The organism is Neotamlana sedimentorum (genome assembly GCF_000943565.1).
GTDB classification, from domain to species: domain Bacteria; phylum Bacteroidota; class Bacteroidia; order Flavobacteriales; family Flavobacteriaceae; genus Neotamlana; species Neotamlana sedimentorum.
Window position 1 is genome coordinate 288,358 of the sequence record NZ_JTDW01000001.1, and the last position, 57,671, is coordinate 346,028.

At 32.3% G+C, this 57,671-nt stretch carries 52 protein-coding genes (2 of these 52 only partly in view); 30 read left to right on the plus strand and 22 right to left on the minus strand.

Annotated elements, in window-relative coordinates; genetic code table 11:
* From rpsK to PW52_RS01370, 11 genes are all read left to right on the plus strand, one after another.
* Positions 1–6, plus strand: the end of a protein-coding gene (gene rpsK / locus PW52_RS01320) for a 30S ribosomal protein S11 (RefSeq protein WP_044631112.1). 378 nt of this gene lie to the left of the window's left edge; 6 of the gene's 384 nt are visible here — the last part of the coding sequence; its start codon lies off the left edge, out of view; the stop codon is at positions 4–6.
* 176 nt (positions 7–182) lie between these two features.
* On the plus strand, positions 183–788 hold the full coding sequence (gene rpsD / locus PW52_RS01325; RefSeq protein ID WP_044631113.1) for a 30S ribosomal protein S4: 606 nt from the start codon (positions 183–185) through the stop codon (positions 786–788).
* 98 nt (positions 789–886) lie between these two features.
* Positions 887–1,879, plus strand: a complete 993-nt coding sequence (locus PW52_RS01330; protein WP_044631114.1) for a DNA-directed RNA polymerase subunit alpha — start codon at positions 887–889, stop codon at positions 1,877–1,879.
* A gap of 72 nt (positions 1,880–1,951) precedes the next feature.
* A complete protein-coding gene (gene rplQ, locus PW52_RS01335; RefSeq protein WP_044631115.1) occupies positions 1,952–2,425 on the plus strand; it encodes a 50S ribosomal protein L17 in 474 nt (157 codons plus the stop codon).
* Positions 2,426–2,612: 187 nt separating this feature from the next.
* Positions 2,613–3,221 (plus strand): hypothetical protein, encoded by a 609-nt coding sequence (locus tag PW52_RS01340; RefSeq protein ID WP_044631116.1) that lies wholly within the window; start codon positions 2,613–2,615, stop codon positions 3,219–3,221.
* Between the two features lie 66 nt (positions 3,222–3,287).
* Complete coding sequence (gene carA / locus PW52_RS01345) at positions 3,288–4,391, plus strand: glutamine-hydrolyzing carbamoyl-phosphate synthase small subunit (RefSeq protein ID WP_044631117.1); 1,104 nt, start codon at positions 3,288–3,290, stop codon at positions 4,389–4,391.
* Positions 4,392–4,546: 155 nt separating this feature from the next.
* Positions 4,547–5,836 (plus strand): phosphopyruvate hydratase, encoded by a 1,290-nt coding sequence (gene eno / locus PW52_RS01350; protein ID WP_044631118.1) that lies wholly within the window; start codon positions 4,547–4,549, stop codon positions 5,834–5,836.
* A gap of 180 nt (positions 5,837–6,016) precedes the next feature.
* Positions 6,017–7,303 carry a citrate synthase gene (locus tag PW52_RS01355; RefSeq protein WP_044631119.1) on the plus strand — a complete coding sequence of 429 codons (1,287 nt, stop codon included), beginning with the start codon at positions 6,017–6,019 and terminating at the stop codon, positions 7,301–7,303.
* 78 nt (positions 7,304–7,381) lie between these two features.
* On the plus strand, positions 7,382–8,296 hold the full coding sequence (locus PW52_RS01360) for a dimethylarginine dimethylaminohydrolase family protein (protein WP_044631120.1): 915 nt from the start codon (positions 7,382–7,384) through the stop codon (positions 8,294–8,296).
* A gap of 247 nt (positions 8,297–8,543) precedes the next feature.
* A complete protein-coding gene (locus PW52_RS01365; protein WP_044631121.1) occupies positions 8,544–8,918 on the plus strand; it encodes a hypothetical protein in 375 nt (124 codons plus the stop codon).
* A 99-nt stretch (positions 8,919–9,017) separates the two neighbouring features.
* Entirely contained in the window at positions 9,018–10,679 is a 1,662-nt protein-coding gene (locus PW52_RS01370; RefSeq protein WP_044631122.1) for a SulP family inorganic anion transporter, read from the plus strand.
* A gap of 56 nt (positions 10,680–10,735) precedes the next feature.
* Here PW52_RS01370 and PW52_RS01375 read toward each other — a convergent pair whose 3' ends face one another.
* From PW52_RS01375 to PW52_RS01385, 3 genes are all read right to left on the minus strand, one after another.
* On the minus strand, positions 10,736–11,386 hold the full coding sequence (locus PW52_RS01375; protein ID WP_044631123.1) for a peroxiredoxin-like family protein: 651 nt from the start codon (positions 11,384–11,386) through the stop codon (positions 10,736–10,738).
* Between the two features lie 66 nt (positions 11,387–11,452).
* Complete coding sequence (coaD, locus tag PW52_RS01380; protein ID WP_044631124.1) at positions 11,453–11,908, minus strand: pantetheine-phosphate adenylyltransferase; 456 nt, start codon at positions 11,906–11,908, stop codon at positions 11,453–11,455.
* Positions 11,909–11,977: 69 nt separating this feature from the next.
* Complete coding sequence (locus PW52_RS01385) at positions 11,978–12,952, minus strand: D-alanine--D-alanine ligase (protein ID WP_044631125.1); 975 nt, start codon at positions 12,950–12,952, stop codon at positions 11,978–11,980.
* 139 nt (positions 12,953–13,091) lie between these two features.
* Here PW52_RS01385 and PW52_RS01390 point away from each other — a divergent pair, with 139 nt between their 5' ends.
* Together PW52_RS01390 and PW52_RS01395 are read left to right on the plus strand one after the other, a co-directional pair.
* Positions 13,092–13,652: a PASTA domain-containing protein gene (locus tag PW52_RS01390; RefSeq protein WP_044631126.1), complete on the plus strand. Its 561-nt coding sequence runs from the start codon at positions 13,092–13,094 to the stop codon at positions 13,650–13,652.
* Positions 13,652–14,701, plus strand: coding sequence for an RluA family pseudouridine synthase (locus PW52_RS01395; protein WP_044631127.1), 1,050 nt, complete (start codon positions 13,652–13,654; stop codon positions 14,699–14,701). The genes PW52_RS01390 and PW52_RS01395 overlap by 1 nt, the downstream gene beginning before the upstream one ends.
* 12 nt (positions 14,702–14,713) lie before the next feature.
* Here the strand turns inward: PW52_RS01395 and def are convergent, their stop codons facing one another.
* The 8 genes from def to PW52_RS01435 form a co-directional block, all read right to left on the minus strand.
* Positions 14,714–15,346, minus strand: a complete 633-nt coding sequence (gene def, locus PW52_RS01400) for a peptide deformylase (protein ID WP_044631128.1) — start codon at positions 15,344–15,346, stop codon at positions 14,714–14,716.
* A 102-nt stretch (positions 15,347–15,448) separates the two neighbouring features.
* Entirely contained in the window at positions 15,449–16,726 is a 1,278-nt protein-coding gene (gene rodA / locus PW52_RS01405; RefSeq protein WP_044631129.1) for a rod shape-determining protein RodA, read from the minus strand.
* Complete coding sequence (gene mrdA, locus PW52_RS01410; RefSeq protein ID WP_044631130.1) at positions 16,726–18,663, minus strand: penicillin-binding protein 2; 1,938 nt, start codon at positions 18,661–18,663, stop codon at positions 16,726–16,728. The genes rodA and mrdA overlap by 1 nt, the downstream gene beginning before the upstream one ends.
* On the minus strand, positions 18,660–19,166 hold the full coding sequence (locus PW52_RS01415; protein WP_044631131.1) for a hypothetical protein: 507 nt from the start codon (positions 19,164–19,166) through the stop codon (positions 18,660–18,662). Before PW52_RS01415 ends, mrdA begins: the two co-directional genes overlap by 4 nt.
* A complete protein-coding gene (gene mreC / locus PW52_RS01420; RefSeq protein ID WP_044631132.1) occupies positions 19,159–19,971 on the minus strand; it encodes a rod shape-determining protein MreC in 813 nt (270 codons plus the stop codon). Before mreC ends, PW52_RS01415 begins: the two co-directional genes overlap by 8 nt.
* Before the next feature lie 26 nt (positions 19,972–19,997).
* Positions 19,998–21,026, minus strand: a complete 1,029-nt coding sequence (locus PW52_RS01425) for a rod shape-determining protein (protein ID WP_044626897.1) — start codon at positions 21,024–21,026, stop codon at positions 19,998–20,000.
* Positions 21,027–21,187: 161 nt separating this feature from the next.
* On the minus strand, positions 21,188–22,720 hold the full coding sequence (gene purH, locus PW52_RS01430; RefSeq protein WP_044631133.1) for a bifunctional phosphoribosylaminoimidazolecarboxamide formyltransferase/IMP cyclohydrolase: 1,533 nt from the start codon (positions 22,718–22,720) through the stop codon (positions 21,188–21,190).
* A gap of 193 nt (positions 22,721–22,913) precedes the next feature.
* The gene (locus PW52_RS01435) at positions 22,914–23,369 is read right to left on the minus strand and encodes a GAF domain-containing protein (protein WP_044631134.1); all 456 of its coding nucleotides are present in this window, start codon (positions 23,367–23,369) and stop codon (positions 22,914–22,916) included.
* 113 nt (positions 23,370–23,482) lie between these two features.
* Between PW52_RS01435 and xrtF the strand changes: the two genes are divergently transcribed.
* The 6 genes from xrtF to PW52_RS01465 all read left to right on the plus strand — a co-directional run bounded on the left by xrtF (position 23,483) and on the right by PW52_RS01465 (position 28,611).
* Positions 23,483–24,031 carry an exosortase family protein XrtF gene (gene xrtF / locus PW52_RS01440; protein WP_044631135.1) on the plus strand — a complete coding sequence of 183 codons (549 nt, stop codon included), beginning with the start codon at positions 23,483–23,485 and terminating at the stop codon, positions 24,029–24,031.
* Positions 24,024–24,464, plus strand: a complete 441-nt coding sequence (locus PW52_RS01445; RefSeq protein ID WP_044631136.1) for an exosortase F system-associated membrane protein — start codon at positions 24,024–24,026, stop codon at positions 24,462–24,464. Before xrtF ends, PW52_RS01445 begins: the two co-directional genes overlap by 8 nt.
* Positions 24,465–24,511: 47 nt before the next feature.
* Complete coding sequence (locus PW52_RS01450) at positions 24,512–24,913, plus strand: HYC_CC_PP family protein (RefSeq protein WP_052823308.1); 402 nt, start codon at positions 24,512–24,514, stop codon at positions 24,911–24,913.
* Positions 24,914–25,043: 130 nt separating this feature from the next.
* Positions 25,044–25,763, plus strand: a complete 720-nt coding sequence (locus PW52_RS01455; protein WP_044631137.1) for a heavy-metal-associated domain-containing protein — start codon at positions 25,044–25,046, stop codon at positions 25,761–25,763.
* 163 nt (positions 25,764–25,926) lie between these two features.
* Positions 25,927–28,176 carry a TonB-dependent receptor gene (locus tag PW52_RS01460; protein WP_044631138.1) on the plus strand — a complete coding sequence of 750 codons (2,250 nt, stop codon included), beginning with the start codon at positions 25,927–25,929 and terminating at the stop codon, positions 28,174–28,176.
* Positions 28,177–28,245: 69 nt separating this feature from the next.
* Positions 28,246–28,611, plus strand: a complete 366-nt coding sequence (locus tag PW52_RS01465; protein ID WP_044631139.1) for a heavy-metal-associated domain-containing protein — start codon at positions 28,246–28,248, stop codon at positions 28,609–28,611.
* A 141-nt stretch (positions 28,612–28,752) separates the two neighbouring features.
* Here the strand turns inward: PW52_RS01465 and PW52_RS01470 are convergent, their stop codons facing one another.
* The 3 genes from PW52_RS01470 to PW52_RS01480 form a co-directional block, all read right to left on the minus strand.
* Entirely contained in the window at positions 28,753–32,322 is a 3,570-nt protein-coding gene (locus PW52_RS01470) for a caspase family protein (RefSeq protein ID WP_082050794.1), read from the minus strand.
* 85 nt (positions 32,323–32,407) lie between these two features.
* Positions 32,408–33,010: a hypothetical protein gene (locus PW52_RS01475; RefSeq protein ID WP_044631141.1), complete on the minus strand. Its 603-nt coding sequence runs from the start codon at positions 33,008–33,010 to the stop codon at positions 32,408–32,410.
* A 92-nt stretch (positions 33,011–33,102) separates the two neighbouring features.
* Positions 33,103–33,747 carry a hypothetical protein gene (locus tag PW52_RS01480; RefSeq protein ID WP_044631142.1) on the minus strand — a complete coding sequence of 215 codons (645 nt, stop codon included), beginning with the start codon at positions 33,745–33,747 and terminating at the stop codon, positions 33,103–33,105.
* A 195-nt stretch (positions 33,748–33,942) separates the two neighbouring features.
* Here PW52_RS01480 and PW52_RS17490 point away from each other — a divergent pair, with 195 nt between their 5' ends.
* The 5 genes from PW52_RS17490 (at position 33,943) to PW52_RS01500 (ending at position 41,360) form a co-directional block, all read left to right on the plus strand.
* Positions 33,943–34,098, plus strand: a complete 156-nt coding sequence (locus PW52_RS17490) for a hypothetical protein (protein WP_165586739.1) — start codon at positions 33,943–33,945, stop codon at positions 34,096–34,098.
* 85 nt (positions 34,099–34,183) lie between these two features.
* Positions 34,184–36,118 (plus strand): tetratricopeptide repeat-containing sensor histidine kinase, encoded by a 1,935-nt coding sequence (locus PW52_RS01485; RefSeq protein WP_044631143.1) that lies wholly within the window; start codon positions 34,184–34,186, stop codon positions 36,116–36,118.
* 10 nt (positions 36,119–36,128) lie between these two features.
* Entirely contained in the window at positions 36,129–36,797 is a 669-nt protein-coding gene (locus PW52_RS01490; protein WP_044631287.1) for a response regulator, read from the plus strand.
* Between the two features lie 92 nt (positions 36,798–36,889).
* Positions 36,890–39,430 carry a T9SS type A sorting domain-containing protein gene (locus tag PW52_RS01495; protein WP_044631144.1) on the plus strand — a complete coding sequence of 847 codons (2,541 nt, stop codon included), beginning with the start codon at positions 36,890–36,892 and terminating at the stop codon, positions 39,428–39,430.
* 196 nt (positions 39,431–39,626) lie between these two features.
* A complete protein-coding gene (locus tag PW52_RS01500; RefSeq protein WP_044631145.1) occupies positions 39,627–41,360 on the plus strand; it encodes an FISUMP domain-containing protein in 1,734 nt (577 codons plus the stop codon).
* 201 nt (positions 41,361–41,561) lie between these two features.
* On the opposite strand, the gene PW52_RS01505 is transcribed toward PW52_RS01500, so the two are convergent.
* From PW52_RS01505 to miaB, 8 genes are all read right to left on the minus strand, one after another.
* Positions 41,562–43,364: a tetratricopeptide repeat protein gene (locus tag PW52_RS01505; protein WP_044631146.1), complete on the minus strand. Its 1,803-nt coding sequence runs from the start codon at positions 43,362–43,364 to the stop codon at positions 41,562–41,564.
* Positions 43,365–43,472: 108 nt separating this feature from the next.
* Complete coding sequence (gene groL / locus PW52_RS01510) at positions 43,473–45,104, minus strand: chaperonin GroEL (RefSeq protein ID WP_044631147.1); 1,632 nt, start codon at positions 45,102–45,104, stop codon at positions 43,473–43,475.
* A 102-nt stretch (positions 45,105–45,206) separates the two neighbouring features.
* Complete coding sequence (locus PW52_RS01515; RefSeq protein WP_044631148.1) at positions 45,207–45,482, minus strand: co-chaperone GroES; 276 nt, start codon at positions 45,480–45,482, stop codon at positions 45,207–45,209.
* A 161-nt stretch (positions 45,483–45,643) separates the two neighbouring features.
* On the minus strand, positions 45,644–45,994 hold the full coding sequence (gene secG, locus PW52_RS01520; RefSeq protein ID WP_044631149.1) for a preprotein translocase subunit SecG: 351 nt from the start codon (positions 45,992–45,994) through the stop codon (positions 45,644–45,646).
* 6 nt (positions 45,995–46,000) lie between these two features.
* Positions 46,001–46,963 (minus strand): hypothetical protein, encoded by a 963-nt coding sequence (locus PW52_RS01525; protein WP_044631150.1) that lies wholly within the window; start codon positions 46,961–46,963, stop codon positions 46,001–46,003.
* A gap of 48 nt (positions 46,964–47,011) precedes the next feature.
* Positions 47,012–47,521: an LPS assembly lipoprotein LptE gene (lptE, locus tag PW52_RS01530; RefSeq protein WP_044631151.1), complete on the minus strand. Its 510-nt coding sequence runs from the start codon at positions 47,519–47,521 to the stop codon at positions 47,012–47,014.
* A 17-nt stretch (positions 47,522–47,538) separates the two neighbouring features.
* Positions 47,539–48,810, minus strand: coding sequence for a sigma-54 interaction domain-containing protein (locus PW52_RS01535; protein ID WP_044631152.1), 1,272 nt, complete (start codon positions 48,808–48,810; stop codon positions 47,539–47,541).
* Between the two features lie 59 nt (positions 48,811–48,869).
* A complete protein-coding gene (gene miaB, locus PW52_RS01540; RefSeq protein WP_044631153.1) occupies positions 48,870–50,318 on the minus strand; it encodes a tRNA (N6-isopentenyl adenosine(37)-C2)-methylthiotransferase MiaB in 1,449 nt (482 codons plus the stop codon).
* Between the two features lie 245 nt (positions 50,319–50,563).
* On the opposite strand from miaB, the gene PW52_RS01545 reads away from it, so the two are divergent.
* The 6 genes from PW52_RS01545 to porK form a co-directional block, all read left to right on the plus strand.
* Positions 50,564–51,013: a hypothetical protein gene (locus PW52_RS01545; RefSeq protein WP_044631154.1), complete on the plus strand. Its 450-nt coding sequence runs from the start codon at positions 50,564–50,566 to the stop codon at positions 51,011–51,013.
* Between the two features lie 74 nt (positions 51,014–51,087).
* Complete coding sequence (locus PW52_RS01550) at positions 51,088–52,314, plus strand: LVIVD repeat-containing protein (RefSeq protein WP_044631155.1); 1,227 nt, start codon at positions 51,088–51,090, stop codon at positions 52,312–52,314.
* Positions 52,315–52,423: 109 nt separating this feature from the next.
* Positions 52,424–53,203, plus strand: a complete 780-nt coding sequence (locus PW52_RS01555; RefSeq protein ID WP_044631156.1) for a hypothetical protein — start codon at positions 52,424–52,426, stop codon at positions 53,201–53,203.
* Between the two features lie 142 nt (positions 53,204–53,345).
* Positions 53,346–55,829, plus strand: a complete 2,484-nt coding sequence (topA, locus tag PW52_RS01560) for a type I DNA topoisomerase (RefSeq protein WP_044631157.1) — start codon at positions 53,346–53,348, stop codon at positions 55,827–55,829.
* A gap of 134 nt (positions 55,830–55,963) precedes the next feature.
* Positions 55,964–57,130, plus strand: a complete 1,167-nt coding sequence (locus PW52_RS01565) for a formimidoylglutamase (protein ID WP_044631158.1) — start codon at positions 55,964–55,966, stop codon at positions 57,128–57,130.
* Between the two features lie 161 nt (positions 57,131–57,291).
* A protein-coding gene (porK, locus tag PW52_RS01570) for a T9SS ring complex lipoprotein PorK/GldK (RefSeq protein WP_044631288.1) crosses the window boundary here: on the plus strand, positions 57,292–57,671 show its 5' portion. The gene runs 970 nt beyond the window's last position; only the first 380 of its 1,350 coding nucleotides appear in the window; it begins with the start codon at positions 57,292–57,294; its stop codon lies beyond the right edge, outside the window.

Here is a 57,671-nt window from a genome sequence, read left to right on the forward strand (position 1 = left end):
GTATAATTGCATATATATGTAAGTTAAATAAATATCAGCTATATATAGCTGATATTTGTTTTTTTATGTACATTTGCAAACCAAAAAAAATAATATAAACAAGTATCAACGAGAGAAATACGTTTGTCGAAGGATAAGATTAAGACCTTAATTCACAAATTCTCTCATAATTTAATTTTAAAATGGCAAGATATACTGGTCCTAAAACTAAAATAGCTCGTAAGTTTGGCGAAGCTATCTTTGGAGACGATAAGTCTTTCGAAAAAAGAAATTACCCTCCTGGGCAACACGGTAACAACAGACGTCGCGGTAAAAAATCTGAATACGCTATCCAATTAATGGAAAAGCAAAAAGCTAAATATACTTACGGTATTTTAGAAAGACAATTTAGAGGTTTATTTAAAAAAGCTAGAGCTGCACAAGGAATTACTGGTGAAGTTTTATTACAACTTTGTGAATCTAGATTAGACAACGTTGTTTTCCGTATGGGAATTGCTCCAACAAGAAGTGGTGCAAGACAATTAGTTTCTCACAGACACATTACAGTTAATGGTGAGTTGGTAAATATTCCTTCTTATCAATTAAAAGCTGGTGATGTTGTTGCTGTAAGAGAAAAATCGAAGTCTTTAGAAGCTATCGAGCGTTCGCTTTCAAATTCAAGCAATGTATACGAATGGATTACTTGGAATAACGATACTAAGCAAGGTACTTATGTAGCCGTTCCTGCAAGAATTCAAATTCCAGAAAACATAAACGAGCAATTCATCGTCGAATTATACTCTAAATAATAATTAACAATCATTGGTATTTAGCCAAAGGGTTTATTCGTACTTCTTCAAACTTATAAACCGCGCAACTAAATAACAATTAAAACGAAGAAAAAACTATGGCAGTATTTAATTTTCAAAAGCCGGACAAAGTAATCATGATCGATTCTACTGATTTCGAAGGAAAGTTCGAATTCAGACCGCTAGAACCAGGTTACGGTTTAACAGTAGGTAATGCGTTAAGACGTGTGTTACTTTCATCGTTAGAAGGTTTTGCAATAACATCTATACGCATCGAGAGTGTAGATCATGAATTCTCTACCATTGCAGGTGTTGTAGAAGATGTTACCGAAATTATTTTAAATTTAAAGCAAGTACGTTTTAAAAGACAAATTGACGATATCGATAACGAATCGGTGTCAATCTCAATTTCTGGTCAAGACCGTATTACAGCTGGCGATTTTCAAAAATTTATTTCAGGTTTCCAAGTATTAAACACAGAATTGGTAATTTGTAACCTAGATCCTAAAGTAAATTTAAATTTAGAAATTACAATAGAAAAAGGTAGAGGTTATGTGCCTGCTGAAGAAAACAAAAAACCTTCGGCTCCAATTGGAACTATTTTTACCGATTCTATTTACACGCCAATAAAAAACGTTAAGTATAGTATTGAAAACTATCGTGTAGAGCAAAAAACTGATTACGAAAAATTAGTTTTTGAAATTTTTACAGATGGATCAATTACACCACAAGACGCTTTAACTGAAGCAGCAAAAACATTAATTCACCACTTCATGTTATTCTCTGATGAGCGTATCACTTTAGAAGCTGATGAAATTGCACAAACTGAAACTTATGATGAAGAATCACTTCACATGAGACAGCTACTAAAAACAAAATTAGTAGATATGGATTTATCTGTACGTGCACTTAACTGTTTAAAAGCTGCTGAAGTAGATACTTTAGGCGACTTAGTATCATTTAACAAGAATGATTTAATGAAATTCCGTAACTTTGGTAAGAAATCATTAACCGAGCTAGAAGAACTAGTAAATGTTAAAGGTTTAAATTTCGGAATGGACTTAAGCAAATATAAATTAGATAAAGATTAATTTTATTAACTCCTTTATAGTTTGCTCTCCTAATAGGATATAGTAGCAAGATAGAGGTTTAAAACAAAAGTCATGAGACACGGAAAAAAAGTAAATCATTTAGGTAGAAAAACAGCTCACAGAAAAGCAATGTTAGCAAATATGGCATGTTCTTTAATAGAGCACAAGCGTATTAACACAACCGTTGCAAAAGCAAAAGCTTTAAAACAATTTGTTGAGCCTTTAGTAACAAAATCTAAAGAAGACACTACACATAACAGACGTATTGTAATGTCACGCTTAAGACAAAAAGATGCCGTTACTGAATTGTTTAGAGAAGTAGCTACAAAAGTAGCCGACAGACCAGGTGGTTATACACGTATAATTAAATTAGGAAATCGTTTAGGTGATAATGCCGATATGGCGATGATAGAGCTTGTAGATTACAACGATATATACAACGCCGACAAACCTAAAAAGAAAACAACAAGAAGAAGTAGACGAGGTGGTTCGAAACCAGCTGAAGCTGCTCCAGTTGAAACACAAGCTTCAAACGAAGAAGAATAAAATGTATTTAAAAAAGATAAGCCAAAAGCTTATCTTTTTTTTGTTAATTAAAAACTGTAATATATGTTAAAAAAAATCACATGCTATTTAGTACTTTTTGCAACTTTAAATTGTTTAGCTCAAACTAATTTAGGTACAAGTGGATTAAGGAGGTAATTCAAAGGAATCTTCAAGCTTGTTCTCTGGAATGAAAGCAACGACTTATCATACTAATTTTAACGATAGAGATGATAATATTGAAGGAAGCCCATATTTGTTTAGCCAGTGGAATAAAAAGGCTAAAATATGGTTTGGTGAAAAAACTTTTGTTATAGATGCTGTAAATTATAATATTAAAGATGAAAGGTTTGAAGTTAAATTTGATGACGATTCTATTTTTGTTTTAAGCCCAGAAAGTAACAAGTTAAAACAAATAGCTATTGACTTATTGGTTTTTAAGCCTTTTCATAGTAACGAATTAGATACAGACGATTTTTATCAAGTATTACTAGAAGATGAAAATAAATTTGCCCTTTTATCAAAATATAAGCTCAAAATAACTTCTGGTAGTATGGATCCGTTAACAAAACAATATTTAACTCCAAAACAATATTCATCTGAAAAAGAGTTTTACTTACGAACCGTTGCAGATGAAAAAATGGAACCTATTAAATTAAAAAAATCGGGGGTTTTAAAATTGATTCAAAGTAGTTATACGAGTCAGGTTAAAACTTTTGCGAAAAAGGAAAAACTAAAGTATAACGAAATTTCCGATGTCAAAAAAATATTAAGTTATTACTTTTCTATTAAAAGTTAAAAAAGAAAGGATAAACTATTTTAGTTTGTCCTTTTTTTTTATCAATTTTGTGAAACTTTTTTTTAAATGAGATATCAAAAACGACAAAAGGCCATTGTTCTTCTAGCAGATGGCACAATTTTTCATGGTAAGGCAGTAGCAAACAAGCAAGGTACCGCATTTGGCGAAGTTTGTTTTAACACAGGAATGACAGGATACCAAGAGATTTTTACAGATCCTTCGTATTTCGGTCAAATTATGGTTACTACAAATGCCCATATTGGAAATTATGGAACAAATACAGATGAAGTCGAATCGAACGCTGTTAAAATAGCAGGTTTAATTGTAAAAAACTTTAGTTACGATTATTCAAGAGATGCAGCCGATGCTTCATTAGAAGAATTTTTAGATAAAAATAATCTTTTAGCAATTTCAGATGTCGATACACGTGCACTTGTAAGTTATATTCGAGAACACGGCGCAATGAATGCTATAATTTCAACAGAAGTTGATAATATCGCGGGCCTTAAAAAACAACTTGCCGAAGTACCAAATATGGAAGGACTGGAGTTAGCTTCAAAAGTTTCAACCAAAGAACCATATTATTACGGCGACGAAAATGCTACTTATAAAGTGGCAGCCCTGGATATTGGAATTAAAACTAACATATTACGTAACATTGCAAAACGTGATGTTTACGTTAAAGTATTTCCTTATAACTCTAAATTCGAAGATTTAGAAGCTTTTAAACCAGATGGCTATTTCTTGTCTAATGGTCCTGGAGATCCAGAACCTCTAGTTGAAGCTCAAGCATTAGCTAAAGAGATTATTAAAAGAAATTTACCACTTTTTGGTATTTGTTTAGGGCATCAAGTTATAGCCTTGGCAAATGGTGTATCAACTTACAAAATGTATAATGGGCATCGAGGTATAAACCATCCGGTTAAAAATTTAGTAACCGGAAAAGGCGAAATTACATCTCAAAATCATGGTTTTGCTATTAATAGAGAAGAAACCGAAGCAAATACAGCGTTAGAAATTACACATGTTCATTTAAATGATAATACCATTGCAGGTATTGCCATGAAAGATAAAAACTGTTTTTCGGTACAATATCACCCAGAAGCAAGTCCTGGTCCTCACGATTCGTCGTATTTGTTCAATCAATTCATAGAAAATATTAAAAAATAGTTTAAATAAACCTCAAATCAGTTCGCTGTTTTTGAGGTTTTTTTTATTACTAAAACGTTATCGATATGTTTTTACGAAATTCTTTTATAAAGGATGAAATAATAACAAGATTAAACCGTAAATTTGAATTAAATAAAGATTAAAATAAACTAATTATGAGTGTAATAGTTAATGTTCACGCAAGACAAATTTTAGATTCTAGAGGAAACCCTACTGTAGAAGTAGATGTAGTAACAGAAAACGATGTTTTAGGAAGAGCCGCAGTGCCATCTGGAGCATCAACAGGAGAACACGAAGCCGTTGAGTTAAGAGACGGTGGTAATACCTATATGGGTAAAGGTGTTTTAAAAGCTGTTGAAAATGTTAACGCTATTATCGCTCAAGAATTATTAGGTGTTTCTGTTTTTGAACAAAACCTCATTGATAAAATAATGATTGAGTTAGACGGTACATCAAACAAATCAAAATTAGGAGCCAATGCCATTTTAGGAGTTTCTTTAGCAGTAGCTAAAGCGGCGGCAGGAGAACTTGGTTTACCTTTATACAGATACGTCGGTGGTGTTTCTGCAAACACATTACCAGTACCAATGATGAATATTATTAATGGTGGTTCGCATAGTGATGCGCCAATTGCATTCCAAGAATTTATGGTAATGCCAGTTAAGGCCAAAAGTTTTACCCACGCTATGCAAATGGGAACAGAAATTTTTCACAACCTTAAAAAAGTATTACACGACCGTAATTTAAGCACAGCAGTTGGCGACGAAGGTGGTTTTGCACCAACTTTGGATGGTACAGAAGATGCTATAGAAACTATAGCAAAAGCTGTTGAAAATGCTGGTTATAAATTTGGAGATGAAGTAATGATAGCATTAGATTGTGCTTCGGCAGAATTTTATGTGGATGGTAAATACGATTATGCTAAGTTTGAAGGTGAAACTGGAGTTATTAGAACTAGTAAAGAACAAGCCGATTATTTAGCCGAATTAGTAGAAAAATATCCTATTATTTCTATTGAAGACGGTATGGATGAAAACGACTGGGACGGTTGGAAATATTTAACCGAACTTGTTGGAGATAAAGTACAATTAGTTGGCGACGATTTATTTGTAACAAACGTAGAGCGTTTATCAAAAGGAATTGATAATGGTATTGCTAATTCAATTTTAATTAAGGTAAATCAAATAGGTACTTTAACCGAAACTATTGCAGCTGTAAACATGGCTCATAACGCTGGTTATACTTCTGTAATGTCTCACCGTTCTGGAGAGACCGAAGATAATACTATTGCAGATTTAGCAGTAGCATTAAACACAGGCCAAATTAAAACGGGTTCTGCTTCACGTAGCGATCGTATGGCAAAATACAACCAATTATTACGTATCGAAGAAGAATTAGGAGATGTTGCTTATTTTCCTGGTAAAAATGCATTTAAAATAAAGTAAAATTAACTTACATTTTAAACTAAAAAGCGATTATTATTGTAATAATCGCTTTTTTATTTGCCCTTTTTTGTAGCAACACTAAAAATTGGTAAACCAATATTAATATATCTTTAAAAATCAAACCTAATTTTGTACTTTAGCATTCGGCAAAATAAAACTTAAAATAATACTAAATTAAACATGGCAAATACTGCTACAATTGAAATTAACGGGCAAAAAAATGAGTTTCCTTTAATCAAGGGAACAGAAGATGAAGTTGCAATAGACATATCTAAATTAAGAGCGTCAACAGGCGGGGTTATAACCGTTGACCCAGGATATAAAAATACAGGTTCTTGTGAGAGTGCTATTACGTTTCTAGATGGAGAAAAAGGTGTTTTAAGATATCGTGGGTATTCTATAGAAGAATTAGCTGAAAAAGCAGATTTTTTAGAAGTAGTGTATTTGCTAATTTTTGGAGAACTTCCAACAGTAAGTCAGTTAGAAAAATTTGAAAATGATATTAAGGAAAATTCATTAGTCGATGATGATGTAAGAAAGATTCTTGAAGCGTTTCCAAAAAATGCCCATCCTATGGGTGTATTATCTTCTTTAACAAGTGCCTTAACGGCATTTAATCCAATTTCGGTTAACATCGAGTCACAAGAAGATATGTATAATGCCATTGTTACAATTTTAGGAAAATTTCCATTGTTAGTTGGGTGGACTATGCGTAAGAAAAAAGGTTTACATTTAAACTATGGAAAAAAATCTTTAGGTTATGTTGAAAACATTATGTACTTAATGTTTAAACAGCCTAATGAAGAGTTTGAAGTTAACCCAATTATAAAAGATGCTCTAGATAAATTATTAATTCTTCATGCGGACCATGAACAAAACTGTTCTACTTCAACAGTAAGAATTGTTGGTTCATCACATGCTGGATTATTTGCATCTTTATCTGCAGGTATTTCTGCGCTTTGGGGACCACTTCATGGTGGGGCTAACCAAGCCGTTTTAGAAATGCTTGAAGCTATAAAAGCAGATGGTGGAGACACTAAAAAATATATGGCAAAAGCAAAAGATAAAAGTGATCCTTTCCGTTTAATGGGGTTTGGTCACCGTGTCTATAAAAATTTCGATCCTAGAGCGAGAATAATAAAAAAGGCGGCTGATGAAGTTTTAGGGGACTTAGGAATTAGTGATCCTATTTTAGATATTGCAAGGGGTCTTGAAAAAGAAGCTTTAGAAGATCCATACTTCGTAGACCGAAAATTATATCCTAATGTAGATTTTTATTCCGGTATTATTTATCGCGCAATGGATATTCCTGTAGAAATGTTTACGGTAATGTTCGCTTTAGGTCGTTTACCAGGATGGATCGCACAATGGAGAGAAATGCGCTTACGTAAAGAACCAATTGGTCGCCCAAGACAGGTTTATATAGGTGAAAATCAAAGAGCATTTAAAACCATAAATGAGAGATAAAAAAGTAGGTTTAAAATAATACTGTAAAATATAAAGCTTCATAAGTTAGTTCTTGTGAAGCTTTTTTATATTTACAATATGTTAAAACTAAATGTTAAAAACGAAACTTCAAGACTCCGTGCTGTAATTTTAGGAACAGCCGAAAGTAATGGTCCAGTACCAAAACTTGAAGATTGCTATGACCCGAAAAGTATAGAGCATGTAAAAGCAGGTACTTATCCGAAAGAATCTGATATGGTTTTAGAAATGGAAGCCGTAGCTCAAGTTTTTAAAAAATATAACGTTCAAGTTTTTAGGCCTGAAGTTATTATAGATTGTAATCAAATATTTTCCCGTGATATAGCCTTTGTAATTGAAGATAAAATAATTCGGGCCAATATTTTACCAAATCGAGAGGCGGAAGTACGGGCCATTAAATATGTATGGGATCAAGTTAAACACGAAAATAGAATTATTCTTCCAGAAGATTGTCATGTAGAAGGTGGCGATGTTATGCCATGGAATGATTACATTTTTATTGGTACATATTCCGGAGTTGATTACCCAAACTATATAACGGCTAGAACCAACAAAGCGGCTGTATTAGCCATTCAGAGATTGTTCCCAAATAAAATTGTCAAATCGTTCGAGCTTCGAAAATCTAACACTAATGCAAAAGAAAATGCACTACATCTCGATTGTTGTTTTCAACCTTTAGGAAGAGGTAAAGCTATTATTCATAAAAACGGATTTTTAATAGAAGAAGAGTATGAATGGTTGATAAATTTCTTCAAAAAACAAAATATTTTCGAAATCACTAAAGAGGAAATGTATAATATGAATAGTAACGTATTTTCAATTTCTGAAGATATTGTTATTTCAGAAAAAAACTTCACCCGACTTAACAATTGGTTACGTTCAGAAGGTTTTATTGTTGAAGAAGTTCCTTATACCGAAATAGCCAAACAAGAAGGGTTACTCCGTTGTTCTACCTTGCCCTTAATTCGTGATTAAATTGTTTAAATTAATATAATTGAAAATAATATTGACCAATCTGTGTTAATTTTAAACCCGGATAATCGTTTAAAGTGAACGTTGATATCACTCACTTGTAGGTTAATTTGTGTTAAATTTAAATATTAACGAAAAAATATGACTTTGGACAAAAAATAACTAAATGCGAAAATTTACCACGCGTTTTATTTAACTTAGTTGAAAACAAGTTAATTTAACTTAAATATTCTCTGAACTAAAATTTTTAATGAAAAAAAGTTACAAGCTTTCTTTTGGAACTATAAAATTATTAGCGACTAATTTAGCTGAAATTATAGTAAATGAAGGTATAATTTTAAATGAAATTATGGTGGATGAATGTCATGATTTCCTGCTATCTTTTTTAGAAGCTCCATTTAATCTTTTAATAAATAAAACAAATTCTTATTCCTATACTTATGGTGCTCAACAAATAATTGCTGATTTAAAAGAAATTAACGCTACTGCTGTAATTGTTTGGACTTCGGCGAGTTTATTAGCTACAGATACGTTACTAAGCGTAAATAATCATAAAAATTTAAATATTAAGGTGTTTAGGATACGTGATGAGGCAATTTCATGGTTAAAAAACACACCTCTTTAATTTTCTCAATCGTTATAGTATAAATTCTGGCGTAATTAATTTTTATAGATTTGCGGGCCTGTATATTAAGCTTAAATTTGCAGCAATAAATACCGGGTCATGACAAATTTTTTCAGAAAGCAGCGTCCAAACGTTAAAAACGACATTTTAAGTGGGGTTACCGTATCCTTAGCTATGATTCCAGAGGTTGTAGCCTTTGCTTTTGTGGCACAAATAGATCCGTTAATGGCATTATCTGGTGCTTTTATAATTGGTTTAATTACTGCTGTTTTTGGAGGTCGCCCAGGTTTAATTTCTGGAGCAGCCGGTGCAGTAGCTGTTATTTTTGTTCATATGATTGCCGAAGGACACACCAAAGGCATGCTAATGGACACACCAATAGAAAACATGGGCTTCTTTTATCTTATGGCTTGTGTAATTCTTATGGGAATTATTCAAATTTTAGCTGGTGTTTTAAAACTAGGTCGATTTGTTCGTTTAATTCCGCATCCTGTAATGATGGGTTTTGTTAACGGGCTATCCATAGTTATTTTTATGGCTCAAGTTAAAATGTTTTCTCATAAAACATTACAAGTTTCCGATGCTGGAGTAAAAGAATATATTAGTCATTACATGCAAGGCACAGAGCTTTACACCATGATTGGTTTAGTCCTTTTAACCATGGGAATTATTTGGGGTTTACCTAAATTAACTAAGAAATTGCCAGCAGCTTTAACCGCTATAATAGTTACTTCGCTAATTGTTATTGGTTTTAATTTAGATGTTACTACAGTTGGTTCGTATATTATTGAAGGAGGCGGAACTGGTTTAAAAGGTGAATTTCCTACACCAAATATCGAGCTTTGGCAAAACTTGCCTATAAATTTAGATACTTTAAAGTTTATTGCATTACCTGCGTTTTTAGCAGCGTCGGTTGGTTTAATTGAAACTTTAATGACCATGAATTTAGTTGATGAAATAACTGAAACTAGAGGAAATGGTAACCGCGAATGTGTCGCCCAAGGTGCTGGAAATATTGTTTCAGGGTTGTTCGGTGGAACCGGAGGTTGCGGTATGATTGGGCAAACTGTAATTAATATTAATGCTGGTGGCCGCGGAAGATTATCTGGAATTATGATGGCTGTTACATTATTATCCTTTATTCTTTTTGCAGATAAACTTATCGAAATGGTGCCAATTGCAGCTTTAGTAGGCGTTATGTTTATGATGGTTATTGAAACCTTCGCATGGTCTAGTTTCCGTATTTTAAAGAAAATACCTTTATCTGATGCCGTTGTGTTAATTACTGTGTCTTTAGTTACTGTTTTTGTAGATTTAGCCGTTGCTGTTTTTGTTGGGGTTATTATTTCTGCACTGGCATTTGCTTGGGAAAATGCTAAACGTATTCGAGCTAGAAAACGCATGCGTGAAGACGGTACAAAAGTATACGAAATTTGGGGGCCATTATTTTTTGGGTCGATTCAAGCATTTAATGAAAAGTTTGATGTGAAAACAGATCCGGAAATGGTTGAAATTGATTTTGTAGAATCAAGAGTAAGCGATCATTCTGCTATTGAAGCTATTTTTAATTTAGTTGAAAAATATGAAGCTGCCGGAAAAAAAATAAAGTTAAAGCATTTAAGTGAAGATTGTAAAGTACTTCTTTATAAATCGAGCCCTAAATTTAAAGAGGTTATTGTTGAAGATGTTGAAGATCCGCGTTATCATTTAGCTGCAAATCCAGAACAATTCCCTAAACCATTATCACATTATAAATTATAATATAAAAAAAGCATCTTTTAAAGATGCTTTTTTTATTTCTATTAGGAATTGATTTATTATTTCAAAGCCTTTAAAGCTTCAATAATTTCATCAGGCTCAGATCTGGTTCTATAGTCAACATTAACATAGTTCCATGTAACAATACCATCTTTATTAATAATAAAGGTTCCTGGTATAGGCAACACATTTGCATTACCGTTATTTATTTTTTTTAAATCAAGATTTCTATCTACGCGCATATGTTCCATTAAAAACTCCGGAACTTCCCACGCTACACCATAGTTTTTAGCTGTTTTAGCATCTTGATCAGACAAAACAGTAAATTCCATATTGTTAATTTCATTTTCTGTAAGCGACCCGTCAGGAACTTCTGGGCTAACAGCAATCAATGTGGCTCCTAAATCTTCAATTTCGTTTAATTTCGCTTGTAAAGCTCGAAGTTGTAAGTTACAATAAGGGCACCAGCTACCGCGGTAAAACGTTAACACAACAGGCCCGTTGTTTAATAAATTATATAAGGAAATAGTATCGCCTTTTGCATTTGGTAAACTAAAATCGGGAGCTTTTTCTCCAACTTTTAATGCATCAGCACCTTCTTCAAAAGCTTTTGCTTTACTAATTACTTCATCAACGCCAGCCATAAAACTTGGTTTAGCTTTACGTCCTGCAGCTATTTTAGCATCGGTTTGCTCTCTTAATGTTTTCATGCGTTTTTTGTGGCAAGATAATTATAAATTAAGGCTAGCGTAAGATTTTAGCATTTAATTCACATATTACTTGACCCGAACACTATCTGGAACAAGTAAGGTATAATCACCGTTATTTCTAATAACATCACGTACAATAGACGATGAAATATACGAGGTTCGAGATGCTGTTAATAAAAATACAGTTTCAATTTCCGAGAGGCTTCGGTTGGTGTGTGCAATGGCTTTTTCAAACTCAAAATCTGCAGGATTTCTTAATCCACGTAAAATAAATTCAGCGTCCATAGCTTTACAATAATCCACTGTTAAACCTTTATAGGTAGTTACTTTTATTTTAGGTTCGTCTTTAAAAGCCTCTTCAATGAATTTTTTGCGTTCTTCTAACGAAAACATGTATTTTTTATCGGCGTTAATACCAATAGCAACTATAATTTCATCAAAAAGTGGAATACCACGTGTAATAATATCGTGATGACCTAAGGTTAATGGATCGAAAGATCCTGGGAAAATTGCTCGTTTCATATTTATGTAAATTTCTAACTAATTAGAAATGTTAGTTTTCAATGTTTTATTTTACTAAACTCATGGTTTTTATTTAAGAGCTTCTTCAATAGCGTTATCAAATAAATCACTCATGCTAATTCCAGCCGCGGCGGCTTGTTGTGGTAAAATACTAGCTTTTGTTAAACCGGGAATAGTGTTCATTTCTAGTAAATAGGGCTCGTCGTTTTTAAAAATATATTCGCTTCTGCTAAAGCCTTTCATTTTTAAAACTTCGTATACTTTTTTAGCGACAGCTATAACATTTTCTTCTTGTGTTTTGTTTAATCTGGCTGGAGTTATTTCTTGAGATTTACCTAAATATTTAGCTTCGTAATCGAAAAAATCGTTTTCACTAACAATTTCCGTAATTGGTAATACTTTGGTTTCGCCTTTATAAGTTATAACACCTATAGAAACTTCGGTGCCATCTAAGAAGGATTCGATTATAATTTCGTCATCTTCTTTAAAAGCGACATTAATAGCATTTTGTAAATCTTCTTGTTTATGTACTTTGGTAACTCCAAAACTACTTCCTGCTTTATTAGCTTTAACAAAGCATGGTAAGCCTACTTTTTTAATAATAGTATCTTCGTTTATGGTGTCGCCTAAGTTTAAATAAAATGATTCGGCTGTTTTTATACCATAAGGTTTTAAAATACTTAAAAAATCACGTTTATTAAATGTAATTCCGGCTTGGTACATGTTACAACTGGTGTGAGGAATGCCCAACAACTCCAAATAACCTTGCATATAACCATCTTCTCCTGGAGCACCATGAATAGCGTTAAATACACAATCGAAGGTTATTTTTTTTGTATTAACGGAAACTGAAAAATCGTGTTTATTTACAGGGAATTCGTTTTCATTGTCATCAACATAAACCCATTTTTCTTTAAAAATATGAATGCGGTAAGCATGGTATTTTTCGGAATCTAAAACTTCGTAAACTACATTTCCACTTTTTAAAGAAATTTGATATTCGCTAGAATATCCGCCCATAATTATGGCTATATTTTTTTTCATTTATACAATAAAAATTAAGTATTCATCTAAAACCTATAATAAAACGTATGTAATATTAGTTATAGCTAAAATAACCTATATAATGCAAAAGAAAAAACAGTTCTGTTTTTATATATTTGCCTAACAGAAATTTCTATAAATGAGTCTCGTAAAATTCCTTTTCAGTAAATCTTTTTTAAAACAAATAGTATTGGCAGTAGTTGCTGTTGTACTATTATGTTTCATACTTTTAAAATGGTTAAATGTGTCTACAAACCATGGTAATTTCGAGATGGTGCCCGATTTAAAAGGCAAATCAATAAGTGTAGCTCAGGTGGAATTGGAAGATAATAACTTGGTTATGCAAATTCAAGATTCAGCAAACTATAATCCCGATTATCCTAAGTTTTCGGTTATAGAACAAGATCCAATTGCTGGCGCTAAAGTTAAAGAAAACCGTAAAATTTACATTACCTTAAATCCGTCGGGATACCGTAAAATAAGAGTTCCAGATGGTTTAATCGATAAAACATTCCGCCAAGTAAAACCAACGTTAGAAGCTTTAGGTTTTAAAATTGGTAACATTAGTTATGTGGATAATTTAGGTAAGGATATGGTTTTAAAATTATCGCATAAAGGAAAGCCTTTGGAAGCTGGTGAAAAGCTAGCTAAAACGTCTGTGATAGATTTAGTGCTTGGTAACGGTAACAGACCAGAATAATGGAGCATACAGTCGAAAATTTTTCAGAAGAAGACGATAACGATTTATACGAACACCATGCTTTTGTTGTTGAAAAAGGACAAAAGCCACTTCGAATAGATAAATATTTAATGAATTTTGTTGAAAATGCGACACGTAACAAAATTCAAAATGCTGCCAAAAACGGAAGCATTTATGTTAACGGCACGCCGGTTAAGCAAAACTATAAAGTAAAACCCTTAGATAATATTCGGGTGTTATTCACGCATCCGCCACACGAAAACTTATTAGTTGGCGAGGCTATTGATATTGATGTTGTTTACGAAGATGACAGCCTACTTGTGGTAAATAAACCAGCTGGTATGGTTGTGCATCCTGGTCATGGAAATTATTCGGGAACGTTAATAAATGCTTTAATTTATAGATTCGATAATTTGCCTAATAATTCGAGCGATCGTCCAGGTTTGGTACATCGTATAGATAAAGACACAAGTGGATTACTTGTTGTTGCCAAAACAGAAGAAGCTATGGCGCATTTATCACTTCAATTTGCCGAAAAAACGAGTGAGCGTGAATACGTAGCTTTAGTTTGGGGAAATATTGAAGAAGATGAAGGAACTGTTGAAGGTAATATTGGAAGGCACCCGAAAAACCGATTACAAAATACCGTTTTTATTGGTGATGAAGCCAAAAAAGGACGGCCAGCTGTAACGCATTATAAAGTAATAGAACGTTTAGGTTATGTTACTTTGGTAGCATGCAAACTAGAAACAGGAAGAACCCACCAAATTCGTGTACACATGAAGCATATTGGGCATACTTTGTTTAACGACGAGCGTTACGGTGGTGAAAAAATACTAAAAGGAACTACGTTTACAAAATACAAACAGTTTGTAGATAATTGTTTTAAAGTATTGCCACGACAAGCACTGCACGCAAAAACCTTAGGATTTAAACACCCAAAAACCGGAGAATTTTTACGATTTAATTCTGAAATTCCAGAAGATATCGCTAATTGTATCGAGAAATGGCGTGGTTATGCCAAACATCAAGAGTTGAGTGACGATTAAGTTTTTGTTGTCTTATGGTTTTAATTTAGAGTCTTCTATTTCTTCAGTTAAATGATCTAAATACAGAATACCATTTAAATGATCGATTTCATGCTGAAAAATTACGGCAGTAAAACCTTTAATAGTTTCTGCTTTATGCTCGCCTTCCAAAGTGTCGTATTCAATATCTATAATTTGCGAACGACTATTTAAAGTTTCGCGGCGGTCTGGAATAGATAAGCAACCTTCTGTAACGGTTTGTTTTTCTTTAGAATATCCAACAATTTTAGGGTTTAAATACACTTCAAAAGGTAAGTTTTGTTTATCTAATCGTTGTACCCAAATAATGTTTTTTAAAATACCAACTTGGGGTGCTGCAATACCAACACCCAACGAAGCGCTATCGGTAACAGTAGCATAAAGGCGTTGAGCAAAAAGTTGAAGCGCTGCATTTTTAGGTTCGGGGTTTATATAGCTGCTTTTTTTACGTAGTAATAGCGAATCGGTTTTATTTGTGATTTTATAAACTCGCATGGGAGCGTTGCCATCTGCTGCTTTAATGAGTTTTAGTTCTTTGTTTGAAAAGGCATTTTTAACCGAGCTTTTTGCAATAGAGCAGGATGCTAAAATTAATACTAAACATATAGTGGCATAAGTAGTTTTCATAAATAGGGAATTATAGAAATTAGTCTCAAGGTAAGCCATGAGAAACTATAAGGTACAAAAGTTATTATTAATCTCGATTATAGCGTAAATGAAATGGCGAGGTTACCATTCGTTTATTCTATTAGAATCTAATTTAATAAAAATAAACAACAAAATAGTAAAAGCCCAAAGTCCAGATCCGCCATAACTAAACATAGGTAGCGGGATTCCAATGGTAGGAATTAAACCCATAACCATGCCAATATTTACAAAAAAGTGAATAAAAATTATACCTGCAACGCTGTAACCATAAACACGGCTAAATTGCGATTTTTGTAATTCGGCAAGGTGTAATATTCTAAGAAGTAGTAATACAAAAGTAACCACTACAAAAGTACTACCTAGGAAACCCCATTCTTCGCCAACGGTGCTAAAAATATAATCGGTGTGTTGTTCGGGTACAAACTTACCTGTAGTTCTAGTTCCTTCTAAAAAACCTCTACCTGTAAGACCTCCAGAGCTTATAGCTTTTTCCGATTCGTTTAGATTATAGGCAAAAGTTTTTTTCATGGCTTCAAGTTTTGCAGGGTCTTTTTCTAAACGCAGCCATAAACTTATGCGGTCTTGTTGGTGTGGTTTTAAAATACTTTGATAGAAGAATTTAACGCCAAAAGAAATGGCAATTGCAGCAATGGCAATGAAAATTGATTGATAAATTCTGAAAGGTTTTTTGCTGAAATAATGCATAGCAACAACCACAACAATTGCGATAATTGAAGCTATAATAAATCCGAATTTTAAAGATAAAATAGCTAAAATTATTGCAGAAAAAGCCGTTATTAAATAGGCTTTTGGCAGACCTTCGCGAAATAAAACATAAATAAAAGCACCATAAACAATAGTACTACCTGTGTCGTTTTGTAGTAATACTAAAATGGCAGGAATACCAATAATTGCAAATGTGCGAAGTTGGTCTGTAAAGGTTTTTATATTGGTGTTTAAATCGCTTAAATGTTTAGCTACAGCTAGTGCTGTGGCACTTTTAGCAAACTCACTAGGTTGAATAGTGAAACTACCAATGCCATACCAAGACGTAGCGCCATTTACATTTTTACCAAAAATGAAAAGACCAACCAAGCTTAACATAGAAATGATGTAAATAATACTAGCAAAACGCTCGTAAAATTTAGCATCAATTGCTAAAACCAAAACAATTAATATTAGGTTTAAACAAATAAAAATGAGTTGTTTACCGTAAGGTTGACTTAAATCGAAATAATTTATATCTGTACCAACATGAGAGGCCGATAAAATATTTAGCCAACCAAAACCAACCAAAAGAAAGAAAAGTAAAATGGTAATCCAATCGAATTTAAAATGTCTGTTAGTATCTCTAACCATTAATTTTCGGTGTTATTTAATTGGTTTAATTGTTGTTTTAATTTCCAATAGGTTTTTTCGTCTACGCTTTGTAGTGTGGTGTAACCGTTAATTTTAAAAGGTTCTCCCGAATATGGTTTTGCATATTCATCTTCAAGAGAGTGGCGTAGTAACCAATCTTCTAAATCGGTTCTGGTGATTTCGCCTTTAATATGTTTTTCAATCATTAAACTGGCCACTTTTCCTGCAAATCGACTTCCCCAATAACCGTTTTCAACAAAAACGGCAATAGCTATTTTTGGATTTTCTTTAGGAGCGAATGCAACAAATATAGAATGATCGGTAAGTTGTGTTTTTACACTATCTATTTTTACAAAATTTTCAACGGTACCTGTTTTACCACAAATATCAATGTCTTTTACCTTTAAAGATGATGCGGTACCTTTTTCGTATACAGCAAGCATCCCTTCAATTACAGGCTCAAAGTGTTCTCGGTTAATAGAGGTGAATTTTGGTTTTGTAAAATTTTCAGGAAGCGTTTCACCTTCAATATGTTTTATAATATGCGGCGTGTAAAAGTAACCCCGATTTGCAATAGCTGCAGCCATATTTGCGAGCTGAATAGGAGTAGTAGCAACTTCACCCTGGCCAATGGCATTAGATATGGTGTAAGTGGAGTAGAAGGTTTTCGGGTAAATGTGTTTGTAAAAGTCTCGATCTGGAATACGACCTTTTTGACCAACAAATAAATCGTTGTTTAAAAAGTTGCCAAGTCCAAAACTTTTAGCATGTTTACTCCAAGTATCAATACCTTCGGATGCATTACCAGTTTTATCTAATATTTTTCTATAGGCCGTAGCAAAATAGGCGTTGCACGATCTTTGAATGCCCGTAATCATGTTGTTTCTTGTGCCGTAATTACAATGGCATTTCATAAAACGATTGCCGTATTTATAACCTCGGTAACAAGTTACGTGTTCGTTTTCGTCCATGACACCTTCTTGAAGTGCAATAAGAGCATTCATTAATTTAAATGGAGACCCAGGTTCGTATACACCTTGTAAGCTACGGTTAAACAGTGGTTTTGCAATGGAATCGTTATATAGCTTTGTGAAATTTTTAGAACGATTTCGGCCAACCAAAATATTAGGGTCGTAGGTTGGAGCTGCTACCATAGCTAGAATTTCACCTGTTTTAGGTTCTAGAGCAATAACACCACCACGTTTATTTTTCATTAATAATTCGCCGTATGCTTGAAGTTGCGCATCAATGGTAATGGTAATGTCTTTTCCTTGTTGTGGTATAGTGTCGAATTTTCCGTCTTTATAAGGACCAATGTTACGGTTAAATCTATCTTTTTGGATGAATTTAATACCTTTTGTACCTCTTAAAATTTCTTCATACGAAGCTTCAACGCCTTGTTTACCAATTAAATCGCCCATTCGGTAATATGGGTTTTTGTTTATGGTGGCGTAGTTTACTTCGCCAATATCGCCTAAAACGTTGGCGCCAATTGTGGTTTGATAATCGCGAAGTGAGCGTTTTTGAATATAAAACCCTTCAAATTTTCGCATTTTTTCCTGTAAAACAGCATAATCTTCTTTTGAAAGTTGAGGTACAAAAGGTGATGGTAATCGCGGTGAATAGTGATAGGCTTTATCGTATTTTTTTATGAAATCTTCTTTCGTGATTTTTAAGAGCGTACAAAACTCTAATGTATCCAATGGTTTTACTTCACGCGGAATAACCATAACATCGTATGTTGGTTGGTTGGCTACTAAAAGTTGGCCATTTCGATCATAAACAAAACCGCGTTTTGGGTAATCGTAAACTTTTCTAATGGCATTGTCTTCAAATAAATTATTTGTGTCGGTTTTATAAATTTGAAGATAAAAAAGCCTAGAAATGAATAAGATGCCAACGCCAATTACAGAAATAAAAAGTAATAGTTGTCTCATCGTGTTTTCCTACTAAAAACTATTGTTATTGATATGCTAATTAAAATAGTAAATATACTAGAGAATAACGTTTTTTGAAGTACTAAAATTATTTTACTCATGTTAAAAACTTCAAAACTAAACAGAATAAAATGATGTATGGCTGTTAATATGGTAAGGTACATTAGTTTCGATCCAAAATCGACAGCGTTAAACTTTACAGTTTGGTGTTCGTAACTGGTTCCGAAGGCGAATTTTAAAACTACAGGGCGAACGTAGGCAATAAAAACCGATGCGCTTGCGTGAATACCACCAGTATCTAAAAATAAATCGATGCTTAAACCAAGTAAAAAACTAATTAATATTAATACTAAACGGTTGTTTTTAACAGGAAAAAGAGCAATAAATAAAATATAAGGGTAGGGGTTAATGTATCCTAAAAAATTAATATGATTAAATATTAGCACTTGCACAAGAACCAACGCGAAAAAATGAACGGTATATATGGAGAATAAGTTATTCATTTTCTAGGTTAATAATTTCTTGTTTATCTACGTTTTCTATAATGTAAACATGCTCTAAATTAGTCATGTCGTTAAATAATTGCACATCAATTTCATAATAATTTTCGGCGGCATCAAGTTGAAATGTTTTAATAACGCCAATACCAATGTTTTTTGGGAAAATAGACGATCGTCCAGAAGTAATAATAGTATCGCCAACGTTTACTTTAGCCACTTTTGGAATGTCGGTTAGCTGAACAAGTTGATACGAATCACCATTCCAAGTTAATGAGCCGTAATGATTCGATTTTTTTAATTTTGCACTAATTCTACTCGTCGTGTTTAAAACCGATAACACAGTGGCATAATTATTACTAGTTTTATCGATAATTCCGATAATGCCTTTTGATGAAATAACACCAAAATCCTGTTTTATACTATCATTTTCACCTTTATTTATGGTTAAAATGTTATTGGTTAAAGAATAATTATTTTTAATAATATTAGCATTGTAAAATTTATACAATGCGTTAAATGATGTAGAATCGGTATAAGTAGAATCTGTAGAAATTTGAGCATTGTTAATTAAGGAACGTAATTTACGGTTTTCTTCAGCAAGCAATTCATTTTGAGATTTTAAATTAAAATATCTGCTGATGTTATTTATAGAATTGTAAACGCCACCAGTTAAAAAGTTAGCCGAATTTATAAACTTGCTTTTATGGTAAGAATGCGATTGAATCGTAAAAATAAGCGAGATACAAAACAACAAAAAGAACAACAAAAAGTTTTTGTTCCTTATTATGAAATTAATAATTTGTTGCATGAACTACTTGCGTATTAAATCTTGTTTTACTTAATCAATACACTTTTGTATTTGGCTAAATTTTTAAGTGTTATACCAGTACCACGCACTACAGCTCTTAAAGGGTCTTCGGCAATATAAACTGGTAAATCTGTTTTTTGCGATAAACGCTTATCTAATCCACGAAGCATAGAACCACCACCTGCAAGATAAATACCTGTATTATAAATATCGGCAGCCAATTCTGGTGGTGTTTGCCCAAGGGTTTCCATTACGGCATCTTCTATTCTAAGAATAGATTTATCGAGTGCTTTTGCTATTTCTCGGTAAGAAATAGAAACCTGTTTAGGCTTTCCAGTTAATAAATCACGTCCTTGAACGCTCATATCTTCTGGCGGAACTTCTAAATCTTCGGTAGCTGCACCAATTTGAATTTTTATTTTTTCGGCAGTACGTTCACCAACGTAAAGGTTGTGTTGTGTACGCATGTAATACACAATATCGTTTGTAAATACATCACCTGCAATTTTAACCGATTTATCACAAACAATACCACCAAGCGCAATAACTGCAATTTCGGTAGTACCACCACCTATATCTACAACCATATTTCCTTTTGGTTGCATAATATCGACGCCAATACCAATAGCTGCTGCCATAGGTTCGTGAATTAAGTAAACTTCTTTACCATTTACACGTTCGGCACTTTCTTTTACCGCTCGCATTTCAACCTCGGTAATTCCAGAAGGAATACAAATTACCATTCGTAATGCTGGCGTAAAAAATTTCTTTTTTAAAGCTGGTATGTTTTTAATAAACATACTTATCATTTGCTCTGAAGCATCAAAATCGGCAATTACACCGTCTTTTAATGGGCGAATGGTTTTTATGTTTTCATGGGTTTTTCCTTGCATTAAACTGGCTTCGTGACCAACTGCAATAATTTTGTTGTTTACTCGGTCTCGAGCTACAATGGAAGGCGAATCGACCACAACTTTGTCGTTATGAATAATTAAAGTGTTAGCCGTACCTAAGTCTATTGCAATTTCTTCAGTTAGGAAGTCAAAAAATCCCATGCGTGTTTAAAAAGTATTAAGGGTTTAAAAATCGAATTTCGTAAAAGTAATAAAAGTTAATAAATTAATTTGTTATAAACCTATTCAAAATTTATTAAATTAATTTATTAACTTTTATACGTTTTTTATCAATTTTTAGATGCTTAAATAAAAACTTCTTTTTAGTGCTTAAAATGACGTGTTCCCGTCATTACCATAGCTAAGTCGTTATCGTTACAATAATCGATGCTTAATTGGTCTTTAATAGAACCACCTGGTTGAATAACCGAAGCAATTCCTGCGTTTTTAGCAATTTCTACACAATCTGGAAACGGGAAAAAGGCATCGCTTGCCATAGCTGCACCGTTTAAATCGAATTTAAAAGTACCTGCTTTATGTATGGCTTGCTCTAAAGCATCAACACGACTGGTTTGCCCAGTTCCGCTTGCGCAAAGTTGTTTGTTTTTAGCTAAAACAATAGTGTTCGATTTGGTGTGCTTACATATTTTTGAAGCGAATAGTAAATCTTCAATCTGCGCATCTGTTGGCGCTAAGGTTGTAACCGTTTTTAAATCTTCAGCTTTATCTGTAATTTCATTTCTGTCTTGAACTAAAATACCATTTAAACAACTTCTTACGTTAGTTTTTGGCATTTCTACATCATGAATTTCTAATAAAATTCTGTTCTTTTTACCTTTTAATATTTCTAACGCTTCCGCGGAAAAAGACGGAGAAATAACCACTTCGCAAAATAGTTTGTGAATTTCTTCAGCTGTAGCTACATCAATTTCAGTATTACTAATTAATACACCACCAAAGGCAGAAACTGGATCGCCAGCTAAAGCATCTACATAAGCTTGGTGTAGGGTGTCGCGTTGTGCTAAACCACAAGCGTTGTTATGTTTTAAAATAGCAAAAGTTGGAGCTTCATTTTTAAATTCAAGCATTAAATTTACTGCTGCATCAACGTCTAATAAATTGTTGTAGCTTAATTCTTTACCGTGAAGTTTTGTGAATAATTCATCGAAATTTCCAAAGAAAAATCCTTTTTGGTGTGGGTTTTCTCCGTATCGTAATGTTTTACCATTAGTTTCGCTAATTTTTAAAACGGTTTCTTCGTTATTCTGATTAAAATAATTAAAGATTGCCGAGTCGTAATGCGACGATACATTAAATGCCTTTGCAGCGAAATGTTTTCTATCTTCTTCGCTAATAGAACCGTTATTGGCAGAAATTAATTCTAAAAATTCAGCATAATCATCAACCGAAGATACACAAATTACATCGGCATAATTTTTTGCAGCAGCGCGAATTAAAGAAATACCGCCTATATCTATTTTTTCAATAATATCTTGGTTACTTGCTCCAGAAGCAACTGTTTTTTCAAACGGATATAAATCTACAATAACCACATCAATTTGCGGAATTTCGTATTCTGCTAATTCGGCAACATCACCATCGTGGTTTTGTCGGTTTAAAATTCCACCAAAAACTTTTGGATGTAATGTTTTAACACGCCCGCCAAGAATTGAAGGATACGAAGTAACATCTTCAACAGGAACAACGTTTATACCTAAATCGTTAATAAATTTTTCTGTACCACCTGTAGAATAAATGGTTACACCTTGTTTGTCTAGTTCTTTAACAATTGGCTCTAATCCGTCTTTACTAAATACCGAAATTAGGGCTGATTTGATAGTTTTTTCGTTGCTCATTAGTGTTGTGTTGTTTAATGAAATTGAGTGTTATTTTGTTGTTTTTTGTAATAAAACGCAAAAGTACTCAAAATCATCAAATAAAAAACCAACGATTTACTTAAAATGAAGCGATTTCTTAACTAAAAATAGAAGTTATTAACAGAACAATTTAAAGGTTTATTTAAAATAAGTGGCTTCTTAGCTTTTTCGCCTAAAGTATTTCAGATACTTTCTCGCAAACAAACTCCAGAAAACGTTCGTCTGCTTCCGTGAAAGGGTCTGGTGTGTTCGAGTCTATATCTATTTGTCCAATATTTTCACCATTAACAAAAATAGGAATCACTATTTCTGCTTTTACGGTTATGCTGCAGGCAATATAATTGTCTTGAGCAGTAACATCTGGCACTACAAAATTTTCGTTGCTAACAGCAACTTGCCCACAAATACCTTTACCAAAAGGAATTATAGTATGGTCGGTAGGTGCACCAACATAAGGGCCTAGTTTAAGTTCTTCTTTATTGCCATTTTTAAAATAAAAACCAACCCAGTTATAATATTCAATATGATTTTCTAGAAGCTCACAAATTTTTAGTAAACGCTCATCTATTGTTAAATTGGAATTAGAAACAATAGTAACTACTTGTGGTTTAAGGTTGTCAAAAATCATAATAAATGGTTTAGGTTTATTTTAGTATTTAATTACGAAATAATAAAATATTAATTATCGAGCAAAAATATTTAAAAAGCTGTAATTTCGGTATTGGTTTTAGAAAAATTTAAGTGAAAGCATTGTTTGTAAAATATAAAGGCGTTATAAAATTTATCCTTACTTTTTTGGTGGTATACGCTGTATTAACCTTTGCATATAAATTTTATTTGCAATTTTCTAGTGGTAATACCTATTATCCAGATTACATAACCCATACCTTGGCAAAACAAACCGAGGTTATATTAAACGATTTAGGTTATGCTGCCAAAGTAGAAGCGCATGCTAACGAGCCCTCGATGAAACTTATTTTAAACGGAACTTATTTAGCCAGAATTATAGAAGGCTGTAATTCGGTAAGTGTAATTATTTTGTTTATTTCGTTTGTAATTGCGTTTTCTGGAACCTTTAAAACTACAGTGTTTTTTATCGTTTTCGGGAGTGTTTTAATTTATATTGTAAACTTAGTTCGTATTGTTGTATTAAGTGTAGGGTTGTATAAATACCCACAACACGAACATGTATTGCACACTGTTATTTTTCCTGCTATAATTTACGGTATGCTGTTTTTACTTTGGATTTTTTGGGTGAACAGATTTTCTAAACTTAAAAATAATGAGTAAAGCATTTACATACTTAATTACAGCAGTATTGTTTGTGATGTTAATATTAATTAGGTTTTTTGAAGATAATTTGTTTTACGATCCATATTTAACCTTTTTTCAAAACGATTATCTGTATATTGATAGTCCGCGTCGTGAATTAGCTAAATTATTGGTAAATACAGTTTTTAGGTATGTTTTAAATACCACAATTTCTTTGGCCATAATCTATATGTTTTTTAAAGAAAAAAGTATAGTTAAATTTTCAGGTGTAATTTATGGGGTAGCGTTTATAATTTTAATGATTCTCTATCTATATTTTGTAATAAACCCAAGGCAAGAAGACTATTATTTATTTTTTAATATTCGCAGATTTTTAATACAGCCAATACTTTTATTATTGTTATTACCAGCGTTTTATTATCAGAAAAAGCAAAATTTAAATGTTAAGTAATTAATAAATGCCTTTTTATTTTCAGGCTTTTGTTTAATTTTGCATCAATGATTAAAAAAGTATTTCATAAAATTTTTTCTAGCACCTTGGCGTTGCTCGTGTTATTTTCTACGGTTTCATTTACTGTTGAAAAACACTATTGTGGCGATGTTTTGGTAGATGTTTCGATGTTTACCAGTGTTGAAAAATGTGCTATGGAAAACATGGAAGTGCTTTTAAAAATGAATTGTTGTAAAGACGAAGTTAACGTTGTTAAAGGTCAAGACGAGTTAAAATTATCATCGATTGAAGATGTTAAGTTAGCTCCACTTCAATTTGCAACACTTTACGTTTATACCTATTTAAATTTATTTAAGGAAGTTGAAAAGCAACCTATTCCCTTTAATAATTATTCTCCGCCCAACTTGGTAGCCAATATACAAGCGCTTCACCAAGTTTTCATCATTTGATTTTTTTTAGAATATGTAATGGCATTTTGAGCTATTTCACCACGCCAAGTCGAGGTGTTTTTTCAAGATCTCATTTTGTTTTTCGCTTTCGCGGAAGATATTTCGAATTTATAAATCAAATAAAAAAATCATGATACATACATATACAGTTACAGGTATGACTTGTAATGGCTGTAAAGCATCTGTTGAAAAAGCATTGCTTAGTTTAGCCGAAGTAGAAAAGGTTGAAGCTAACGTTGAAAAAGCTGAGGTTGTTATAACAATGAAATCGCATATTTCAATAGAAAAATTACAACAAGCATTACCCGAAAAATATAAAATATCGCAACCTAATGTTTTTAATACAACAAGTACAAAAACTGAAGAAAAAAGAGATTGGAAGCAACTTTTTCCGTTGTTTTTAATTTTTGGATATTTAATTATAGCAGCCACTTTACTAAATTCTAAACCGTGGAGTTTAAGTGGTTTTATGCTCGATTTTATGGGCTTATTTTACATTGTTTTTAGCTTTTTTAAGTTGTTAGATTTAAAAGGTTTTCCAGAATCGTTTAAAATGTATGATCCGCTAGCCAAAGTTGTTCCGGTTTATGGTTGGGTTTATCCGTTTATAGAAGTGGCACTTGGGCTCATGTTTTTAATGCGTTTTAAAATTACCGTAGCTTTAATTTTAACTTTAATTATTCTGGGCATTACCACTATTGGTGTAACTAAAACATTACTCGATAAAAAAGCCATACAATGCGCGTGTTTAGGTACAGCTTTAAAATTACCCATGACTAAGGCGACTTTTATAGAAAATAGTATCATGATTATTATGGCAATTGCCATGTTATTTCAATTAACACAGTAAAATACTAGTTACCCTTTGCGTTAGGGATTGTAGCGGCATCCTTTTTTATGTCACTTCGAGTGTTTTACGAAGTATGAGTAAAATGTATCGAGAAGAGGCATAAAAAAGATATAGCGCAAAGCCCGACCCCGAAGTTTCGAGGGTAACGCCCAAAAACAAATACATGAAACATTTAATATATTTATTGTTGCTTTGGCCTATGTTAAATGGAGCTCAGGATAAAATTTCTGGTACCATTTTCGAAGCTAACAACAATAACCAAAATTTACCTTTAGCTGGTGCCAATGTATACTGGTTAAATACAGAAATTGGTGCAGTTACTAACTTAGATGGCGAATTTAATTTGCCTTATAACACCAATTATAAAAAATTAGTAGTTAGTTATGTTGGCTTTAAAACGGATACGTTAACTATTAACGAACTTAAACCTATTAAACATTGGTTGCAGCCAAGCGATAATTTAGATGAAGTTACCGTGACCTCGCGTAAACAAGCGACAGCAAAATCGTTTTTAAGTGCAACTAATGTAATGACGGTGAGTAGCGACGAGCTTTTAAAAGCGGCGTGCTGTAATTTATCTGAGAGTTTTGAAACCAACCCGTCTATTGACGTGAATTTCGCCGATGCAGTTTCGGGTACCCGACAAATAAAAATGTTAGGGCTTACGAGTCCGTATATTTTAATTGCTACCGAAAATATTCCAACAGTTCGAGGAGCTTCGCAAGCTTTTGGACTAAGTTTTATTCCTGGAACTTGGGTAGAGAGTATTCAAATTACCAAAGGAGCTGGTAGCGTGGTTAATGGTTTCGAGAGTATTGCTGGCCAAATAAATGCAGAATTGGTTAAGCCAACTACCGATAATAAATTTTTTGTAAATTTTTATGGCGCTTCTAGCGAGCGTATGGAGCTTAACACACATTTTAACACCAATGTTAGCGAAAAATGGAGCACAGGTTTGTATTTACACGGTAATACGCATAACCAAAAGCATGATGTTAATAACGATGGGTTTTTAGACATGCCAGTGTATAACCAAATTAATATAATGAACCGCTGGCAATATACTAATCCGCAAAAAGGATTGGTGAGTTTTATTAATTTAAAGTTTTTAAATGATGAAAAACAGGCAGGACAAGTTGATTTTAATCCAGATACCGATAAGCTTACTACCAATTATTGGGGCAGTGAAATTGATACCAAGCGTTACGAAATTTCAGCTAAATTAGGTTATGTGAATCCGCAGGTGCCTTGGCAAAGTGTTGGTGTGCAAACGGCTTTTAGTGGGCACAAACAAGAATCGTATTACGGTTTAAATGTTTATGAAATAAACCACAACAGCTTGTATGCTAATGTTATTTATAATTCTATAATTTCGGATTCTAGACATAAAATTAAAACAGGAGTTAGCTATACTTTCGATCATTACGATGAGGTTTTAGATGTTGATAATTTAAACCCAAATTACGAACGTACAGAAAATTCGGTTGGTGCTTTTTTTGAATATAATTTCGATAATTTAGAAAAACTGAATTTAACCGCAGGTTTACGTGTAGATCATCATAATTTATTAGGTACTTTTATAACACCACGATTCCATGCGCGATATACGCCTTGGGGTAAATCGGCATTTAGAGCATCGTTTGGACGTGGTAAGCGTAGTGCTAATATTTTTGCCGAAAACCAAAGTGTTTTTGCAACATCTAGAAGTATAAATGTATTAAATAATTCGGGCGAAATTTATGGTTTAGATCCTGAGATAGCTTGGAATTATGGGGTGTCTTACCTGCAAGGTTTTAATCTTTTTGGAAGAAAAGCCGATGTAACTTTAGATTTTTATAGAACCGATTTTAAAAACCAAGTGGTTATAGATTATGAAAATCCGCAAGAAATAAATTTCTATAATTTAGAGGGGGAAAGTTATGCTAATAGCTTTCAAGTAGAAATGAATTATAATGTGTTTGAACATTTTGATGTAAGAGCGGCTTATAAATTTTATGACGTTAAAACCGATTATAGTACAGGTAAATTAGAAAAACCACTTACCCCTAAACATAGAATTTTTGCAAACGCATCTTATGAAACACATTTAAAAGACGATGGTAAACAATGGAAATTTGATGCTACTTATAATTGGTTGGGTACACAACGTTTCGCATCAACAGCAATAAACCCAACAGCATTTCAGTTAGGCGATCGTACACCAACAGTAGCAACATTAAATGCGCAAATAACAAGAGTGTTTTCTCCAAAGTTTGAAGTATATTTAGGAGGCGAAAATATAACTAATGTTAGGCAAGATAATCCGGTTTTAAGTGCAGACGATCCTTTTGGTTCGTATTTTGATACTACTTTTGTGTATGGCCCTATTTTTGGTAGTATGTATTATGCAGGATTGAGGTTTAAAGTATTGTAAAAAAATAGATTTTAAAATAAATTAATAATAATATTTTCACTTTCGCGGAAATGAAAAAGTATAAATAATATGAAAAAAATAACAGTTATAGCCATTATGCTATTGGCCACGGTAACATTTGCACAAAGTAAAAATGAACAAGCTACCATTGAGGTTGATGGTGTGTGTATGATGTGCAAAAGCCGAATAGAAAAAGCTTGCTTAGCAACTAAAGGGGTGAAAAGTGCTAATTGGAATGTAGAAACCCACGAATTAAAATTGTACTACAACGGAAAAAAAACCAATTTAGATTCTATTAAAACTAAAATAGCTTCTGTTGGTCACGATACTAAAGATATTAAAGCTACCGAAGAGCAATATTTATCGGTTCACCCATGTTGTAGGTATCGCGATGATGCTGTAAAAGATGAGCATGAAGAAGAGAAAAAGCAATAAAATCAACTGATATTTATTATTAAAAAAATGCTATCGAAACTTGCAATACTGCGTTTGGTAGCATTTTTTTGATAAATACATATTGTTAATAATGGATTAAACAAATAGGTTAATTTAGAACGAAGTACTTTTTTTGCTTAATTACCAGACTTTATAGTTGTTGTATATGTTATTAAATCTAATTAAAGGGGTGTTTTTATTTAATTCACTTTTAAACGGGTCGGCGTTATTTATTTTATCACAAAAATTTACTATTTCTTTACAAAAAGTTTGAATTGTAATTTCTTTTTTAGTTTTTATTAGGTTGGCAATAGCCATAGTAATAGCTCCATTGGTTTCTGCATTGCTTTCGTAATATTTCTTTGTTCCTTCTGAAGCAGAAATAACAGTAGTGCCATTGGTTAGTTTTAAATCTTCAAAAACAGATATCATTAGGTTTATAGCCTCTATTTCTTGTAAATTGTTAACATAATAAATTTCTCCAGAATAACACGTGTTTAGTATAAGTAGTCTGTTTCTAGATTTTGTGTTGCCTAAAAGTGTATCAAAATCGTCATATGATATGCCAGTAATGCTTATATTTTCGGCTTTTGAATTATAAGAACAATAGAAATAGTTGTTTCGGCTTCTTAGAGCATGACCTGAAACAAAAAATATAATAATATCGTTTTCTTTACTGGAAGATAAAAAACTTGAAATTTTGTTGAAATTAGTTTTAGTCACCTCATTGTCTATTAAACTTAGAGATTTAACATTAGTATTTTTTGTTTCAAAAAGCTTAATTATTTTTTTAGCATCATTGGATGAATTAGGTGTTTTGCTTAGATGTTCATATTTAGAAATCCCCAAGGAAACAATATACAAGTTAGGCTGAATAGGCTCCCCTACATACTCAACATTTATTTCCTTTTTAGCAGATGCAATTCCTTTATTATTAATTACAGATAATAGTATTTTGTTTTTTCCGTTAGATAATGTGATGGGTAATATTTTTGAATAGGTTTGCTGCATATCTAAGTTGTAATCTGCATTTTTAACTAGTACACCATTAACGCTCACTTGTAGCTCTTCGAGTTTGTATTTATTGTCAAAAGCCTTAATGTCTAGGTTTAGAATAGGATTGTTTGTTTTATTAGGAAGTGTCGCTTTATTTATAATGTTTAAGTCTGGTGCATGAAAATTTGAATCGAGTTCGAATTCTTGCATTCCAATTCGTTGTAATCTTTTTGTGTATGCTAAATTGTTTAGTTCTTTTGTTTTATATAATTTATTACTTATTGTTTCTTTAAGAGCTTCAATTACTAGGTCTGGTCTATGGTATTTAAGGTCAAATTGTTCAAAGCTATAAGCATTATTGTTTTTTAACAGTGTTACAAGCTCGTAACCTTTGCCTTTGTTTAAATAATAATTGTTAGGAAGAACAGTTATGCTACTAAGGTTATCTTTGTGGAGGTATTTTGTGTATAATTTATTTTCTAAAGATTTATGGTAGAATGATAATTCTGTATTCGTTGTAACTAAAAATGCTTTACTTTGACTAATATCGAAACCATCAAAAAAATAGTTTGTTTTTTTAATAGTTTTAGAACTTAGATTTAATAAATAATTAAAGGCTTTTCCATAGAGAATTACTTGGTCTTTATTTATAAATTTTAGTTTATAATTTCCCAAAAAACCTGGGGTTGAGATGGTGAAACTATTTAAAACCTTGAAAGAGTTAATATCTACAATTTTAGCTTCTATTAATTCGTTTTTAATTTTTTTAAATAGAAGAAAACTATTTGTTGATGGTATCATAACTGAAACACCTTGAATAGTTTTGGGTAAAGTTTGTAGTTTTTTTGTATCAATATTATAAATGAAATTTGTAAAAGGTATGTACGTTTCTGTTTGATTAACTACAGGTTGGTTGAAACCAGTAATTAAAATGCGGTTAGAGTTAGGAATAAAACTCATGTTTTGTATTGCAAAAGCAGGTACAGAAATTTCTTGAGCTTCGTTTAAAATATAATTATCTGTTTTATATAGTTTAACATTAATGTTTTGGGCATCTACTTTTGAGCCATCGTGCTTGTATGTTTTATTCATCATATTCTTCATTAAGTCATTCATTAATTTTTTATGATCTAATGGTTTGTTGGTGTTTTCTAATAGCGATGAAAATGTATTGGTTAAACTGCTGGAAATTGCTATAGCACAATAGCTTAAATCTGGACTTGTAAAATAGGGGTTGAACTGAGAGCTAGGAATTTTAATAGAGTCTGTAGGGATTAAGGAGTTAACATTCCATAATTTTAAAGTGTTATTTGTTTTTGTTAAGCCTTTGTTTGTAGAAAGGCTATATTTAAAATGAAACGGTTTGCTGGCATTACTTTCTTTAGTTCGTTTAATTGTGGTTTGGTTTTTAAAATCGAAATGTTCCAAATACATATCTCTTTTATAAACAACAGTAGAATCTGAAGTGAAAAAGGGAGCTTCTATTTTTGCGATGTTAGATTGAAATATTTCATTAGTATTATATTCATAGTTCCAAACTCTAATTTCATTTTGATTAGTAAGCGAATAATAGATTTCGTGTTTTATTGCATCTACTACCATTATAGCTATTCGAGATGATTTTTTAAGATGTGGTATTGCAAAATCTTGGGTTGAAACAACTTTATTTGTGTTTAAACTTTGTGTTAATTTCCCTGTTTTTATATCCCATACTTGGATGTTTTTATTTTCATCAGATGTTATGATGGTTTCAGAGTCGGCAATTATGGCTTCATTAAACCCAACATTGTGACTTAATAGGTTAATTGTTTTTTCGGTTTTTGCATTAAATAATTCTAGATAAACTTTATGGTTTGGGTTAATATTAATATCTGTATTACCTTTTCTTTTTGAAGATGAATACATTTGCATGTATTTACAATTTACAAATAATCCATGCTCCAAGTTCCACCCTGGAGAAGCTATTTTATGCCCTAATTGAGCATACGCTTGAAGCATTATTGTAGTGTTGAAATAAAAGGAATTAGAACCAATTGTTTGTATAGGTTTAAAAGATTCTAGGCTCCATTGTTGATAGGTAATTGGTTTGTTTGAAGAAAAATCATTACCCGAAAATATAAAGAAAGATTTGTCATCATTAGAAAATTCGAAGTCTTTTATACTATTATTGATTGGAAGATTAGTATTTATATGTTTTAATAAATTAAAATTGTTGTTAACAATATTGTAAATATCAATCTCGTTTGATTTATAGATTATTGAAATTTTCCCCCCATTTTTATTAAATTTCACTTTAGTAAAGGCATCAATTGGGCTTGTTGGTTTATGGTAAATTTCAAATAAGGGATCATTATTACTTAAATTAAAAAGTTTTATAAAGTTACTTTGTTTATTTTTTTTAGATGTTTTTATAATAGAATAGATATTTCCAGTATAATTAATTTCAAAGTTTGTTATAGTATCATCTAGTTGTTTTTTAAGTATGATTCTTCTAGAATTGGTGTCCCAAATTTCTAATTGATTACCAGAAATTATAATAATTTTAGATTTGTCGCCGCTTAACTTATAGTTTACACCAAAATTATTTGGTTTGTTCAATGTTTTTGAGAGTGGTTTTTGAGCAGTAAAAATGTCTTGATTTTGCGTATATACGGTAAATGGAAGAATAAAAGCAAAGAGCATAGACAAATAAGGCAAAACATTCAGATTAATCATTATTCCTATATTTTTAAATGAATAATTTAAAGTATTAAAAGTAATAGCTTATTGTTTGCGATAAATCGCAATTTGTTAAGGTCGCTTATATTTCAATCATAAAAGGTTCGGATTGTATCGTTTGGTTATTTGTAAAAATAAAATTGATATGCAGAAGTACCTTTGTTTTCTCAAAACTACCATTCCAAAACCCTGCCGGGAAAAACCTTAAATTTAAAGCTAATCCGCCATCTTTTGCAGCATGAGCTTGGTTTAGTTGTATAGTTTGTGTTTGACGTGTTTTTGTTATATCGATAAAAAGCTTTTCTTTTTCATCTTGTTTATGGTTAAAATAATTTTTATCAATATTAAGAGGGATTTTAGAATTGTAAATATATACCGACACTTCTTTAATGTGATATATGGCATTGTTTTTTTGCAATTCGAAAGCAAAACGTAATTCTGGTGCAGTTTGTATGTACTTTGCGTAGCATATTTTTAATTTATCTTCAACCTTATCCTTCGCTTCTAATTTAGAAACTTGTATTTCACATGATTTACAAAATGAAATTAAATTTTGGTTAGGCGAAAATTCAAAACTTTTAATTGTTAAAGGAAGTTGTTCATATAAACTATCGGGTGTTATGTGGGTTTTAAATATTTCTTGTTTATATAATTTTAATTCATAGTAATCGGAGTGTAATTCCATATCAAGGAATTTGATTTTTGGATTTTCTTGTGAATTGATATTTTGAAATAAAAAGACGGAGATTACGATTATAAAATTTAATTTCATATTGTTTATATTTTTGATAAGGTAATTTTAGGCATCGATCTCCAAAAGGGTTTCACGTGTATTCTTTCTGCTCCAGGATATTCCTGGTTGAAATCTTCAATGTCATGAAAATATAAATCAGATTCCCCAATCATTAACCATATAACTAGAGTGTGGTGGTTTTCTTTAGTTAATATCCCCAGTTTTTTATTGTTGTTGTTTTTAACAGAGTAAAGTATAATGTCTTTGTTTTGGTTAGTTATAATGGTAACTTTTCTATACGTAGCTAAAAATAGCGAAGCAGAAATGCTAATAATTATTAATGCAGAAATTAATACTTTTTTTAAGAGACTTGCTCTGTTAGTTGCAGGTTCAACTCCTTTATTTAAAGATGTTTTTCTTTTTTTTATAAAATCAGAAAAATTTTCATAACCTAAATAAATACATAGGTAATCAATAGTTTCCTGTTTTGGAACGCCCCTTTTTTTTCCTAAAACATATTTTTCATAAGCTCTTTCAATAGTTTTGTAAGTCACACTATTAATAGTTGGATCTTCATCAAAAGCTTCAGAAATTTTTATACAAATTGCTTGTTTTGTTGGCTGTACAATTGTTTTTTCTGCTTTTAAAAAAGCTAATTCTATAATTTCTTTTAAAATAATATCATTCATATTAGTAAAAATACAAATTATTTAACAGCGGTAAAGCCTTGTTAATATTAGTGTCTTTAACATTTCCTTTACAAGTCCTAATGGTGACTTTGGGGTGTTTGTAACATTTGCTTGATTTGTTATGTAATTACTCTGCAACATAGTGTTGCAAAAATGTGAGGCCTCTCATTTTAATAACCTTTAAAAGTTTAAAAAATGAGAAATCTAAAAAAAGTAGTATTAATGTTAGTTGTAATAGTGAGTGCTAGCCTTGTGTCGTGCACCAAAACAGATTTAGAAGATTCATCCAATGATCAAGAGTTATTTTCAATTGATGAAGTACAAGAAAAAGCGCAACCTAATGGTGTTTAATTTTTCTTAATAATTTGATAGCTACATCAAGGATTATGTAGCTATCTTTTTTATCTTTATTTTTTTGTTTAAAAACTTTAAGTTTATGGTTTTCAGGTTTTTATTTGTGTTGCTTTTTGTTTTGGTTTCAAATTGTTCTAATACTGAATTCAAGGAGGAAATAAATAAAGATAAAGATGTTTTGGAGGTTGAGATGTTGTACTCAATTTCGAAAAACAAGAAGAAGAAATTAAATTTAAGATTAAACGCGATAAATAGTGCGTATAAAATTCTTAAAAATAAAGAAATAGACAGTGTTCTTTCTAAGGTGTTGTATCAGAAAGCGCTATTACATTACTCAAACAAGGAATATGACAGCATGTTATATTTTAATGATATACTTATTAATAGCTCTAAATTTAAAAACGAGCATTATTACCTTGGAAATGCAAACTTTTTAAACGCCTTTTATTTTGATGATATAAAATATGTGCCAGAACGTGCTTTTTATTTCTACAATCAAGCTAAAAATCATTTTAAAAGAATTAGCGATAGTAGCGAAGTAGGCAAGTGCTTACTTAACTTAGCTTATTTACAAAACAATAGTAACGACTATTTTGGTAGTAAAGAAAGTGTTACTCAAGCACTACAGTATTTAAATGCAGATAAAGATAAAAGCAATTTTACATCTGCGTATAACGTGCTAGCAATAAGCAATAAAGAGCTTTTAAATTATAACGAAGCTATTAAATATTATAAAAAGGCAATTGCACTTACTAACAGCGAAATGAGTAAGTTGAATTATAAAATTAACATTTCTGTCGTACATACCGCTAATAAAAAATATAGCGAAGCTATTAAGCTGTTAAAAAGCCTTAAAAATGATACGCTTTTATTGACCTCACCTTTAAAAAAAGCAAGAGTTATAGATCATTTAGCCTATAATGAATGGTTAAAAGATTCAATTAATACCAGTAAAGATTTATTTGCAGCTTTGGAAATAAGAGAAAAATATAATATCCCAACAGCTTTAATACCCAGTTACAAACATCTTGGAGAGTTTTTTATTAAGAAAAATAAAGCTAAAGCTAGCGAATATTTAGAAAAAGCAATTGAGGTCTCAAAATTAGTAAAATACCCAAAAGGAGAACTAGAAGCCTTAAGATTATTAATGGAATTGAAACCTAATAATGTTGCGTTAAAAAATCGTTACATATACTTAAGCGATAGTTTAAAACGACAAGAGCTAAATGTAAAAACACAATTTGCACATATAAAATACCAAGATCAGCAAAAAACAGAACAATTATTACAGCAAACTAACCTAGCAAAACAACGTGAAATAGCTCTTTTAAAAGAAAAAGAGCAAAAAAACATTTTCATTTTTGCAGGAATAATATTCTTGCTCATTACTCTATTTTATTTAAAATTTCAAAGCGTTAAATATAAAAACGATAAAATAGAAAGTGTTTATAAAACGCGAGAAGCCTTATCTAAAACCATACACGACGAAGTTGCAAACGAAATTAATTTGCTAACTAATTATGTCGAAAATCATTCAAACTCTCCCATGTCATCAGGAGAAAACCTGTTGAGCAATAAATTAAATAATATTTATCAACGCGCAAGAAATATATCTGCGAGCAATAATAAAATAGATTTTTCGAACTTTAAAGAAGAGTTAAATAACCTACTTGTACAATATAATCCTACAAACATTCAGCTAATAACCAATTTAGTAGAATTTGAATGGCAAAGTATAGCTAATTATAAAAAAGGAGAAATTTACTTGGTATTGCAAGAACTTCTAGTAAATGCTAAAAAACACAGTAATGCAAGTATAATAACCTTAATATTAGGCGATAATAATAAACAGCGCACAATTACGTATAATGATAACGGTGATGGAGCAGATTTAAATAAAGAAAGATTAAATGGTTTGAAAAATGCGGAAAATCGCATAAAAAACATAAAAGGTGTTTTTAATTTTGAAACTAGTCCTGGAAAAGGTTTCCAAGCAACAATTGTTTTTAAAAAATAAAAGACCAATTATGTTTCGAAAAATTTTAGTAGTTGAAGATCAGCAGAGTATCGGTAAAGGACTTCAAGCTATATTACAAGAAAAAACCAATGCGAATGTAGAAACCTCAAGTTATTGTGATGATGCTTATTTAAAATTAAAAGCAGCATTAAAAACGAATAAAGCTTTCGATTTATTAATAACAGACTTGTCTTTTCAAGATGATTTTTTAAAAGGCAAAATAGCCAACGGAGAAAAATTAATAGCTAAAGTAAAAGCATTACAGCCAAATCTTAAAATTGTTGTTTTTTCTATAGAAAATAATGTTGGTAAAATTAAAAGGTTGGTAAACGATGCTGGTGTTGATGCTTTTGTTGCTAAGGGAAGAAGGGAGATAGATGAAATAGGAAGAGCTATGCAAGCTATTTATAAAGATGAAAAGTATTATTCAAAAAGCATAAAAACACTACTTAATAATTCTGAAAATATTACCGAAGTTACTAAAAACGATATTTTAATTTTAAATTTATTAGCCAATGGCTTAAAGCAAAACGAACTTCCTGCATATTTTAAAGAGCATAATATTCCTTCTGGAAGTAAACGTACAATTGAAAGCAAAATTGAACGACTTAAAACAATCCTAAATGCCCAAACCGTACCTCATCTTATCAATATTTCAAAAAACCTAGGCTTAATTTAATTTTATGTAAAAAATTGATTTTCTGCGGTTTATCGCAATGTGATTTGGGTTGTTTAATCTAATTTAGATAGCAAACTTTAAAGCTATTAACAATGAAAATTAAACAACTACTTTTTATCACATTATTTTTAATTACAATTAGAGCAACAGCTCAAGATTATGCTCAAATTCCTTTTTTTGATAATTTCGATACAGGAACCTTAAACTCAAATTGGGTAGCCACCCCAGATACTGCTAATAACGGTTTTATAGATCTGCATGTTGGGTCAGGTATAGACGGCAGCTTCGGTTTAAGACTAGGCAAAACATCCGATGCAGGAGATTATGCTACTAATTATGCAGACTTACATTTAAATTTAGAAAATAAAAAGGATGTATTTCTTTCCTTTTCAATTAAAAGTTATTATGAAGAAAGTCATTTTCAGGATGGCATATATTTTAGTGACGATGGAGGAGCAACTTTTTTAAAAGTTTATGCGTTTAATGCTGAAGATTGGTGTAATAACATTTGGGGGGAATTTCCTCCATTTAATATTGATGAACTAGCAGGATCGGTTGGGTTAAATTTAACAAACCAATTTGTTATTCGATTTCAGCAATATGATAATGCAGATTTTTCTACTGCAAATGACGAAGACGGATTTATTTTTGATAATGTTAGTGTGAAATCTAAACCTATTGTATATGCTAGTCTTCCTTTTGAAGATGATTTCGATATCGGTACAGGGGTCTTAGGAGATAGCTGGTTATGGGCACATGCAGACAAAACAGTTGCTCCTTTAACAGGTACGGTAATGCCTACAGGTAGAGTTGGGATTACAAACGGCTTTGGTACCGATAATTCTTTTGGGGTAGCAATGGGAAATTGGTGTGATGGAAGTTTAACAGCTAACGCTCTAGATTTGCACTTAAATCTTGAAAACCAAACGGATGTATTTCTTTCCTTTTCTATTCGGAGTTTTGCTGAAGAAAGTCATTTTCAGGATGGTTTATTTTTAAGTGATGATGGTGGATTAACATTTCAAAAAGCTTTTGAGTTTACTGCGGAAGATTGGTGTAATAATACTTGGGGAGAATTTCCTCCATTTAATATCGGTGAATTGGCAGCATCTGTTGGTCTTAATTTAACAAATCAGTTTGTCATCCGATTCCAGCAATATGATAATGCAGATTTTTCTACTGCAAATGACGAAGACGGTTTTATTTTAGACAATATAAGTGTAAAATCTCGTCCTATCGTTTATGCTAGTCTTCCTTTTGAAGATGATTTCGATATCGGTACAGGGATTTTAGGAGATAGCTGGTCTTGGGTACATGCAGACAAAACGGTTGCCCCGTTAACTGGTGCCGTAATGCCAACAGGTCGTGTTGATATTGCTGGTGGTCAAGGTACCGATAGTTCATTTGGGCTAATGATGGGAAATAAATGTGACGGTAATTACGTTGCAAATGCGTTAGACTTACATTTAAATTTAGAAAATCAAACTGATGTTTTTCTTTCCTTTTCTATTCGGGATTATGGTGAAGAAAGTCATTTTCAGGATGGTTTGTTTTTAAGTGATGATGGTGGTTTAACATTTCTAAAAGCTTTTGAGTTTACAGCGGCAGATTGGTGTAATGACACTTGGGGAGAATTTCCTCCATTTAATATTGATGAACTAGCGGCATCGGTTGGGCTTAGTTTAACAAATCAGTTTGTTATTAGATTTCAGCAATATGATAATGCGGATTTTTCTACTGCAAATGACGAAGACGGTTTTGTTTTAGATAATGTTAGTGTAAAATCTCGCGCTATAGTTTATGCAGGTCTTCCTTATGAAGAAAATTTCGATGATGGTACCCTAGAGTTAAGTGAAAGTTTGGCTTGGACTAATGCAGATGATACGGTTTTTCCAATTACAGATACAAATAAACCAACTGGCTATGTCGCCATTACAAATGCTTCTGGAACAAACAGTTCTTTTGGTTTGCAAATGGGTAAAATATGTGATGATGGCTTTACAGCAAATGCTTTAGATGTCCATTTAAATTTAGAAAACTATGAAGATGTAACTTTTTCTTTTTCAATAAGACCTTACCACGAAGAATCTCAACCCGCACAAGATGCTATATTTTTTAGTAATGATGGCGGCATAAGTTTTGAAAGCATTTATCAATTTGATTTTAATACAATGGCAAATAATACTTGGGACACTGTCAATTTAGATTTAGATGATTTGGTTAGCGCTAAAGGTTTATCTTTTTCTAGTGAATCTATTGTTAGGTTTCAACAATATGATAACGCTGATTTTAGTACGGCAAATGATGAAGATGGAATTATTTTAGATAACCTAAATGTAACAGGTACAGTGCTAAGCACTGAGGATTTATTGTTAGAACAATCGAAATTTTTAGTATACCCTAATCCAATTACTAGTAGTAAAATTAATATGGTTTTACCTAATAATGTATCTAATGAGACTGTCGAAATTCAATTATTCAGTTTAAGAGGAGAGCTAATTTTTAAGGAAAATACAATAGCACAGAAGCAAATGACTTTAGCTCTACCAAAACAAAACCTATCTGGAGTATATTTTCTAAATATTAAAGGATACAATTTTAATTCAACCCAAAAAGTAGTTTTCTCAAAATAAAGAATCTTAATTAGGATGTATAGTTCAAATTTTTCTTAAAGTTAAAAGTAAAAAGCTTTTCAATAAAATTGATAAGTGGTTTTTAAGGTTATTTGAATTTTTTAAGAAAAAGGATAGGCTTGTGGAATCCCGCAAGCCTTTTTTTGAGTTTTCCAATAAGTTTATGATAACCAATTAATTAAAAAAAAGAATTGTTATGAGAACATTTGTTTTATTATTCATATTAGTGTTTTTTTTATCGGTTAAAAACCTTCAGGCCCAAAAACCAGAATTTAGACAGGCTCAATTGGCTGTAAAAAAAGAAAGAGATTTTGATGCCGCTTATTATGCAGCAAAGGCTCTAACTTATAGCGAACCATCGAAAAGAGTGTTAAAGAAATCGCATGAAATATTATCCGAATATATTTTAAAGGGCTTTAGTTATAAAGAAAAAGAAATCAATGAACTGCAAAAAAGTATGGACACCTTTAATCGTGTTACTTCCGTTAAAAATGCTTCAAAAATTGTTGGCTATTACAAAAACTTAATTGATTATGTCAAGGTGTTAAATAGTCTTTCAAAAGAAAGGTTAGTGCCACCAAAAAAAGGAGAAACCATAATTGTTCCAGAAAGAGATTATTCAGAAGCTTTGGTACAGTCACAGTTAGTGTTAAAGGAAGTCGAAAAAAGAGCTTCAGCAGATTATTTGAATGAAGCTAGGGAAAAATCGAATTCGTCAAATCAAATGGAATTAAAATCTGCATATAGTTGTTATCAGAGTGCTTTAATATTAGATGCCACTTTAGGTGAAAAAGTAAAGAACGAAAAAAAAGTGGTTGGCGATAAAATTGGAGAACTTATTTTAGACGAGTCAACTAGTATGTTTAATAATGCTTCAAACTTTACCGAGAAAGAAAATGCGATTTTTTTATTAAATGATGCTTTAAAATATTCTAGTGCTCCTATTCTTAACACCACGAAAACTGAATTTTCGAATAGTTTATGCGATACCTATTATGAGAAGGCTAAGTTGTTGTTAAATGATAATTTTGAAAATAATAAAGAATCAAATTCTATTAATGACATCAATAATAATGAGGTTAAAGGAATACAGATTTCCGTCGATAAAAATAAACTGTTAGAAGCGCTTACAGGCACAGGAAATGGCGGTAGTTCTAAAATAACTTCAACCTCTAGTAAGGTTTCAAAACAGCAAGAAGCTCAGTCAAATAGTGTGTCTAATAGTCATGTAGCACTTGTTTTTCTTGAAAAAATTAAAAAAATAAACCCGAATTATAAAGATGCTAATACATTATTGTCAAAAGCGAAAAAAGGTACCTTTTTAATAGATTTTAGAGATAATAAAAAGTATTCAACGGCCAAAATAGGTGATAAAATATGGATGACTTCCAATTTAGATTTTAATGCATCAGGATCGGAATATAGAACTTATTGTAAAGATGGAAAAGTTATTGAAAGGAAAGAATACGGTAGGTATTACAATTGGTATACTGTAATGAATGGTTCAAGGAGTGAAGGTGCTCAAGGAATTTGTCCTACCGGATGGCGTGTGCCAACAATAAATGATTTTAAAATTTTACAAAGCCAAATTCTAAATAGCCATTATTTTAGTTTGTTTAATGTTCAATTTGGGTCAAGTAATATAAAGCCTTATCCAACCGACGATCCATGTACAAAATGGTCTAGTTTTAATATAGGATACTATTGGACATCTACTCCAAATACTGGAAAAAATGGAAACACTGGAGCAACTTTAAAATCGGCTGCTTATGCGGCGTTTTCTTATAGTGCAAATCCATCGCCAAGGTCATATTCTACAAGGTATACCGATGGAGAATATTTTAACGAACATGAAAATACTAGAAAGCTACTTTATAATTGCAGATGTGTAAAAGATGTCGATGATTCTTTACTCGACGATTTTAATTAAAAATTAAAAACGCTTCCCAAAATATTGAGAAGCGTTTTTCTATTTGAATCATTAGGTGTCTTTTCCATACCGATTAAGACTAATGCTAATTTAACATAAGAGTGCTACATGTTGCTTTGTGAGGCTCAACTTTATTTACTTGAGCTATTTTAGTTAGTAAATATTTTCATCGATTTTAAAAAAAAGAAGGGTTTATATATTTTAATTATTTTCCCAATGGGTTATTATTTTATCTGCTGTTGATTGCAGTTGTTGCGCCCAAAATATGGTTTTTATGTAAGGCGCAATATGATTTATGGCTTTGTTTACGTATTGCAATGATTTTTCTTTATTTGGAATATTTTTTAAGTAAAAAATAGAAAAATTAATTAAAGTTTCGGCATAATCTAAATCAAAGTGTTTTGGGTTCTCCTTAGCAAGTTTTCTTAAGATATCTAAAGCTTCGCGGTAATTTTTTTCGGCGTTTTGGAAATCCTTGTTGTCGCTTTGCAGGATTGCCAGATTGTTCAATGTCATGGCCACGTCAGCCAAAAATGCATTTGGGTTCTCCACGGCGAGTTTTCTTCTTAGTGAGAGACATTTATTGTAATAAAAAATGGCATTTGAGATTTTTCTGTGAATACCTAAAAAGTATGCAAATTCGAATAAATTATTTGCTGTTTCTTCTAAATTGATAGCTTCTTGGTAATATTTATACGCTAAATTAAACCAGTTTTCTTTTTTTTCTATAACTGTGGTTTGAGCTTTTACCAAAAACTTTTGTGAGAGCTCATGCTTTTCTGTGTTTATAGATTCAAGTTCTTTATATAATTTATCTTCGTTAAGCAGCTCATTTACTTCATGGTATTTACCTTGTTTAAATAATGCTTTAATTGTGCTTAATTCATTGTTGTTTATTAATTCTTCACTGTTTAATAGTTTAGCGAGGTTTAAAACATCGCTTACAAAAATCTCCAGTTCCTTTTCGGTATCAATTCTTTGTTTATTTACCTCTAAACGGTTTTGCTCAGCATTGTTAAGTAGGCGTTTTTTTCTTTCAAGGTTGTTGCTGTTTGCTTCTTTAACTTCTAGTTTATAATCCTCTATTTCAATTCTTAGGTTTTCTTCGTCGAGGTATAGTGCCTCAAGTTTAGTTTTTATTTTGTTGTAGTTTGAGCTAGCTTTTAAACCTTCTGTGTTAAACGGGATGTTTTTTTTACCGCCTGTTTTTTGTTTTAATGCTTCAACCAAGTCGTCAACTTTTTTGTCTATTTGGTTTACTTTCTCGTTAGTATTTTCTACAATTGAAATAATAGTTTCAACCTTCACCAAAATTGGCTTGTAAGCTGCTTCAATGGCTTCAAGATGGCTTACTACATCATCAATTTTTATATTTATATCATTACTTTGTTGTGTTAAAATTGATAAGTAGTCTGTTTGTATAACTGCTCTAATTCTTTCGTTGCTTTTAAAATCTTCAGTAGCAAAAGCACACATTAATTCATACCAATCGTAGTGTTTGTTTCCTTCATTCCATCCATTCATGATTTTGTTTTTAAGCTCCAGAGGAACTCGTAATTTCATCAATCTCAACTCTTCAAAAAGCATTTCTTTTAATGATAGCTTAATTGTTGGTAATTGCTCATCAACTGAATTACCCTTTGGATTTAGTAGTTGTTCAAACTTACTGTCTAACTCGGTTTTTGGAAAACGAATGTTTGGTTTTTTAAGTTTTGAAAGCTCTTTTTTTAAATAGGATTTTATTTCTTTTAAATCAGTATCATTTTTTACTTCATCAGTAGTAACATGAGTAGCACATAAATAGGCTTTCCTTACTGCTTTTTGGATGTCATGGTTTGCGGGTTCTTCAACATTATTTTTTATTTTGTTAAAAAGATGTTTTGTGCCTTTACAAAGAAGTTCATCTGATCTGCTCCCGATAAAACTAGAGACGATTGCATTCACAACCGCAGAAGTTTGTAATTGACTTAAAATTGCAGAAGAAATTATTGTAATTGGTTCCAAATGATGATGTTTTTATTTTATGAAATAAATCTAAGTAATTGAAAAATAAAAAAACGTCTCAAAATAAATTGAGACGTTTTTAAATAATTTATCTATGGCGATTCGCCATTACATCATACCTGGCATACCGCCGCCGCCCATAGGAGGCATAGCTGGAGCATCTTCTTTAATATCGATTAAAGCACACTCGGTAGTTAAAATCATTCCAGAAACAGAAGCAGCATTTTCTAAAGCAATACGAGTTACTTTTTTAGGATCTATAATTCCCGCTTTAAGCATATCTACATATTCTTCAGATTTAGCATCGTAACCAAAATCTTTTTTACCTTCAAGTACTTTGTTAATTACAACAGAACCTTCGCCACCAGCATTTTCTACGATAGTGCGTAAAGGAGCTTCAATAGCTTTATTTACAATTTGTACGCCAGTGGTTTCATCTAAATTAGCAGTTTCAAGATTTGCTAATACAGCTTTAGCTCTAACCAAAGCAACACCACCACCAGCAACAATACCTTCTTCAACAGCAGCACGAGTTGCGTGTAAAGCATCATCAACACGGTCTTTTTTCTCTTTCATTTCAACTTCACTAGCAGCACCAACATAAAGTACAGCAACACCACCAGCTAATTTAGCTAAACGCTCTTGTAGTTTTTCTTTATCGTAATCGCTAGTTGTGCTTTCAATTTGCGATTTAATTTGGTTAACACGAGCTTTAATAGCTTCGGCATCACCAGAACCGTTTACAATAGTCGTGTTGTCTTTATCGATAGTTACGGTTTCAGCAGTTCCTAGCATGCTTAAATCTGCATTTTCTAAAGTAAATCCTCTTTCTTCAGAAATTACAGTTCCACCAGTTAAAATAGCGATATCTTCAAGCATAGCTTTACGTCTGTCGCCAAAACCAGGAGCTTTTACAGCAGCAATTTTTAAACCACCACGTAATTTGTTTACTACTAAAGTTGCTAAGGCTTGTCCGTCAACATCTTCAGCAATAATTAATAAAGGACGACCAGATTGTGCAACTGGCTCTAAAATTGGAAGAATTTCTTGTAAGTTAGAAATCTTTTTATCGAATAATAAAATGTACGGATTTTCTAAATCGGCAATCATTTTATCAGAATCTGTTACAAAGTAAGGCGATAAATAACCTCTATCGAACTGCATACCTTCAACAACATCTACATAAGTATCTAAACCTTTAGCTTCTTCAACAGTAATCACACCTTCTTTACCAACTTTGGTGAAAGCTTGAGCGATTAATTCGCCAATGGTATCGTCGTTGTTTGCAGAAATGGCAGCAACTTGTTTTATTTTTTCTGACGAATTACCAACCTCTTGTGCTTGATTAGCTAGGTCGGCAGTAATAGCCTCAACAGCTTTGTCGATACCACGTTTTAAATCCATTGGGTTGGCACCAGAAGCTACGTTTTTTAAACCTTCTTTTACAATGGCTTGAGCTAAAACGGTAGCAGTTGTAGTGCCATCACCAGCTAAATCGTTGGTTTTGCTAGCAACTTCTTTTACCATTTGCGCACCCATGTTTTCGTGTGCATCTTCTAATTCTATTTCTTTAGCAACCGATACACCATCTTTAGTAATGTGTGGTGCTCCAAAGCTTTTAGAAATAATAACATTACGTCCTTTTGGACCTAAAGTTACTTTTACAGCATTCGCTAATGCATCAACGCCGCGTTTTAATCCGTCGCGTGCTTCTATATCAAATTTTATGTCTTTTGCCATTTTTATAAATTTTTGTTTCAGTTCCTAAAAAAGGAAACATGTATAATTAAATTTAGTTTTGTTAATAAGCTTTCCGCTTTCGCGGAAATAGAAAAGTTACAGTTAAACTATTGCTAAAATGTCGCTTTCACGCATAATTAAATAATCGGTACCTTCAAGCTTCAGCTCTGTTCCTGCATATTTGCCATACAAAACAGTATCGCCAACTTTTACGGTTATAGGCTCGTCTTTGGTGCCAGGTCCGGCAGCAACAACGGTGCCTTTTTGTGGTTTTTCTTTAGCGTTATCTGGAATAATAATTCCAGAAGCCGTTTTAGTTTCAGCTGCAGCTGGTTCTATAAGAACACGGTCTGCTAATGGTTTAATGTTTAATGACATTGTGATATATTTTTAATTTTAAAATTAATGTTTACGAAATACGTTTAAGCTAAAAATGTGCCATTGCGAGGTAACTGACAAACTTTCAGCCTGCCGAAACTGGTGCAAACAAAAAATGCCAACTGGAAAAGTTGGCATTTTTTAATGTGTTGTATTTAATTTTATTCTTCAGTTTCGCTTGCAGCATCATTGGTTGCTGTTGGAGCTGCTGGTGTAGGAAGTGGTTGCTCGATAGTTTCGTCGGCTTCTAAAGCTTTCGATTCTAAACTGTCAGAACTTCTGTTTACCGCTACATTCGATAATAAAATTAATGCTAAAAGTATGGTTGCTAATGTCCAAGTACTTTTGTCTAAAAAGTCGGTTGTTTTTTTAACGCCTCCTAATTGTTGGGTGCCACCGCCACCAAATGATGATGATAAACCGCCACCTTTAGGGTTTTGTACCATAATTACAACTATTAGTAAAAATGCTACTACTATTATTAAGGCTAAAAATATTGTAAACGTACTCATTATGTTTTATTTATTTTGATCTCTTAATTGTTCTACTGCTTTAATTTGGTCTGCAAAGAAACCACTTTTTTCTGGATATTTCAAACTTAAAATTTTATAAGATTGAATCGCCTTTTTATAATTTTTTTGTTCTACATAAATTCGAGCCAAAGTCTCTGTCATTAAGGCTTCGGGCTGTATCATTTGCTCTTTGGCTAAATTGCCTTTTGGTGCAGAGTCTTTTACCGGACTTATTTTAGGGCTTTGTTGAATAAATTTATCTATTAGCTCAAACTTTTTTTGTTTTTCTAAGTCTTCGTCTGGTTCGTTTTTAACAGGTTCTGGGGCGGTTTGCTTTATTGGAGTTGGTTGTATAGTTGGGTTTTCGCGTTCTATGGGTTTAAAATGCGATATTTTTAACCACTCGTTAAACGAATGTTTTTCGGCTTTGTTAAATTGAAAAGGTTTCCCCAGGTTTAATAAGGTTTCCGGCGATATTTTCACATCGGTATTGAGTGTTAAAACAGGTGCTTCAATTGCTTTTTTTTTATCAGAAGGGGTTTCTGAAGCTTTAGTTTCGTTTTTAGGTTGAAATAAATTCGGGTCTAAAGCGCCATCGGTTTCTTCAATTTGCTTATGTAAATTATCATCTATTAACGTGCTTTTATTAACCGAAATATCTTCAATATCTACATTTATATCTTTTAAATGAATGGTGTTTTGGTTGATAAATTCGGAAATTTGATTTTGAATAAATTCTTCTGAAGTAATATAATCAAAAAGGACACTCCTGTCTGTAGTAAAAGCAGCTGTAGTTTTTAGCTCTTGATTATATTTAAAACTATTTTGATCTTTTAAACCCTTTAAATAAACTGCGCGTGCTGGCTGAAAATATGGAAACTCTGCGATAATTGATTTTACGGCATCAGATTTTTCGGAAGTTAAAGCTTCCGTGTGTTGCAGTATATATGTAAAATCACTTTTATTCATTGGATGTGCCAAATTTATTCAATTTTTTTTATTGTTGTATTATATGGTTTACCATTTGGCTAAGGTAGCATTAATAATATCCTGTGTTAAACGGTCAAAAATTTCTTCGTGTGCTGTAGTTTTTAAAGTTCCTGTAAGTTGTGCTGTACCATCGTAATCATAAAAAAATGAAAATGTTTGCTCAACGTCATCTTCTGCATTGTTTGTGTTTATAAAGCGAACACGTACAGAAATTGTTAATCTGTTTTGAGCGGCTGTGTTTGAAGATGTTGATGTAGTTGGTGAAATGCGGTAATCTGTAATTTCACCTTCAAAAATTAAATCACCATTATTAGTTACCAAACTGTAGTTGGTTTGGTCTTGAACATAATCTTCCAAGGCTAGTTTAAAGTCTCTTGTTAAACCAGGTTCAACTAAAAGCGCTGTGTTTTCAAAGCTATTTACTTGAAATGAATCGGCATCAATAGACGTAGGTTGTGTTAGTCCATATTGAATTTTGCAACTGTAAATTGTACTTATTGTTAGACAAACTAGAATAATATATTTTAAATGTTTCATGTATTTAAAACTCAAAATTATAAATCGTATTGTTTAATTTTTCTGTATAGAGTGCGTTCGCTTATACCTAACTCGGCAGCAGCCAATTTACGTTTACCATTGTGGCGCTCTAAAGACTTTTTTATAAGTTCTAGTTCTTTGTCTTGTAAAGATAAAGTTTCTTCTTCTTCAATTTCTTCAGCAAAATGATATTTATCGGTTATAGATTCGTTTTCTATTACCGGTGGTGTGGTGTGTTCTGGAATGCTTAAAAAATCACTTTCATCATCATGTTCTTCAAAAGCAATATCATCATTGGTTGGGTTGCCGTAAATTTTTTGAATTAAGCTTTCGTTGTTTTTTTCGACATCTTTAGTGTTACCATTTTTCATGAGTTCCATGGTAAGTTTTTTAAGATCATTGAGATCGCTTTTCATGTCGAAAAGCACCTTGTAAAGTATTTCACGCTCGCTACTAAAGTCGCTTTCTGCTTTTGTTTGTTTTATAACTGCGGGTAAATTATTTCCAGTTGTTGGTAAATAGTTGCGCAGAGTTTCGGCAGAAACGGTTCGGTTTTGTTCTAATACAGAAAGTTGTTCGGCAATGTTTCGTAATTGGCGAATGTTTCCGCTCCAGCGATATTTTACAAGTAGTTGCACAGCGTTTTCAGATAGTTTAACCGTTGGCATTTTATACTTTAATGCAAAGTCGCTGGCAAATTTTCTGAATAATAAATGGATGTCTTCTTGTCGCTCGCGCAATGGCGGAAGATTAATATCTACAGTACTTAAACGATAAAATAAGTCTTCTCGAAATTTTTCTTTTTGTATAGCTTCAAACATGTTTACGTTTGTAGCCGCAACAATACGCACGTTAGTTTTTTGTACTTTACTAGAGCCTACTTTTAAAAACTCGCCATTTTCTAAAACACGAAGTAAACGTACTTGCGTTGTTAGAGGTAATTCTCCAACTTCATCTAAAAAAATGGTTCCGCCATCGGCTTCTTCAAAATAACCGCTACGTGTTTGAGTTGCTCCTGTAAATGCGCCTTTTTCGTGACCAAAAAGTTCGCTATCTATTGTGCCTTCTGGTATAGCGCCACAGTTAACTGCTATGTATTTGTTGTGTTTGCGGTGCGATAATTGGTGTATTATTTTAGGAATACTTTCTTTACCAACACCGCTTTCGCCGGTTACTAAAACCGATATGTCTGTTGGTGCAACTTGTATAGCTTTTTCTATAGCACGGTTTAGTGCTGGCGTATTACCAATTATACCAAAACGTTGTTTTATTGCTTGAACAGATTCCATTTTTTCTATATTCAAAAGTCGAGATTTAAAGACATCAAGACTTCAAATTTTATTTAATATTAATTGTTTTCTGAATAGCCCACAGCTTCTCCAATTAAGGTAGCACTTGTACAGCTATTAATTTTTACGTTTACAAAATCGCCTTCTTTATAATGTTCTTTAGGGAAAACAGCTACTAAGTTTTCTGATGTTCTTCCAGACCATTCTGCATCCGATTTTTTTGATGATTTTTCAATTAAAACTTCTACCACTTTACCAACATTGCTTTTCATAACTTCTTCGCTTAAATCGCGTTGAAGCTGTACAATTTCGGCTAATCGACGTTTTTTTATTGCTTCTGGAATGTCGTCTTCTAGTTTTCTTTCGGCTAAAGTTCCTGGGCGTTCAGAATAAGCAAACATGTAACCGTAACTATATTTTACGTATCGCATAAGCGAAAGTGTATCTTGATGATCTTCTTCTGTTTCGGTTGGGAAACCAGAAATCATATCTTGGCTAATACCACAATCTGGAATAAGTTTGCGAATATTATTAATAATATCAAAGTATTCTTCGCGTGTGTGCAAGCGGTTCATGGCTTTTAAAATACGGTTGCTTCCACTTTGTACAGGTAAGTGAATGTAATTGCAAATGTTTTTATGCTTTGCCATGGTTTCAATAACATCAATAGTAAAATCTTGGGGGTTAGATGTTGAGAAACGAAAACGCATTTTAGGTTGTGCTATGGCACACATATCTAATAATTTGGCAAAATTAACTGCAGTAGCTTTTTGTATATCGCTGGCTTTATCAAAGTCTTTTTTAAGTCCGCCACCATACCATAAATAGCTATCTACATTTTGGCCAAGAAGTGTAACTTCCTTATAACCTTTATTGGCTAAATCGTTAATTTCTTCAATAATACTTTGTGGGTCTCTACTGCGTTCGCGACCACGAGTAAATGGCACAACACAAAATGTACACATATTATCGCAACCACGTGTAATAGATACAAAAGCAGTTATACCATTGCTATTTAATCGAACAGGAGAAATATCGCCATAGGTTTCTTCTTTAGATAAGATGACGTTAATAGCATCTCTACCTTCATCAACTTCGGCTAAAAGGTTGGGTAAATCTTTATAAGCATCGGGGCCAACAACTAAATCTACAATTTTTTCTTCTTCAAGAAATTTACTTTTAAGGCGTTCGGCCATACAACCTAAAACCCCAACTTTCATTTTAGGGTTATGGTTGTTTTTTATTGTGTTATATTTTTCTAAACGCTTACGTACGGTTTGTTCGGCTTTATCGCGAATAGAGCAGGTGTTTACTAAAACTAAATCGGCTTCTTCAATAGTTTGCGTGGTGTTAAAACCTTGTTCAGATAGTATTGAAGCAACAATTTCACTGTCGCTAAAATTCATGGCGCAACCATAACTCTCTATAAAAAGCTTGCGTTTATTGCCTTCTTTTTGTTCTAGAATTAAAGATTCACCTTGTTTATTTTCGTCTATTGTCTTTTCCATAATTATTTGAAATATTTCATTTCAACAAGCATGCAAAGATATAATTTATTTATGGTTTGGTGACAAATTGGCAGTTAATTTTTGTGTTTATAATTTCTGAAAATATTGCAAGTCATCGCGCAACCTTTTTAGAGTTTTTTTATCTATTAAGTAAATACGTATTTAATACATGTTTGGAAAAACGGATTTGTTTAAGCTTAAAACCGCTAGTTTTATTCACTTGCTTATCAGAAAATTAAATCAAAATGAAGAATAATTTTAAAATAACACTTTGGACAATTGTAGTTTTGTCGAGTTTAACAAATATGACCTGTGATGATGCTATGAATGATGATGATTCTGAGAATTGCGATAAAACCGCTGTGCTTGACGCAGAAATGTATGCGAATTTAGAAACCGATTTTTTTACCATGTCCAATGTTAAAATTACAGATGATTGCCTAAGTTTTAGTTTTAGCGCATCTGGATGTAGTGGCGATTCTTGGGAGTTTAATTTGGTTGATTCTGAAGCTGTTGCAGAATCGTCGCCAGAACAACGTTATTTAAAAATACAATTAATAAATAATGAAGCTTGTCTTGCTGTTTTTACAAAACAAATAAGTTTTAATTTAAAACCATTGCAAATTAATAACACCCAAAACGAATTAATTTTAAATATAGAAGGCTTAGATAATGCCTTAACTTATAAATACTAACTCTTTTAAAAATAAAGGAATAACTACATGACTTTTTTCTTTTTTGTATCTTTAAAATAAAAACCAATTACACTATGAAAACTAAATTTATATGTTTAATTCTCACGCTTTGTTTTGCATTTTCATGCGATAAAAAAGACGATTTTGAAATAGTGCAAGTCGCTACACCATTGGTAATGAGTAAGGCCGATTTTAGGAACTCGGTCGAAGTTTCTGCTCCGCAAACCATACAAGAAGTTGGGAAAATTTATGCTTATAAAGATTTCATTTTTATTGGCGATGTTGAAGGTATTCATGTTATTGATAATACAAATCCAGAAACACCAACTACAATAAAGTTTATAAAAATTCCTGGAAACGAAGATATTTCGGTAAAGGACGATTACTTATACGCCGATAGTGCTACAGATTTGTTGGTTTTTGATATTTCTAATATTAATGATGAAGTTAAGTTAGTTGAAAGGTTAGAAGATGTGTTTAGTGTTTACGATTACCAAATGCCAATTGAAGCCGATGAAGCCGATTATAGTAAACTTAATTGGGAAGACGATATTATTGTAGGTTGGACTGTGACAGCAGAACGAAGAAAAAAACGTGACGACGAGCGATTTATAGATTTTGTTTCCGATGTTGCAGTTATTGAATCTTCAACAGGAACTGGAGGTTCTTTGGCGCGTTTTCAAATCGTAAATAATTATTTGTATACCGTTGGGTCGTACGAAATGTCAATTTTTAATATTTCGAATTTATCACAACCCGTTTTAGCAAATACACATTATGCCGGTTGGAATATTGAAACCATGTTCGAAGCCGACGATTATTTGTTTTTAGGCAGCACAAATGGTATGTATATTTATAATTTAAATAATCCGGCATCGCCAGAATATGTTTCAGAATTTACCCATTGGGAAGGTTGCGATCCTGTAGTTGTAGATGGCGATTATGCTTATTTAACATTGCGTGGTGGTAATGCTTGTGGGCAACTAGAAAGTGTTTTAGAAGTTATTGATGTAAGCGACAAAGCAAACCCAACTTTGGCAGCGCGTTATGCTTTAGAGAATCCTTACGGTTTAGGAATTAAAGGAAATACACTTTTTGTTTGCGATGGTACCGCTGGACTAAAAATATTCAATAAAGAAAATCCGTTAGATTTAAATATGATAAAAGGTTATAACGATATTCAATCGAAAGATGTTATTCCTTTGCAAAACTCCTTGTTAATGATTGGAGGAAATGTTTTATACCAATTCGAGTATCTAGAAAACGACATAAAACCAATAAGTACCTACAGTTTAAATTAATTGTATAACTAATTGAATATTAAAGCTCTGCTGTTAGGTGGGGCTTTTTGTTTGTAATATTTATAAAAAAACGATTACATTTAAAAAATAAAACCTTCAATTAATATTCATGAATACCGTAAATAATATTTCAAAACGCATAGAAGAAGCTAGATTGCTCGATTTTGGCGATATTTTTAATAAATCAATAGAGCTTTTTAAAAAAACTTGGGTGCAAGGGTTGTTGCTTCAGTTGTTTTCGTTAATTGTTATGCTGCCAATAATTCTTATGTTTTATGTGCCATTTATTGGGATGATAATGGAACAGCAACGAAGTGGTTATACCGATCCGGAAGCTATGGATAATTTTTTTGGAAGCATGTCTGTGTTGTATATTGTAGTTGTAGGATTTGGCGTTATTGTTTTAGGTGTTATTACAACGGCATTAAATACTGCGTTTTATCGAATTATGAAAAAGATAGATTATGGCGAATCTGTTATTACTCAAGATTTTTTCTACTTCGTAAAAGGAAAATATCTAGCCAAAATATTTACCTTAATGCTAATTGCTATACTTATATTGATACCATCGGCGTTAATGTGTTATTTGCCTTTGTTTTATTTTGCGGTGCCTGTAATGTTTGTTTTTACCATTTTCGCTTTTAATGAAGATTTATCGGTTGGGGAAATACTTTCGTTAGCTTTTAAATTAGGAAATAAAAAGTGGGGGATAACATTAGGTTTGTTAATTGTCTCTTATATAGGTATAACCTTAGCAACTTTTATCACCTGTGGTATTGGCGGTATTTTTGTTCAATCGTTTTTATTTCATCCTATATATTTAATTTATAAGGAAGTAATTGGTTTTGATGAAACTAGTGCAATTGATGAAATAGGAACAATTTCATAATAAATAATTTACTTAAAAAATTAACAGCCTGTGTTTAAGATGTTAAATACAGGCTATTTTAGTTTAAATTATCTAATGAAAGACTATAAAATTAGGATGTTAAATTTTTTTTAGTATAAATTTGTAGCTCAAAACACGAAGTATGGCGAAGAATTTAGTGATAGTTGAGTCACCTGCAAAAGCAAAAACCATTGAAAAATTTCTTGGTAAAGATTTTAAAGTAGAATCTAGTTTTGGGCATATTGCCGATTTACCAAGCAAAGAATTAGGGGTCGATGTTGAAGGTGATTTTAAACCCAAATACGAAGTATCTAAGGATAAAAAAGCGGTTGTAAAAAAACTTAAAGACTTAGCTAAAAAAGCCGAAATGGTTTGGTTAGCAAGTGATGAGGATCGCGAGGGTGAAGCTATTGCATGGCATTTGGCCGAAACATTAAAGCTCGATAAAGATAGAACTAAGCGTATTGTGTTTCACGAAATTACTAAATCCGCCATTTTAAAAGCTATCGAAAACCCAAGAGGTATAGATTACGATTTGGTTGATGCGCAACAAGCACGTCGTGTGTTAGATAGAATTGTAGGTTACGAGCTTTCGCCGGTATTATGGAGAAAAGTAAAAGGCGGTTTGTCTGCAGGTCGTGTACAATCGGTTTCAGTGCGATTAATTGTCGAGAAGGAACGCGAAATTGCAGATTTTAAACCTGTAGCATCATATAGAATTGATGCTGAATTTTCAAATGAAGACGGGCAAACATTTAAAGCAAAGCTTCCTAAGAATTTTAAAACTAAAAAAGAGGCTTTAGCGTTTTTAGAAAAAAATGCTGCTGCAAACTTTAAAGTAGCCGATTTAACAAAAAAACCAGCAAAAAAATCACCTGCAGCACCATTTACAACATCAACTTTACAGCAGGAGGCATCACGTAAATTATATTTTTCGGTAAGTAAAACCATGACGATGGCACAACGCCTATACGAAGCGGGTTTAATTACTTACATGAGAACCGATAGTGTAAACTTATCCGAGGAGGCAAGAAAAGGAGCTGAGAATGAAATTAAAAAGGCCTATGGTAACGAATATAGCAATCCTAGAAATTATGTAGGCAAAGCTAAAGGAGCGCAAGAAGCTCACGAAGCTATTCGTCCAACAAACTTTGCAACGCATAGTGTAAATATAGATAGAGATCAAGCAAGGCTTTACGATTTAATATGGAAACGTGCCATAGCATCGCAAATGAGTGAAGCTAATTTAGAGCGTACCAATGTAAAAATTGAAGCCGATACACATAAAGAAATATTTACTGCAAACGGCGAGGTTATTACTTTCGATGGTTTCTTAAAAGTATATTTAGAAGGAACAGATGATGAAGATACCGAGCAAGATGGTATGTTGCCAGCAATGAAGGTTAACGAAACCTTATTGAATAGCTACATTACAGCAACCGAACGTTATACGCGACCGCCAGCACGATATACTGAAGCTTCTTTAGTTAAAAAGTTAGAAGAATTAGGTATTGGTCGTCCGTCTACATACGCGCCAACAATATCAACTATTCAAAATAGAAATTATATTGAAAAAGGTACTGTTGATGGTGTAGAGCGTGAATATTCGCAATTAACACTTCAAGAAGGAAATGTAAAAGATGTAACCTTAACCGAAAAAGTAGGTTCAGATAAAGGTAAATTAGTGCCAACCGATATTGGGATGATTGTAACCGATTTCCTGGTTAATCATTTCGATGCTATTCTCGATTATAATTTTACAGCGAAAGTTGAAGAAGATTTTGATGATATTGCTGAAGGAAAAGAAGATTGGCAAAAAATGATGAAATCGTTTTATAAAGATTTTCATCCAGTTGTTGAAGATGTAAAAGAAAATGCCGATAGAGAATCTGGTGAGCGTATTCTTGGAACCGACCCAACAACAGGAAAGCAAGTAAGTGTCCGTTTAGGAAAATTTGGCCCTATGGTGCAAATAGGAACAGTTGATGATGAGGAAAAACCACAATTTGCAAGCCTAAGTCCAGATCAACAATTAAATACCATAACCTACGAAGAGGCGATGGATTTATTTCAACTTCCTAAAAACTTAGGTGAGTTTGAAGGCGAAACGGTTGAAGTAAATAACGGACGTTTCGGGCCATACGTGAAATTTGGAAAAGCTTATGTGTCGTTGCCTAAAGGAATCGATCCGTTAAGCGTTGAATTAGACGATGCTATTGTTTTAATAAAAGAAAAGCAAAAAGCCGATGCGCCAATTTACCATTATCAAGATTTACCAGTTCAAAAAGGAAAAGGGCGTTTTGGCCCATATATTAAATGGAACAACATGTTTATTAACGTAAACAAAAAATACGATTGGGATAATTTATCCGATGATGATATTGTAACGCTTATCGAAGATAAAATTCAGAAAGAAAAAGATAAGCTTATTCATTCTTGGGAAGATGGAGCTATTCGTGTTGAAAAAGCACGTTGGGGAAGGCATAATGTAATTCATGGAAAAACTAAAGTAGAGTTAGCAAAAACCGTTGATGTAAGCGAAATGACTTTAGAGGAGGCAAAAGCTATTATTGAAGCTAATGCTCCTAAAAAGAAAGCTAAAAAAAGAGCAACAAAAAAGAAGTAATTAGGTTTTTGGTTAAACTATTTTTAGTGAATAGCGTAATTCTTGTAATTTTTTTCAAAAATCTATTCAAAAATCCATTTATTCTTTTAATATTTGTGATAAGCAAAATATAAAAAATAACTGCTTTTACTTTAATGGATTTTAGTTTTTTATCCCCAGTGCCAGATGCTGTTTTAGCTCATAACGAGCTTCTTTCGCAGCAGGCTTTAGGCAAAAAAATTAAAATTCACTCTGCTCAAAACGGTGTTCCAGATCTACAAGGCGTAAAAGTTGCTGTTGTTGGGGTTTTAGATAATCGCAATGATATTAATTATATTGGGGAAACGTTTCAATTAAACGAAATTCGAAAAGCATTTTATAGTTTGTTTCCTGGTAGTTGGCATGTTGTTATTGCCGATTTAGGAGATATTTACAAAGGTGAAACAGTAAACGATACCTATTATGCTCTAAAGGAATTGGTAGTTACTCTTTTAAAAGCCAATATTATACCAGTTATACTAGGAGGTTCGCAAGATTTAACTTATGCTAATTATCGTGCTTACGACAATTTGGTGCCGATGGTTAATATTGTAAATGTTGATTGTAAGTTTAATTTAGGTGATTCGAGTAAGCCTATAAAGAGCAATAGCTTTGTTGGTAAAATAATTTTAGATAAACCCTATAACTTATTTAATTACGCTACGATAGGATATCAAACCTATTTCAATCCTCAAGAAGAAATAGACTTGATGGAGAGTTTGTACTTTGAATACTACCGCCTTGGAGAAATTTCAAACAACATTACATTGGTCGAACCGGTTATGCGAGACGCTAATATTGTATCCGTCGATATGTCTTCTATAAAAAGTTCCGACTTAAGTTTAAAGCAGAAATATTCACCAAATGGATTCGACGGTAAGGAAATTTGTGCTATTACTCGTTATGCAGGGATAAGTAATAAAGTAACTTCGTTTGGGATTTATGAATATAAAGCTTCAAAGGATGACGAAGTGACTTCGATGCTCATAGCGCAAATGATTTGGTACTTTGTTGAAGGTGTTAATTATCGTGTTAATGATGATGATTTTTCAAACGAAAATAATTTCAAAAAATTTATAACATTAACAGAGTCAGAGGAATTAGTGTTTTACAAGAGCAATAAAACAGGTAGATGGTGGATTGAAATTCCTTTTTTGGCAAATGTTAATAATAAATTAAAAAGACACACGTTATTACCATGCATGCATCAAGATTATATCGATGCATGCAATAATAAAGTGCCAGAACGTTGGTATAAGGCAATTCAAAAGAATAGTGTTTAGGTTTTTAAATAGTTTAAATGCTTTTTTAATCGGTAAAATGTAAATTTTATACGATGAAATGTAAATTTTTTAGATAAAAAGTTGTTTTTTAAAAAATATATAAATATGTTTACGCTCTCAAATAAGAAGCTAAAATAATTAACCTCGAGTTTTCTATGGATATGAAGAAGTTTATTTTATTAACCGCAGTAATAGCAATGCTAGCAAGTTGTGGCTCTAACAATAGAGGCGAGCTAGTAGGTGTTAAAGGAAAAAAATGGCATCCGGAAAAGCCATATGGCATGGAACTAATTCCTGGAGGCGCATTTATTATGGGTAAAGCAGACGATGATCTTGCTGGTGTTCATGATGCTCCTTCAAAAACAGTAACTGTAAGAGCCTTTTATATGGACGCTACAGAAATAACAAATAGCGAGTATCGTCAATTTGTTAACTGGGTAAGAGATTCGATTCTTAGATATAGACTGGCCGTACTTGCCGATGAGGTTGGTAAATTACCAGAAGATGGTGGTATTGGGGAGTTTGCATTTAAAGATGCAGA

Bases quoted from the DNA above. Each gene is read 5' to 3' on its own strand.
- rpsD (WP_044631113.1), top strand. From the start codon at position 183: ATGGCAAGATATACTGGTCCTAAAACTAAAATAGCTCGTAAGTTTGGC.
- PW52_RS01330 (WP_044631114.1), top strand. From the start codon at position 887: ATGGCAGTATTTAATTTTCAAAAGCCGGACAAAGTAATCATGATCGAT.
- rplQ (WP_044631115.1), top strand. From the start codon at position 1,952: ATGAGACACGGAAAAAAAGTAAATCATTTAGGTAGAAAAACAGCTCAC.
- PW52_RS01340 (WP_044631116.1), top strand. From the start codon at position 2,613: ATGAAAGCAACGACTTATCATACTAATTTTAACGATAGAGATGATAAT.
- carA (WP_044631117.1), top strand. From the start codon at position 3,288: ATGAGATATCAAAAACGACAAAAGGCCATTGTTCTTCTAGCAGATGGC.
- eno (WP_044631118.1), top strand. From the start codon at position 4,547: ATGAGTGTAATAGTTAATGTTCACGCAAGACAAATTTTAGATTCTAGA.
- PW52_RS01355 (WP_044631119.1), top strand. From the start codon at position 6,017: ATGGCAAATACTGCTACAATTGAAATTAACGGGCAAAAAAATGAGTTT.
- PW52_RS01360 (WP_044631120.1), top strand. From the start codon at position 7,382: ATGTTAAAACTAAATGTTAAAAACGAAACTTCAAGACTCCGTGCTGTA.
- PW52_RS01365 (WP_044631121.1), top strand. From the start codon at position 8,544: ATGAAAAAAAGTTACAAGCTTTCTTTTGGAACTATAAAATTATTAGCG.
- PW52_RS01370 (WP_044631122.1), top strand. From the start codon at position 9,018: ATGACAAATTTTTTCAGAAAGCAGCGTCCAAACGTTAAAAACGACATT.
- PW52_RS01375 (WP_044631123.1), bottom strand. From the start codon at position 11,386: ATGAAAACATTAAGAGAGCAAACCGATGCTAAAATAGCTGCAGGACGT.
- coaD (WP_044631124.1), bottom strand. From the start codon at position 11,908: ATGAAACGAGCAATTTTCCCAGGATCTTTCGATCCATTAACCTTAGGT.
- PW52_RS01385 (WP_044631125.1), bottom strand. From the start codon at position 12,952: ATGAAAAAAAATATAGCCATAATTATGGGCGGATATTCTAGCGAATAT.
- PW52_RS01390 (WP_044631126.1), top strand. From the start codon at position 13,092: ATGAGTCTCGTAAAATTCCTTTTCAGTAAATCTTTTTTAAAACAAATA.
- PW52_RS01395 (WP_044631127.1), top strand. From the start codon at position 13,652: ATGGAGCATACAGTCGAAAATTTTTCAGAAGAAGACGATAACGATTTA.
- def (WP_044631128.1), bottom strand. From the start codon at position 15,346: ATGAAAACTACTTATGCCACTATATGTTTAGTATTAATTTTAGCATCC.
- rodA (WP_044631129.1), bottom strand. From the start codon at position 16,726: ATGGTTAGAGATACTAACAGACATTTTAAATTCGATTGGATTACCATT.
- mrdA (WP_044631130.1), bottom strand. From the start codon at position 18,663: ATGAGACAACTATTACTTTTTATTTCTGTAATTGGCGTTGGCATCTTA.
- PW52_RS01415 (WP_044631131.1), bottom strand. From the start codon at position 19,166: ATGAATAACTTATTCTCCATATATACCGTTCATTTTTTCGCGTTGGTT.
- mreC (WP_044631132.1), bottom strand. From the start codon at position 19,971: ATGCAACAAATTATTAATTTCATAATAAGGAACAAAAACTTTTTGTTG.
- PW52_RS01425 (WP_044626897.1), bottom strand. From the start codon at position 21,026: ATGGGATTTTTTGACTTCCTAACTGAAGAAATTGCAATAGACTTAGGT.
- purH (WP_044631133.1), bottom strand. From the start codon at position 22,720: ATGAGCAACGAAAAAACTATCAAATCAGCCCTAATTTCGGTATTTAGT.
- PW52_RS01435 (WP_044631134.1), bottom strand. From the start codon at position 23,369: ATGATTTTTGACAACCTTAAACCACAAGTAGTTACTATTGTTTCTAAT.
- PW52_RS01445 (WP_044631136.1), top strand. From the start codon at position 24,024: ATGAGTAAAGCATTTACATACTTAATTACAGCAGTATTGTTTGTGATG.
- PW52_RS01450 (WP_052823308.1), top strand. From the start codon at position 24,512: ATGATTAAAAAAGTATTTCATAAAATTTTTTCTAGCACCTTGGCGTTG.
- PW52_RS01455 (WP_044631137.1), top strand. From the start codon at position 25,044: ATGATACATACATATACAGTTACAGGTATGACTTGTAATGGCTGTAAA.
- PW52_RS01460 (WP_044631138.1), top strand. From the start codon at position 25,927: ATGAAACATTTAATATATTTATTGTTGCTTTGGCCTATGTTAAATGGA.
- PW52_RS01465 (WP_044631139.1), top strand. From the start codon at position 28,246: ATGAAAAAAATAACAGTTATAGCCATTATGCTATTGGCCACGGTAACA.
- PW52_RS01470 (WP_082050794.1), bottom strand. From the start codon at position 32,322: ATGATTAATCTGAATGTTTTGCCTTATTTGTCTATGCTCTTTGCTTTT.
- PW52_RS01475 (WP_044631141.1), bottom strand. From the start codon at position 33,010: ATGGAATTACACTCCGATTACTATGAATTAAAATTATATAAACAAGAA.
- PW52_RS01480 (WP_044631142.1), bottom strand. From the start codon at position 33,747: ATGAATGATATTATTTTAAAAGAAATTATAGAATTAGCTTTTTTAAAA.
- PW52_RS17490 (WP_165586739.1), top strand. From the start codon at position 33,943: ATGAGAAATCTAAAAAAAGTAGTATTAATGTTAGTTGTAATAGTGAGT.
- PW52_RS01485 (WP_044631143.1), top strand. From the start codon at position 34,184: ATGGTTTTCAGGTTTTTATTTGTGTTGCTTTTTGTTTTGGTTTCAAAT.
- PW52_RS01490 (WP_044631287.1), top strand. From the start codon at position 36,129: ATGTTTCGAAAAATTTTAGTAGTTGAAGATCAGCAGAGTATCGGTAAA.
- PW52_RS01495 (WP_044631144.1), top strand. From the start codon at position 36,890: ATGAAAATTAAACAACTACTTTTTATCACATTATTTTTAATTACAATT.
- PW52_RS01500 (WP_044631145.1), top strand. From the start codon at position 39,627: ATGAGAACATTTGTTTTATTATTCATATTAGTGTTTTTTTTATCGGTT.
- groL (WP_044631147.1), bottom strand. From the start codon at position 45,104: ATGGCAAAAGACATAAAATTTGATATAGAAGCACGCGACGGATTAAAA.
- PW52_RS01515 (WP_044631148.1), bottom strand. From the start codon at position 45,482: ATGTCATTAAACATTAAACCATTAGCAGACCGTGTTCTTATAGAACCA.
- secG (WP_044631149.1), bottom strand. From the start codon at position 45,994: ATGAGTACGTTTACAATATTTTTAGCCTTAATAATAGTAGTAGCATTT.
- PW52_RS01525 (WP_044631150.1), bottom strand. From the start codon at position 46,963: ATGAATAAAAGTGATTTTACATATATACTGCAACACACGGAAGCTTTA.
- lptE (WP_044631151.1), bottom strand. From the start codon at position 47,521: ATGAAACATTTAAAATATATTATTCTAGTTTGTCTAACAATAAGTACA.
- PW52_RS01535 (WP_044631152.1), bottom strand. From the start codon at position 48,810: ATGGAATCTGTTCAAGCAATAAAACAACGTTTTGGTATAATTGGTAAT.
- miaB (WP_044631153.1), bottom strand. From the start codon at position 50,318: ATGGAAAAGACAATAGACGAAAATAAACAAGGTGAATCTTTAATTCTA.
- PW52_RS01545 (WP_044631154.1), top strand. From the start codon at position 50,564: ATGAAGAATAATTTTAAAATAACACTTTGGACAATTGTAGTTTTGTCG.
- PW52_RS01550 (WP_044631155.1), top strand. From the start codon at position 51,088: ATGAAAACTAAATTTATATGTTTAATTCTCACGCTTTGTTTTGCATTT.
- PW52_RS01555 (WP_044631156.1), top strand. From the start codon at position 52,424: ATGAATACCGTAAATAATATTTCAAAACGCATAGAAGAAGCTAGATTG.
- topA (WP_044631157.1), top strand. From the start codon at position 53,346: ATGGCGAAGAATTTAGTGATAGTTGAGTCACCTGCAAAAGCAAAAACC.
- PW52_RS01565 (WP_044631158.1), top strand. From the start codon at position 55,964: ATGGATTTTAGTTTTTTATCCCCAGTGCCAGATGCTGTTTTAGCTCAT.